The organism is Escherichia sp. MOD1-EC6098, from assembly GCF_002965865.1.
In the GTDB taxonomy this organism is placed as follows: domain Bacteria; phylum Pseudomonadota; class Gammaproteobacteria; order Enterobacterales; family Enterobacteriaceae; genus Escherichia; species Escherichia marmotae.
The window spans coordinates 115,344-171,990 of record NZ_PTSN01000009.1 but is presented as its reverse complement, the minus strand read 5'-3'; the positions used below and the strand labels follow the sequence as shown (position 1 = coordinate 171,990).

Annotated in this window: 57 protein-coding genes (2 of these 57 only partly in view); 29 read left to right on the top strand and 28 right to left on the bottom strand. The window is 51.6% G+C overall.

The features are described 5' to 3' along the window. Both prlC and rsmJ read left to right on the top strand, forming a co-directional pair. A protein-coding gene (prlC, locus tag C0K55_RS11960) for an oligopeptidase A (protein ID WP_000184159.1) crosses the window boundary here: on the top strand, nt 1-2,023 show its 3' portion. It extends 20 nt beyond the left edge of the window; only the last 2,023 of its 2,043 coding nucleotides appear in the window; its start codon lies beyond the left edge, outside the window; the stop codon is at nt 2,021-2,023. 7 nt (nt 2,024-2,030) lie between these two features. Beyond that, the gene (gene rsmJ / locus C0K55_RS11955; protein WP_001517284.1) at nt 2,031-2,783 is read left to right on the top strand and encodes a 16S rRNA (guanine(1516)-N(2))-methyltransferase RsmJ; all 753 of its coding nucleotides are present in this window, start codon (nt 2,031-2,033) and stop codon (nt 2,781-2,783) included. A 47-nt stretch (nt 2,784-2,830) separates the two neighbouring features. Here rsmJ and dtpB read toward each other — a convergent pair whose 3' ends face one another. Beyond that, nucleotides 2,831-4,300: a dipeptide/tripeptide permease DtpB gene (gene dtpB, locus C0K55_RS11950; protein WP_105266395.1), complete on the bottom strand. Its 1,470-nt coding sequence runs from the start codon at nt 4,298-4,300 to the stop codon at nt 2,831-2,833. Between the two features lie 307 nt (nt 4,301-4,607). Then, a complete protein-coding gene (gene uspA, locus C0K55_RS11940; RefSeq protein ID WP_000323571.1) occupies nt 4,608-5,042 on the bottom strand; it encodes a universal stress protein UspA in 435 nt (144 codons plus the stop codon). A 390-nt stretch (nt 5,043-5,432) separates the two neighbouring features. Here uspA and uspB point away from each other — a divergent pair, with 390 nt between their 5' ends. After that, nucleotides 5,433-5,768, top strand: coding sequence for a universal stress protein UspB (uspB, locus tag C0K55_RS11935; protein WP_000626185.1), 336 nt, complete (start codon nt 5,433-5,435; stop codon nt 5,766-5,768). Nucleotides 5,769-5,835: 67 nt separating this feature from the next. Here the strand turns inward: uspB and pitA are convergent, their stop codons facing one another. Further along, nucleotides 5,836-7,335 (bottom strand): inorganic phosphate transporter PitA, encoded by a 1,500-nt coding sequence (gene pitA, locus C0K55_RS11930; protein WP_000902773.1) that lies wholly within the window; start codon nt 7,333-7,335, stop codon nt 5,836-5,838. Nucleotides 7,336-7,565: 230 nt separating this feature from the next. Here pitA and C0K55_RS11925 point away from each other — a divergent pair, with 230 nt between their 5' ends. Then, nucleotides 7,566-8,759 carry an NAD(P)/FAD-dependent oxidoreductase gene (locus C0K55_RS11925; protein ID WP_105266397.1) on the top strand — a complete coding sequence of 398 codons (1,194 nt, stop codon included), beginning with the start codon at nt 7,566-7,568 and terminating at the stop codon, nt 8,757-8,759. A 99-nt stretch (nt 8,760-8,858) separates the two neighbouring features. On the opposite strand, the gene C0K55_RS11920 is transcribed toward C0K55_RS11925, so the two are convergent. Beyond that, nucleotides 8,859-9,911, bottom strand: coding sequence for a DUF2776 family protein (locus tag C0K55_RS11920; RefSeq protein WP_010381050.1), 1,053 nt, complete (start codon nt 9,909-9,911; stop codon nt 8,859-8,861). Nucleotides 9,912-10,440: 529 nt separating this feature from the next. Between C0K55_RS11920 and C0K55_RS26585 the strand changes: the two genes are divergently transcribed. The 4 genes from C0K55_RS26585 (at nt 10,441) to C0K55_RS11905 (ending at nt 15,540) form a co-directional block, all read left to right on the top strand. Continuing rightward, nucleotides 10,441-10,554, top strand: a complete 114-nt coding sequence (locus tag C0K55_RS26585) for a hypothetical protein (RefSeq protein WP_214678606.1) — start codon at nt 10,441-10,443, stop codon at nt 10,552-10,554. 62 nt (nt 10,555-10,616) lie between these two features. Further along, entirely contained in the window at nt 10,617-11,684 is a 1,068-nt protein-coding gene (locus C0K55_RS11915) for an HlyD family secretion protein (RefSeq protein ID WP_000361522.1), read from the top strand. Then, nucleotides 11,681-14,416 (top strand): ribosome-associated ATPase/putative transporter RbbA, encoded by a 2,736-nt coding sequence (rbbA, locus tag C0K55_RS11910; RefSeq protein WP_105266398.1) that lies wholly within the window; start codon nt 11,681-11,683, stop codon nt 14,414-14,416. The genes C0K55_RS11915 and rbbA overlap by 4 nt, the downstream gene beginning before the upstream one ends. Next, entirely contained in the window at nt 14,416-15,540 is a 1,125-nt protein-coding gene (locus C0K55_RS11905) for an ABC transporter permease (protein ID WP_001314210.1), read from the top strand. Before rbbA ends, C0K55_RS11905 begins: the two co-directional genes overlap by 1 nt. Nucleotides 15,541-15,708: 168 nt before the next feature. On the opposite strand, the gene nikR is transcribed toward C0K55_RS11905, so the two are convergent. The 8 genes from nikR to C0K55_RS11865 all read right to left on the bottom strand — a co-directional run bounded on the left by nikR (nt 15,709) and on the right by C0K55_RS11865 (nt 22,833). Then, nucleotides 15,709-16,110, bottom strand: a complete 402-nt coding sequence (gene nikR / locus C0K55_RS11900) for a nickel-responsive transcriptional regulator NikR (protein WP_001190061.1) — start codon at nt 16,108-16,110, stop codon at nt 15,709-15,711. Nucleotides 16,111-16,115: 5 nt separating this feature from the next. After that, a complete protein-coding gene (nikE, locus tag C0K55_RS11895; RefSeq protein WP_085449364.1) occupies nt 16,116-16,922 on the bottom strand; it encodes a nickel import ATP-binding protein NikE in 807 nt (268 codons plus the stop codon). Then, nucleotides 16,919-17,683 (bottom strand): nickel import ATP-binding protein NikD, encoded by a 765-nt coding sequence (gene nikD, locus C0K55_RS11890; RefSeq protein WP_001136196.1) that lies wholly within the window; start codon nt 17,681-17,683, stop codon nt 16,919-16,921. Before nikD ends, nikE begins: the two co-directional genes overlap by 4 nt. Beyond that, nucleotides 17,683-18,516 (bottom strand): nickel ABC transporter permease subunit NikC, encoded by an 834-nt coding sequence (gene nikC / locus C0K55_RS11885; protein ID WP_001008957.1) that lies wholly within the window; start codon nt 18,514-18,516, stop codon nt 17,683-17,685. The genes nikD and nikC overlap by 1 nt, the downstream gene beginning before the upstream one ends. Further along, entirely contained in the window at nt 18,513-19,457 is a 945-nt protein-coding gene (gene nikB, locus C0K55_RS11880; RefSeq protein ID WP_000947086.1) for a nickel ABC transporter permease subunit NikB, read from the bottom strand. The genes nikC and nikB overlap by 4 nt, the downstream gene beginning before the upstream one ends. Further along, nucleotides 19,457-21,031, bottom strand: a complete 1,575-nt coding sequence (gene nikA / locus C0K55_RS11875; protein ID WP_001517278.1) for a nickel ABC transporter substrate-binding protein — start codon at nt 21,029-21,031, stop codon at nt 19,457-19,459. Before nikA ends, nikB begins: the two co-directional genes overlap by 1 nt. A gap of 110 nt (nt 21,032-21,141) precedes the next feature. Next, nucleotides 21,142-21,729, bottom strand: coding sequence for a 4'-phosphopantetheinyl transferase AcpT (gene acpT, locus C0K55_RS11870; protein ID WP_000285763.1), 588 nt, complete (start codon nt 21,727-21,729; stop codon nt 21,142-21,144). A gap of 54 nt (nt 21,730-21,783) precedes the next feature. Then, nucleotides 21,784-22,833, bottom strand: a complete 1,050-nt coding sequence (locus C0K55_RS11865) for an AI-2E family transporter (protein ID WP_010381063.1) — start codon at nt 22,831-22,833, stop codon at nt 21,784-21,786. 98 nt (nt 22,834-22,931) lie between these two features. Here C0K55_RS11865 and C0K55_RS11860 point away from each other — a divergent pair, with 98 nt between their 5' ends. Further along, on the top strand, nt 22,932-24,182 hold the full coding sequence (locus tag C0K55_RS11860) for an MFS transporter (protein ID WP_123058147.1): 1,251 nt from the start codon (nt 22,932-22,934) through the stop codon (nt 24,180-24,182). A gap of 2 nt (nt 24,183-24,184) precedes the next feature. On the opposite strand, the gene dcrB is transcribed toward C0K55_RS11860, so the two are convergent. Together dcrB and C0K55_RS11850 are read right to left on the bottom strand one after the other, a co-directional pair. After that, entirely contained in the window at nt 24,185-24,742 is a 558-nt protein-coding gene (gene dcrB / locus C0K55_RS11855) for a phage sensitivity protein DcrB (RefSeq protein WP_001245289.1), read from the bottom strand. A 72-nt stretch (nt 24,743-24,814) separates the two neighbouring features. Further along, entirely contained in the window at nt 24,815-25,480 is a 666-nt protein-coding gene (locus C0K55_RS11850) for a 7-cyano-7-deazaguanine/7-aminomethyl-7-deazaguanine transporter (protein ID WP_000991081.1), read from the bottom strand. Nucleotides 25,481-25,701: 221 nt separating this feature from the next. Between C0K55_RS11850 and tusA the strand changes: the two genes are divergently transcribed. Then, a complete protein-coding gene (tusA, locus tag C0K55_RS11845; protein WP_000130621.1) occupies nt 25,702-25,947 on the top strand; it encodes a sulfurtransferase TusA in 246 nt (81 codons plus the stop codon). Between the two features lie 264 nt (nt 25,948-26,211). Continuing rightward, nucleotides 26,212-26,520 (top strand): hypothetical protein, encoded by a 309-nt coding sequence (locus tag C0K55_RS11840; protein WP_085449360.1) that lies wholly within the window; start codon nt 26,212-26,214, stop codon nt 26,518-26,520. Nucleotides 26,521-26,552: 32 nt separating this feature from the next. On the opposite strand, the gene zntA is transcribed toward C0K55_RS11840, so the two are convergent. Together zntA and C0K55_RS11830 are read right to left on the bottom strand one after the other, a co-directional pair. Further along, nucleotides 26,553-28,751: a Zn(II)/Cd(II)/Pb(II) translocating P-type ATPase ZntA gene (zntA, locus tag C0K55_RS11835; RefSeq protein WP_105266400.1), complete on the bottom strand. Its 2,199-nt coding sequence runs from the start codon at nt 28,749-28,751 to the stop codon at nt 26,553-26,555. Nucleotides 28,752-28,824: 73 nt separating this feature from the next. Beyond that, on the bottom strand, nt 28,825-29,451 hold the full coding sequence (locus C0K55_RS11830; protein ID WP_000964706.1) for a lysoplasmalogenase: 627 nt from the start codon (nt 29,449-29,451) through the stop codon (nt 28,825-28,827). A 140-nt stretch (nt 29,452-29,591) separates the two neighbouring features. On the opposite strand from C0K55_RS11830, the gene C0K55_RS11825 reads away from it, so the two are divergent. Beyond that, entirely contained in the window at nt 29,592-29,951 is a 360-nt protein-coding gene (locus C0K55_RS11825; RefSeq protein WP_105266401.1) for a DUF2500 domain-containing protein, read from the top strand. Between the two features lie 2 nt (nt 29,952-29,953). Here C0K55_RS11825 and C0K55_RS11820 read toward each other — a convergent pair whose 3' ends face one another. Together C0K55_RS11820 and rsmD are read right to left on the bottom strand one after the other, a co-directional pair. After that, nucleotides 29,954-30,223, bottom strand: a complete 270-nt coding sequence (locus C0K55_RS11820; protein ID WP_105224492.1) for a DUF1145 family protein — start codon at nt 30,221-30,223, stop codon at nt 29,954-29,956. Then, entirely contained in the window at nt 30,213-30,809 is a 597-nt protein-coding gene (gene rsmD, locus C0K55_RS11815; RefSeq protein ID WP_000743180.1) for a 16S rRNA (guanine(966)-N(2))-methyltransferase, read from the bottom strand. Before rsmD ends, C0K55_RS11820 begins: the two co-directional genes overlap by 11 nt. A gap of 149 nt (nt 30,810-30,958) precedes the next feature. Here rsmD and ftsY point away from each other — a divergent pair, with 149 nt between their 5' ends. The 4 genes from ftsY to rpoH all read left to right on the top strand — a co-directional run bounded on the left by ftsY (nt 30,959) and on the right by rpoH (nt 35,318). Beyond that, entirely contained in the window at nt 30,959-32,497 is a 1,539-nt protein-coding gene (gene ftsY, locus C0K55_RS11810; RefSeq protein ID WP_001040682.1) for a signal recognition particle-docking protein FtsY, read from the top strand. 2 nt (nt 32,498-32,499) lie between these two features. After that, nucleotides 32,500-33,168, top strand: a complete 669-nt coding sequence (gene ftsE / locus C0K55_RS11805) for a cell division ATP-binding protein FtsE (protein WP_000617724.1) — start codon at nt 32,500-32,502, stop codon at nt 33,166-33,168. Next, nucleotides 33,161-34,219, top strand: a complete 1,059-nt coding sequence (gene ftsX, locus C0K55_RS11800; protein WP_001042022.1) for a permease-like cell division protein FtsX — start codon at nt 33,161-33,163, stop codon at nt 34,217-34,219. Before ftsE ends, ftsX begins: the two co-directional genes overlap by 8 nt. A 244-nt stretch (nt 34,220-34,463) precedes the next feature. Next, nucleotides 34,464-35,318, top strand: a complete 855-nt coding sequence (gene rpoH / locus C0K55_RS11795; RefSeq protein WP_000130220.1) for an RNA polymerase sigma factor RpoH — start codon at nt 34,464-34,466, stop codon at nt 35,316-35,318. Between the two features lie 101 nt (nt 35,319-35,419). On the opposite strand, the gene dapA is transcribed toward rpoH, so the two are convergent. The 7 genes from dapA to C0K55_RS11765 are packed head-to-tail and all read right to left on the bottom strand — an operon-like array spanning nt 35,420 to nt 39,728. Continuing rightward, nucleotides 35,420-36,304, bottom strand: coding sequence for a 4-hydroxy-tetrahydrodipicolinate synthase (gene dapA / locus C0K55_RS11790; RefSeq protein ID WP_105266402.1), 885 nt, complete (start codon nt 36,302-36,304; stop codon nt 35,420-35,422). Continuing rightward, a complete protein-coding gene (locus C0K55_RS11785) occupies nt 36,304-37,224 on the bottom strand; it encodes a phosphoglycerate dehydrogenase (protein ID WP_105266403.1) in 921 nt (306 codons plus the stop codon). The genes dapA and C0K55_RS11785 overlap by 1 nt, the downstream gene beginning before the upstream one ends. Before the next feature lies 1 nt (nt 37,225). Continuing rightward, a complete protein-coding gene (locus C0K55_RS11780) occupies nt 37,226-38,080 on the bottom strand; it encodes a PTS system mannose/fructose/sorbose family transporter subunit IID (protein WP_000370586.1) in 855 nt (284 codons plus the stop codon). Next, nucleotides 38,073-38,819 carry a PTS mannose/fructose/sorbose/N-acetylgalactosamine transporter subunit IIC gene (locus C0K55_RS11775; protein ID WP_000021881.1) on the bottom strand — a complete coding sequence of 249 codons (747 nt, stop codon included), beginning with the start codon at nt 38,817-38,819 and terminating at the stop codon, nt 38,073-38,075. Before C0K55_RS11775 ends, C0K55_RS11780 begins: the two co-directional genes overlap by 8 nt. A gap of 16 nt (nt 38,820-38,835) precedes the next feature. Further along, nucleotides 38,836-39,045 (bottom strand): PTS sugar transporter subunit IIB, encoded by a 210-nt coding sequence (locus tag C0K55_RS26890; protein WP_336603160.1) that lies wholly within the window; start codon nt 39,043-39,045, stop codon nt 38,836-38,838. A gap of 35 nt (nt 39,046-39,080) precedes the next feature. Continuing rightward, on the bottom strand, nt 39,081-39,320 hold the full coding sequence (locus C0K55_RS26885; RefSeq protein ID WP_272897105.1) for a PTS sugar transporter subunit IIB: 240 nt from the start codon (nt 39,318-39,320) through the stop codon (nt 39,081-39,083). Between the two features lie 6 nt (nt 39,321-39,326). Then, a complete protein-coding gene (locus tag C0K55_RS11765) occupies nt 39,327-39,728 on the bottom strand; it encodes a PTS sugar transporter subunit IIA (RefSeq protein ID WP_105266404.1) in 402 nt (133 codons plus the stop codon). Between the two features lie 543 nt (nt 39,729-40,271). On the opposite strand from C0K55_RS11765, the gene livJ reads away from it, so the two are divergent. Continuing rightward, entirely contained in the window at nt 40,272-41,375 is a 1,104-nt protein-coding gene (livJ, locus tag C0K55_RS11760; RefSeq protein WP_010381090.1) for a branched chain amino acid ABC transporter substrate-binding protein LivJ, read from the top strand. 187 nt (nt 41,376-41,562) lie between these two features. Here the strand turns inward: livJ and panM are convergent, their stop codons facing one another. Further along, entirely contained in the window at nt 41,563-41,946 is a 384-nt protein-coding gene (panM, locus tag C0K55_RS11755; RefSeq protein WP_105224495.1) for an aspartate 1-decarboxylase autocleavage activator PanM, read from the bottom strand. A gap of 421 nt (nt 41,947-42,367) precedes the next feature. Here panM and livK point away from each other — a divergent pair, with 421 nt between their 5' ends. The 10 genes from livK (at nt 42,368) to ugpQ (ending at nt 52,567) form a co-directional block, all read left to right on the top strand. Beyond that, the gene (gene livK / locus C0K55_RS11750; RefSeq protein WP_001517262.1) at nt 42,368-43,477 is read left to right on the top strand and encodes a high-affinity branched-chain amino acid ABC transporter substrate-binding protein LivK; all 1,110 of its coding nucleotides are present in this window, start codon (nt 42,368-42,370) and stop codon (nt 43,475-43,477) included. A 47-nt stretch (nt 43,478-43,524) separates the two neighbouring features. Beyond that, the gene (livH, locus tag C0K55_RS11745) at nt 43,525-44,451 is read left to right on the top strand and encodes a high-affinity branched-chain amino acid ABC transporter permease LivH (RefSeq protein WP_001295106.1); all 927 of its coding nucleotides are present in this window, start codon (nt 43,525-43,527) and stop codon (nt 44,449-44,451) included. Beyond that, complete coding sequence (gene livM / locus C0K55_RS11740; protein WP_000803810.1) at nt 44,448-45,725, top strand: branched chain amino acid ABC transporter permease LivM; 1,278 nt, start codon at nt 44,448-44,450, stop codon at nt 45,723-45,725. The genes livH and livM overlap by 4 nt, the downstream gene beginning before the upstream one ends. Further along, entirely contained in the window at nt 45,722-46,489 is a 768-nt protein-coding gene (gene livG, locus C0K55_RS11735; protein ID WP_000082101.1) for a high-affinity branched-chain amino acid ABC transporter ATP-binding protein LivG, read from the top strand. The genes livM and livG overlap by 4 nt, the downstream gene beginning before the upstream one ends. A gap of 1 nt (nt 46,490) precedes the next feature. Then, nucleotides 46,491-47,204 (top strand): high-affinity branched-chain amino acid ABC transporter ATP-binding protein LivF, encoded by a 714-nt coding sequence (livF, locus tag C0K55_RS11730; protein WP_000416891.1) that lies wholly within the window; start codon nt 46,491-46,493, stop codon nt 47,202-47,204. 407 nt (nt 47,205-47,611) lie between these two features. After that, on the top strand, nt 47,612-48,928 hold the full coding sequence (ugpB, locus tag C0K55_RS11725; RefSeq protein ID WP_105266723.1) for a sn-glycerol-3-phosphate ABC transporter substrate-binding protein UgpB: 1,317 nt from the start codon (nt 47,612-47,614) through the stop codon (nt 48,926-48,928). 97 nt (nt 48,929-49,025) lie between these two features. Further along, the gene (gene ugpA / locus C0K55_RS11720; protein ID WP_000099289.1) at nt 49,026-49,913 is read left to right on the top strand and encodes a sn-glycerol-3-phosphate ABC transporter permease UgpA; all 888 of its coding nucleotides are present in this window, start codon (nt 49,026-49,028) and stop codon (nt 49,911-49,913) included. Continuing rightward, complete coding sequence (ugpE, locus tag C0K55_RS11715) at nt 49,910-50,755, top strand: sn-glycerol-3-phosphate ABC transporter permease UgpE (protein WP_000572182.1); 846 nt, start codon at nt 49,910-49,912, stop codon at nt 50,753-50,755. The genes ugpA and ugpE overlap by 4 nt, the downstream gene beginning before the upstream one ends. A gap of 1 nt (nt 50,756) precedes the next feature. After that, on the top strand, nt 50,757-51,827 hold the full coding sequence (gene ugpC / locus C0K55_RS11710; RefSeq protein WP_000907767.1) for a sn-glycerol 3-phosphate ABC transporter ATP binding protein UgpC: 1,071 nt from the start codon (nt 50,757-50,759) through the stop codon (nt 51,825-51,827). Continuing rightward, nucleotides 51,824-52,567, top strand: coding sequence for a glycerophosphodiester phosphodiesterase (ugpQ, locus tag C0K55_RS11705; protein WP_001517261.1), 744 nt, complete (start codon nt 51,824-51,826; stop codon nt 52,565-52,567). Before ugpC ends, ugpQ begins: the two co-directional genes overlap by 4 nt. Here ugpQ and C0K55_RS11700 read toward each other — a convergent pair. Further along, nucleotides 52,554-52,994 carry a DUF2756 family protein gene (locus tag C0K55_RS11700; protein WP_000826135.1) on the bottom strand — a complete coding sequence of 147 codons (441 nt, stop codon included), beginning with the start codon at nt 52,992-52,994 and terminating at the stop codon, nt 52,554-52,556. The genes ugpQ and C0K55_RS11700 overlap by 14 nt on opposite strands. Before the next feature lie 121 nt (nt 52,995-53,115). Here C0K55_RS11700 and ggt point away from each other — a divergent pair, with 121 nt between their 5' ends. Next, nucleotides 53,116-54,861 carry a gamma-glutamyltransferase gene (gene ggt / locus C0K55_RS11695; RefSeq protein ID WP_105266724.1) on the top strand — a complete coding sequence of 582 codons (1,746 nt, stop codon included), beginning with the start codon at nt 53,116-53,118 and terminating at the stop codon, nt 54,859-54,861. 60 nt (nt 54,862-54,921) lie between these two features. On the opposite strand, the gene yhhY is transcribed toward ggt, so the two are convergent. After that, nucleotides 54,922-55,410, bottom strand: a complete 489-nt coding sequence (yhhY, locus tag C0K55_RS11690; RefSeq protein ID WP_001517259.1) for an N-acetyltransferase — start codon at nt 55,408-55,410, stop codon at nt 54,922-54,924. A gap of 476 nt (nt 55,411-55,886) precedes the next feature. Here yhhY and C0K55_RS11685 point away from each other — a divergent pair, with 476 nt between their 5' ends. Beyond that, nucleotides 55,887-56,647: the 5' portion of an oxidoreductase gene (locus C0K55_RS11685; protein WP_105266725.1), read on the top strand. 277 nt of this gene lie beyond the right edge of the window; only the first 761 of its 1,038 coding nucleotides appear in the window; its start codon is at nt 55,887-55,889; its stop codon lies off the right edge, out of view.

The following is a 56,647-nucleotide window of genomic DNA, read 5'->3' as shown; positions in this document are numbered from 1 at the left end:
TCCCTTTGAACTTCCGCCGTTTTCAAAAATCCTCCCGGAACATGTGGTTCCAGCCGTCACTAAGGCGTTGAACGACTGCCGCGAAAATGTAGAGCGCGTGGTAGCGCAAGGGGCACCGTACACCTGGGAAAATCTCTGCCAGCCGCTTGCAGAAGTCGATGATGTACTGGGACGTATTTTCTCCCCGGTTAGCCACCTGAACTCGGTGAAAAATAGCCCGGAACTGCGTGAAGCTTACGAACAAACGCTGCCGCTGCTGTCGGAATACAGCACCTGGGTAGGGCAACATGAAGGGCTATATAAAGCGTACCGTGACCTGCGCGATGGCGATTACTACGCCACGCTGAACACAGCGCAGAAAAAAGCGGTTGATAACGCACTGCGTGATTTTGAACTTTCTGGCATCGGCCTGCCGAAAGAAAAACAGCAGCGTTACGGTGAGATTGCTACCCGTCTTTCCGAACTGGGCAACCAGTACAGCAACAACGTCCTCGATGCGACGATGGGCTGGACTAAACTCGTCACCGACGAAGCGGAACTGGCGGGTATGCCAGAAAGTGCATTGGCTGCGGCAAAAGCTCAGGCCGAAGCGAAAGAACTGGAAGGTTACCTGCTGACGTTGGATATCCCAAGCTATCTGCCGGTAATGACCTACTGCGACAACCAGGCCCTGCGTGAAGAGATGTATCGCGCTTACAGCACCCGCGCCTCCGATCAAGGCCCGAACGCTGGTAAGTGGGACAACAGTAAAGTGATGGAAGAGATCCTCACCTTGCGTCATGAACTGGCGCAATTGCTGGGTTTTGAAAACTACGCCTTTAAATCACTCGCCACTAAAATGGCAGAAAATCCGCAGCAGGTGCTTGATTTCTTAACCGATCTGGCAAAACGCGCACGTCCACAAGGTGAAAAAGAACTGGCGCAACTGCGCGCCTTCGCCAAAGCCGAATTTGGCGTCGATGAGTTGCAGCCGTGGGATATTGCGTACTACAGCGAAAAACAAAAACAGCATCTTTATAGCATCAGCGACGAACAACTGCGTCCGTACTTTCCGGAAAACAAAGCGGTTAACGGCCTGTTTGAAGTGGTTAAACGTATTTACGGCATCACCGCCAAAGAGCGTAAGGATGTCGATGTCTGGCATCCGGATGTACGTTTCTTCGAACTCTATGACGAGAACAACGAACTGCGCGGCAGCTTCTACCTCGATCTGTATGCCCGTGAAAACAAGCGCGGCGGGGCGTGGATGGATGACTGCGTAGGCCAGATGCGTAAAGCCGACGGTTCGCTGCAAAAACCGGTCGCTTACCTGACCTGTAACTTCAACCGTCCGGTGAATGGTAAACCGGCGCTGTTTACCCACGACGAAGTGATCACCCTGTTCCATGAGTTCGGTCACGGCCTGCATCATATGCTGACCCGCATCGAGACCGCAGGCGTTTCCGGTATCAACGGGGTGCCGTGGGATGCAGTCGAACTGCCGAGTCAGTTTATGGAAAACTGGTGCTGGGAGCCGGAGGCGCTGGCGTTTATCTCTGGTCATTATGAAACCGGCGAACCGCTGCCGAAAGAGCTGCTGGATAAAATGCTGGCGGCGAAAAACTACCAGGCAGCGCTGTTTATTCTGCGTCAACTGGAGTTCGGCCTGTTCGATTTCCGTCTGCACGCGGAGTTCCGTCCTGAACAAGGCGCGAAGATCCTCGAAACGCTGGCAGAAATCAAAAAACTGGTTGCCGTGGTGCCGTCTCCGTCCTGGGGGCGTTTCCCACATGCTTTCAGCCACATTTTTGCCGGAGGTTATGCAGCAGGTTACTACAGCTACCTGTGGGCCGACGTGCTGGCAGCGGATGCCTTCTCACGCTTTGAAGAAGAGGGTATTTTCAACCGTGAAACCGGACAGTCATTCCTCGACAATATTCTGAGCCGTGGCGGTTCAGAAGAGCCGATGGAGCTGTTCAAACGCTTCCGTGGTCGTGAACCGCAACTGGATGCGATGCTGGAGCATTACGGCATTAAGGGCTGATCAGTCAGTGAAAATCTGCTTAATTGATGAATCGGGCACCGGAGACGGTGCCTTATCTGTTCTGGCGACCCGCTGGGGGCTGGAGCACGATGAAGACAACCTGATGGCCTTAGTGTTAACGCCGGAGCATCTGGAACTGCGCAAGCGCGATGAGCCGAAACTTGGCGGTATTTTTGTTGATTTTGTTGGTGGAGCGATGGCACACCGACGCAGATTCGGCGGCGGACGCGGTGAGGCGGTAGCAAAAGCGGTGGGCATTAAGGGTGATTATCTGCCGGATGTAGTCGATGCCACTGCAGGTTTGGGGCGCGATGCCTTTGTGCTGGCTTCGGTGGGCTGCCGCGTGCGGATGCTGGAGCGTAATCCGGTGGTTGCCGCGCTGCTCGATGATGGCCTGGCGCGTGGCTATGCCGATGCGGAAATCGGCGGCTGGTTACAGGAACGTTTGCAGTTAATTCACGCCTCCAGCCTGACGGCGCTGACCGATATTACCCCGCGCCCACAGGTGGTCTATCTCGACCCGATGTTCCCGCATAAGCAGAAAAGTGCGTTAGTGAAAAAAGAGATGCGCGTGTTTCAGTCGCTGGTTGGGCCGGATCTCGATGCGGATGGGTTGCTGGAGCCTGCTCGCCAGTTAGCGACAAAACGCGTGGTGGTCAAACGGCCGGACTACGCCCCGCCGCTGGCGAATGTCGCCACGCCTAACGCGGTCGTTACCAAAGGGCATCGCTTTGATATTTATGCCGGGACACCAGCGTAAAAGTAAACCGGGTAGCGTTACTGCTACCCGGTTTGCTGCAGGAAAAATTAATTGCTTTCTGGCGTCTCAATCATCCGTTTCAGCCACGGTACCATAAGCAGCATTACCACCGCAACGCCCAGCGTGACCAGACCAATTTTGCTAAACACATCGATGTAGACCGGTAATGTCTGTAGCGGATCGGTAATGTTGTCCGGCACGGCGGTAAATGTCGCTACATAGCCGCCCAGCAAGAATGCGGCTGCCTGCGTCAGGAACCACATCCCGAGAATAAATCCCATCAAATGCTGCGGCACCAGCGCAGCAATCATCGCCAGACCCAGGGCGCTAATAAACAGTTCACCCAGGCTCTGGAACAAGTAAACCAGGACGATAAACCACGGCGATGTCAGTCCCTGGGCATCAGCAAACCACATCCCCGCAGCGGCGGCAGTCAGAAAACCCAATGAACACATAAACATACCAAGGGTGAATTTCATCGGCATCGAGAGATCTTTGCCTTTGCTGCCCAGACGGGTATAGATAGTCGCCAGTACCGGGCTGGCAATGACCACCCAGAACGGATTGAGCGCCTGGAAGCTGACCGGGTTGATGGAAAAGCTGAGGATTTCATGATGCACGTTGTTGATGGCAAAGAAGTTCAGTGATGTTGGCATCTGGGCGTAGAGGATGTAAAACACCACCGCTTCGAGCATCAGCACAAAGGCGACAAACATCTTGTTGCGCCCGGTTTTATCCAGCTTGAATGCCTGACGGAAGAAAATAATGGTGACGACGATGGAGAGGACAATCAGCACCAGGTTGGCAACTTCCACGTTGTGCATCAGCCATGCGCAGACGAAGATCATCACCACGCTGCCAATCAACACGTACAACAGTTTGCTGAAGCTCATTGGTCGGAAGTCTGGCGCAGAACCAATATCTTTTACCATTCCACGACAGGCGATGTAGACCAGTAACGCGACAATTAACCCCGCACCGCACAGATTATAGGTGACGGAATAACCAAATCTGTCAGCGATAACTGGTGCCAGCGATAATGCTATCAACGAGCCGATGTTGATTGACATGTAAAACAGGGTGAAAGCGCCATCGAGCCGCGGATCTTTTGGCGGATAGCACTTAGAAAGCAAGCTGGCAGGGTTGGCTTTAAACAAGCCGTTGCCGACGGCGATAGTCCCCAGCGCGATGAAGATCAGGTCAGGTTTGAGTAACGACATCCCGGTCATAAAGTAGCCAATCGCCAGCACAATTGCCCCGAGAACAATGGTGCGTTTGGTTCCCAATAGATGGTCGCCAACATAACCGCCGATCGAGATAAGGCCATAGACCAGCGCCGCAAAGGCACCAAAGGTGACAAAGGCTTGCTCTTGTGAAAATCCGAGCTGTTTAACGAAGAAAACCGCCAGCACGCCTTGCACGCCGTAGTAGCCGAATCGTTCCCATAATTCGACAAAAAAGATCATAAAAAATGGGCGAGGTTGCTGCAGCATCCCAGTGGGTGTTGTTGTATTCATATTTATTAACCTTCCAATACCGTCCTGAAAAGTATGAACGCGTAAGTGATTGCGCGCGAAAGATTTTACACGCGTCTAAAATTCTTAATATTGATGTAATGAATGCATTAATGCACTATCACATCAAAAATAACCAGCCAATCATGCTGATGTTTTTATGTGTAATGGCGTTACATGCTTTTTATGGGGTGTAAATTTGAATTGCTCGCTACGCAGTGAGCTTTCTGACTGCAGATTAACATCGGCTCAAAACAAAAAGCAGAACGCCCGCATGAGCGGGCGTTCAGGAGCAAGTAGAGGGGAATGATTATTCTTCTTCGTCACGCAGTGGAACAATCAGCATATCAACGTGAACGGTGTTGATTAGCTGGCGTGCGGAAGACATCAGTTTGCTCCAGAAGTCCTGGTGATGACCACAAACCACCAGATCCATATCGTATTTCTTGATCGCATCAACCAGAACCTGACCCAGATCGCCGCTGCCGCTCAGAGTTTCAGTAATTGGGTAGCCTGCGTTAGTGGAAAGCTCAGTCAGCGCGTGATGAGTCTCTTCGGAAATGCGTTTCTGCATATCACCCAGATTCACATCAATAAGTCCGGTGTATAGGTCAGAGTAGTTTACATCTACGTGGATCAGAGAAACCTTCGCATTGTAGGGGCGGGCCATAGAGACCGCTTTCTCTACCAGAACTTTGCTTTCCGGGGAGAGATCGACCGCGATGAGAATGTGTTTATAAGCCATAGTGTTACTCCTTCCATAAAGTTGTCGATGACTGGCCAGCTAGCGTTTCTTGTGCCGTTACGTCACCCGCGTCCTGCGAACTACGTGCGCGGGGCTAACCCAGCCGTAAAGATTCAGTGTTAAGACCATCCTTACCTTATAGCGACCTGGATGATCCGTCAATCCGCCTTGCTTACCAATCAGATAATCAAATTTTCGACATGAATATATTGATAGTGGTTAACCTTATGGAAAAAAAACAACCTGATCTCCTACACTATCTATAGAGCCGCTCGGATGTTCGTTACGACAAAAGCGGTTTCTCCAGGACCTGGTGTTAACTGATTGGCAGCGTATCGGGAGCGGTAGCCCCGGGGTGGAACTCTGTGGGCAGGTCGCCGGGGAGGAGGTATGATAAGCACCGTCGCATTATTTTGGGCTTTATGTGTCGTTTGCATTGTTAACATGGCGCGCTATTTCTCATCACTACGCGCGTTGTTAGTGGTACTGCGTAATTGCGATCCATTGCTCTATCAATATGTTGATGGAGGGGGCTTTTTTACCTCACATGGCCAACCCAACAAACAGGTTCGTCTCGTTTGGTATATCTATGCTCAGAGGTATCGTGATCATCACGATGATGAGTTTATTCGTCGCTGCGAGCGTGTGCGTCGGCAGTTTATCCTGACCAGCGCATTGTGTGGTCTGGTGGTGATAAGCCTGATTGCATTGATGATTTGGCATTAAGTACCACGGCAATAAGGCATAAAAAAAGCGGGCCAGAAAACTGACCCGCTCGTTTTTATGCGTGCGATTACAGGAACTGCAAGGAGATCCAGTACAACCCGCCGGAGAGCAGCACTGCAGCCGGGAGGGTAAACACCCAGGCCATCAGAATGCTGGTTACCGTTTTACGCTGCAAGCCACCGCCATCAACGACCATCGTCCCCGCTACGGAAGAGGAGAGTACGTGAGTGGTGGAAACAGGCATCCCGGTATAACTCGCCAGACCGATAGACACCGCCGCCGTCATCTGGGCAGACATCCCCTGAGCGTAGGTCATGCCTTTCTTACCGATTTTCTCACCGATAGTCGTCGCCACACGACGCCAGCCAATCATCGTCCCGATACCTAACGCCAGCGCGACCGCCATGATGATCCATACCGGAGCATACTCGATGGTGCTAAGCATATCGGACTTCAATTTCTTCAACAGACGCTGATCATCCGCAGTGACGCCAGGCATTTTCACCACTTTGTCGATAGTGTCAGAAACGCACAGCATAATGCGGCGCATCTGGCTACGCTGGTCAAGCGACAGCTTGTCGTAGCTTTCCACATCGGCGGTCAACATGCCCTTCAGGCGGTTGAGCGCGTTAATGGTATTCGACGGATGGCAATGGAACTCCGCAGGCTGTGTTGCGCCTGCTTCCGGAGTCGGCACTAACTGATCAGCACCGGTCGCCTGTTTGAGCAGCGCAGGGTGTTGCTCAAAGTAAGCTTCCACGTTGTTGATAGCATCGCGGGTACGAGTGATTTCGTAACCTGTGGCATTCATATTAACCACGAAGCCTGCTGGTGCGACGCCAATCAGTACCAGCATAACCAGACCAATGCCTTTCTGACCATCGTTCGCTCCGTGAGAAAACGCCACGCCGACAGCAGAAAGGATCAGTGCGATACGTGTCCAGAACGGCGGCTTTTTCTTACCGTCTTTCTTTTCACGCTCCGCTGGGGTCAGGTGGATACGGGCGCGTTTCTTGGTGCCGCTCCAGTAGCGACGCAGCAAGAAAATCAGACCACCAGCAAACACCAGGCCGACAATAGGGGAAACGATCAGAGATGCGAAAATACTTAATACTTTCGGGATATTGAGTGCATCCACCACTGACGTACCGGTCATCAACGCATTGGTTAAACCAATACCGATAATCGCGCCAATCAGCGTATGGGAGCTGGATGCAGGCAAACCAAAGTACCACGTACCAAGGTTCCAGATAATCGCCGCCAGCAACATAGAGAACACCATAGCAAGGCCATGAGACGATCCCATATTAAGCAGCAGATCTGTCGGCAGCATATGCACAATGGCATAGGCAACACTAAGACCACCCAGTAAAACACCCAGGAAGTTGAACACTGCCGCCATAACCACTGCGAGCTGAGAACGCATCGCGCGGGTATAGATGACAGTTGCCACGGCGTTGGCGGTGTCATGGAAACCATTGATGGCTTCGTAGAACAGCACAAAAGCCAGTGCAAGCAATAATAACAGCCCGGTATGCAAATCCAGGCCAGCAAACAAATGTAGCATAGGACGTTACGCCATTTTGAGGACATGAACGCGGCGCATTATCAGTGACTTTCGCGGCGCGGGCAAAGTGAAATATAGATTTTTTTGATTTGCCTCCTGTATGAATTTCACTCAAAAAATAATTATCTTATATAATTCAGATAAATACTTCCCCTAAGTAATATTGATGCTGGTGCGGCCACTGAGGAATCTTTACAATTCACGCCCATTTTTTCTAAGAGGAGCGCAACGTGGAAAGGTTTGATGCCATTATTATAGGCGCTGGTGCGGCTGGTATGTTCTGTTCTGCGCTGGCAGGTCAGGCAGGGCGCAGAGTTTTGCTGATCGATAATGGTAAAAAACCGGGGCGCAAAATCCTCATGTCTGGTGGTGGGCGCTGCAACTTTACCAACCTTTATGTCGAGCCTGGTGCCTATCTGAGCCAGAATCCGCATTTTTGTAAGTCTGCCCTCGCCCGATTTACGCAGTGGGATTTTATTGATCTGGTCAATAAACACGGCATCGCCTGGCACGAGAAAACGTTAGGGCAACTCTTTTGCGATGACTCCGCACAGCAGATTGTTGACATGCTGGTGGCAGAGTGTGAGAAGGGTAATGTGACCTTCAGATTGCGTAGCGAAGTGCTGAGTGTGGCAAAGGATGAAACGGGTTTTACGCTTGAACTGAATGGTATGACCGTCGGCTGCGATAAACTGGTCATTGCGACCGGAGGCCTCTCGATGCCGGGTCTGGGCGCGTCGCCGTTCGGTTATAAGATTGCCGAACAATTTGGCCTCAACGTGTTGCCGACGCGCGCTGGTCTGGTGCCATTCACACTGCATAAACCGTTGCTGGAAGAGTTACAGGTGCTGGCAGGCGTTGCAGTACCTTCAGTGATCACCGCTGAAAACGGCACGGTGTTCCGTGAAAATTTACTCTTCACGCATCGTGGCTTATCTGGTCCGGCGGTGTTGCAGATATCCAGCTACTGGCAACCGGGTGAATTTGTCAGCATCAATCTGCTACCGGATGTCGACCTGGAAGCCTTCCTTAACGAGCAGCGCAGTGCACATCCGAATCAGTGCCTGAAGAACACGTTGGCGGTTCATCTGCCGAAACGGTTGGTTGAACGGTTGCAACAACTTGGGCAAATCCCGGACGTCCCGCTAAAACAGCTCAACGTGCGTGACCAACAGGCGCTGATTACCACATTGACCGAGTGGCGCGTACAACCCAACGGCACCGAAGGCTATCGCACCGCCGAAGTGACTCTCGGCGGCGTGGACACCAATGAACTCTCATCACGGACGATGGAAGCGCGCAAAGTGTCTGGGCTGTACTTTATTGGTGAAGTGATGGACGTCACAGGCTGGCTGGGAGGCTATAACTTCCAGTGGGCGTGGTCCAGCGCGTGGGCTTGTGCGCAGGATTTGGCGGCAGAATAAGACGTAAAGTACCCCCTCGTTTTCGCAGTGAAATCAGGGGGAATCAACCTGAATAAAGCCCGGATAAGACGCTCAGCGTCTTATCTGAAGTCTTTTCTATTATTTTTTTGCAGACCCTGCTTCTAATATAGAAACGATTGAAAATAGCGTAAAACACACTGCACCTAAGCCAACCAGAACCCGCGAGGGAATAAAGTAAGCCATATCGGTTTGCGCAATCTCAGCAAGGAATGCCGCGAGGAACAGGCAAAACAGACAGGTAAATACGGGTATCATGGGTATTCTGTTGGTTAACGAACAGGCGCGTCTCCAGACCAGCGCCAGCAACCACACTTTGGAGAAAATACTGTAGCAGATCATCCCCAGACAAATGAGAATAATACCCGGAGCCAGACGGGCATTTTCATCTGAACTGATTAATACGTAGATGCCCTGAATAACGGTAAGTGAGCCGAGTAAAATAACCCAATAACACCAGAGCCAATGTTCTTTCGCTGAGAACGTATTCCGCGTTTGATGGATGATGGTAGCAACCAGACCAATAAGACAAGCGCAAATTGCTGTTAGCCCCAGGAGCACATGGCCTGCAACATAATGTGGTGTGATATTTGCGCTGCGTAACAGCACTATTGACCAAATAAAACCGAAGAGAGTGAGCAGAACGGGGATAGCAATTAAGTAATTACCGATAGTTGAAGAATACGCCTGCAATGGTGTTCCATCACTCTTACTACCCGCTGCGTTTTTCGGGATCAGCAGAAAATGCCCGGAAGAGGCCGCCACGGTTGATACGCAGGCGGCAATCATGCCAACACCGAAAATCACATGCCCGGCGACAAATTCATCTGCCATCACATTATCGCTGGCCAGAAATGACCATCCCCAAATCATAGTTGCAATGGAGCCAGCATAACCAATAACAGGGAATAATGTGTTGTAGAGTTTATTCACGCCATGATTTAACTGAGAGATAATAATAAATGCGGTAGTGAACAATGCCAGACATATTGCAGAGAGAGAAATCAGAACATGCCCTGCAACGAAGTATTCACTTTGTCCAGAACCTGCTAATACAAACTCACCTAATGCGATGCATATTACCCCCATTAGCAAAGGGATTAATTTAAATAACCATCCAATATAGATATTCATCTCTATCTCCATATGTTTTTCTGCTAATATCAGAAAACGTATAAGTAGTATTTTCAGCCAATTAAATATAACAATGAGATACCACTAATTGTAAAAAGTGACTTTACTATAGCTGGATTTATTGTTGTAAGTATCGGCTTTTAGAGATGGATTAAAGCTGGTAATTAAATATTTATCCTACGATGAATTCTGAATTAATATATTTTTCTTATTTTCATCGTTGCGTAAGGTGCAGTCTTTTCTCATTCATCATCTTTTCGTAAAAAACGTATTCACATTCGTGAAATATTCGTACTCAAGGGGATAATAACTCTGTGTGATAGTTACATTATTTCCTGTTGTGAAAATTTATGTCGCACAACCTGAGAACCTGTAAAAAGGATTTTTGGTTAAGAACGTAATCGAAATGTAGAACATCGTGGTGTATCACAAGCTGATAGTAATCAAATAGACAACATGAATATAACTGTTAGTATTTAATTGATTTCAATTATGAGTATGCGTGTTTCATTTACGGCCAGGAATGCTGATGATGACAACATTACTACCCGTTTTCACTAAGCCTTCCCCGTTGGTGCTCATCTTGCAGCGCCCTGGCCGCATATGCCGTTTCCTTCTTATCCCGGATGGAAGAATCCGCTGAACGTCGTTCAGTGGCAGTTGTAACACGTTTCGTTTGCTTACAGGGATTATGGCGGATCGATTATGGATAAGAGTAAACGCCATCTGGCGTGGTGGGTTGTCGGGGTTCTGGCGGTTGCTACCGTCGTGGCATGGTGGTTGTTGCGCCCGACAGGTGTGCCGGAAGGTTTTGCCGTCAGTAATGGGCGCATTGAAGCGACGGAAGTGGATATCGCCAGCAAAATCGCCGGGCGTATCGACACTATTCTGGTGAAAGAAGGCCAGTTTGTCCGCGAAGGTGAAGTGCTGGCGAAAATGGATACCCGCGTGTTGCAGGAGCAGCGGCTGGAAGCCATCGCACAAATCAAAGAAGCACAAAGCGCCGTTGCTGCCGCCCGGGCCTTGCTGGAGCAGAGGCAAAGTGAAACTCGCGCCGCGCAGTCGCTGGTCAATCAACGCCAGGCTGAACTGGACTCCGTTGCCAAACGTCATACCCGTTCCCGCTCGCTCGCCCATAGTGGGGCTATTTCTGCGCAACAACTGGATGATGACCGCGCCGCTGCCGAAAGCGCCCGTGCTGCGCTGGAATCGGCAAAAGCCCAGGTTTCTGCCTCTAAAGCCGCTATAGAAGCGGCACGCACCAATATCATTCAGGCGCAAACGCGTGTCGAAGCCGCACAAGCCACTGAACGGCGTATCGCGGCAGATATCGACGATAGTGAACTGAAAGCCCCGCGCGACGGACGTGTGCAGTATCGGGTTGCTGAGCCTGGTGAAGTGTTGGCGGCAGGCGGTCGGGTGCTGAATATGGTCGACCTGAGCGATGTCTATATGACCTTCTTCCTGCCAACCGAACAGGCTGGCACGCTGAAACTGGGCGGGGAAGCGCGTCTGATCCTTGATGCCGCGCCAGATCTGCGTATTCCGGCGACCATCAGCTTTGTCGCCAGCGTTGCCCAGTTCACGCCAAAAACCGTCGAAACCAGCGATGAACGGCTGAAACTGATGTTCCGCGTCAAAGCGCGTATCCCACCGGAATTACTCCAGCAGCATCTGGAATATGTCAAAACTGGCTTGCCGGGCGTGGCGTGGGTGCGGGTGAATGAAGAACTTCCGTGGCCTGAAGACCTGGCGGTGAGGTTGCCGCAATGACGCATCTGGAACTGGTTCCCGTCCCGCCTGTCGCGCAACTGGCGGGCGTGAGCCAGCATTATGGAAAAACCGTTGCGCTGAACAATATCACTCTCGATATTCCGGCCCGCTGTATGGTCGGGCTGATTGGCCCTGACGGTGTCGGGAAGTCGAGTTTGTTGTCGTTGATTTCTGGTGCCCGCGTCATTGAGCAGGGCAGCGTGATGGTATTGGGCGGCGATATGCGCGACCCGAAGCATCGCCGCGACGTCTGCCCGCGCATCGCCTGGATGCCACAAGGACTGGGCAAAAACCTCTACCACACCTTGTCGGTGTATGAAAACGTCGATTTTTTCGCCCGCTTGTTCGGTCACGACAAAGCGGAGCGGGAAGTGCGAATTAATGAACTACTGACCAGCACCGGGTTAGCACCTTTTCGCGATCGTCCGGCGGGTAAACTCTCCGGCGGCATGAAGCAAAAACTTGGGTTGTGTTGTGCGTTAATCCACGATCCGGAATTGTTGATTCTTGATGAGCCTACGACGGGGGTTGACCCGCTCTCCCGCGCCCAGTTCTGGGATCTGATCGACAGCATCCGCCAGCGGCAGAGTAATATGAGCGTGCTGGTTGCCACCGCCTATATGGAAGAGGCCGAACGCTTCGACTGGCTGGTAGCGATGAATGCCGGAGAAGTGCTGGCAACCGGAAGTGCCGAAGAGCTGCGGCAGCAAACGCAAAGCGCCACGCTGGAAGAAGCATTTATAAATCTGTTGCCGCAAGCGCAACGCCAAGCGCATCAGGCGGTAGTCATCCCACCGTATCAACCTGAAAACGCAGAGATTGCCATCGAAGCGCGCGATCTGACCATGCGTTTTGGTTCCTTTGTCGCTGTTGATCACGTTAATTTTCGCATTCCACGCGGGGAGATTTTTGGGTTTCTCGGTTCGAACGGCTGCGGTAAATCCACCACCATGAAAATGCTCACCGGGCTGCTGCCTGCCAGCGAAGGTGAAGCGTGGTTGTTTGGGCAACCAGTCGATCCAAAAGATATCGATACCCGCCGACGGGTGGGTTATATGTCGCAGGCGTTTTCGCTTTATAACGAACTCACCGTGCGGCAAAACCTTGAGTTACATGCCCGCTTGTTTCACATTCCGGAAGCGGACATTCCTGCGCGAGTTGCTGAGATGAGCGAGCGTTTTAAGCTCAATGATGTTGAAGATGCACTGCCGGAATCCCTGCCGCTCGGTATTCGTCAGCGACTTTCGCTGGCTGTGGCGGTGATTCATCGCCCGGAGATGTTAATCCTCGATGAGCCTACTTCTGGCGTCGATCCAGTGGCGAGGGATATGTTCTGGCAGTTGATGGTGGATCTCTCGCGCCAGGACAAAGTGACCATTTTCATCTCCACCCACTTTATGAACGAAGCGGAACGCTGTGACCGCATCTCGCTGATGCACGCCGGAAAAGTACTCGCCAGCGGCACGCCGCAGGAGCTGGTTGAGAAACGCAGGGCTGCCTGCCTGGAAGAGGCATTTATCGCCTATTTGCAGGAAGCGGCAGGGCAGAGCAACGAAGTTGAAGCACCGCCCGTGGGACATGACACCACTCACGCGCCGCGTCAGGGATTTAGCCTGCGTCGTCTGTTTAGCTACAGCCGCCGCGAAGCACTGGAACTGCGACGCGATCCGGTACGTTCAACGCTGGCGCTGATGGGGACGGTGATCCTGATGCTGATAATGGGTTACGGCATCAGTATGGATGTGGAAAACCTGCGCTTTGCGGTGCTTGACCGCGACCAGACTGTCAGCAGCCAGGCGTGGACACTCAATCTCTCCGGTTCCCGTTACTTTATCGAACAGCCGCCGCTCACCAGTTACGACGAGCTTGAGCGCCGGATGCGTGCAGGAGATGTGACGGTAGCGATTGAGATCCCACCCAATTTTGGCCGCGATATTGCACGCGGTACGCCGGTGGAAATCGGCGTCTGGATCGACGGCGCGATGCCCAGCCGCGCTGAAACGGTAAAAGGTTACGTGCAGGCGATGCATCAGAACTGGCTACAGAACGAGGCAAGCCAACAATCGACACCAGCCAGTCAAAGCGGTCTGATGAACATTGAGACGCGCTATCGCTATAACCCGGACGTAAAAAGTCTGCCAGCGATTGTTCCGGCGGTGATCCCGCTTCTGTTGATGATGATTCCGTCAATGCTAAGCGCCCTTAGCGTGGTACGGGAAAAAGAGTTGGGGTCGATTATCAATCTCTACGTTACGCCTACTACCCGCAGCGAATTTTTGCTCGGTAAACAGCTACCGTACATCGCGCTGGGAATGCTGAACTTTTTCCTGCTCTGCGGCCTGTCGGTGTTTGTGTTTGGCGTGCCGCATAAAGGCAGTTTCCTGACGCTCACCCTGGCGGCACTGCTGTATATCATCATCGCCACCGGAATGGGGCTGCTGATCTCCACCTTTATGAAAAGCCAGATAGCCGCCATTTTCGGTACTGCCATAATCACGTTGATTCCGGCGACGCAGTTTTCCGGGATGATCGATCCGGTAGCTTCACTGGAAGGGCCGGGACGTTGGATTGGCGAGGTTTATCCGACCAGCCATTTTCTGACTATCGCCCGTGGGACATTCTCGAAGGCGCTGGATCTGACTGATTTGTGGCAACTTTTCATCCCGTTGCTGATAGCCATACCGCTGGTGATGGGCTTAAGCATCCTGCTACTGAAAAAACAGGAGGGATGATGCGCCATTTACGCAATATTTTTAATCTGGGTATCAAAGAGTTGCGCAGTCTGCTCGGTGATAAAGCGATGCTGACGCTGATTGTCTTCTCGTTTACGGTGTCGGTGTACTCGTCGGCAACCGTTACGCCAGGATCGTTGAACCTCGCGCCGATCGCTATTGCCGATATGGATCAATCGCAATTGTCGAACCGGATCGTTAACAGCTTCTATCGCCCGTGGTTTTTGCCACCGGAGATGATCACCGCCGATGAGATGGATGCCGGACTGGACGCCGGACGCTATACCTTCGCGATAAATATTCCGCCAAATTTTCAGCGTGATGTCCTCGCCGGACGCCAGCCAGATATTCAGGTGAACGTCGATGCCACGCGCATGAGCCAGGCATTCACTGGCAACGGTTATATCCAGAATATTATCAACGGTGAAGTGAATAGCTTTGTCGCGCGCTACCGTGATAACAGCGAACCGTTGGTATCGCTGGAAACCCGCATGCGCTTTAACCCGAACCTCGACCCCGCGTGGTTTGGCGGGGTGATGGCGATCATCAACAACATTACCATGCTGGCGATTGTGCTCACCGGATCGGCACTGATCCGTGAGCGTGAACACGGCACGGTGGAACACTTGTTGGTGATGCCGATAACGCCGTTTGAGATCATGATGGCGAAGGTCTGGTCGATGGGGCTGGTGGTGTTGGTGGTGTCGGGATTATCGCTGGTGCTGATGGTGAAAGGTGTGCTGGGCGTACCGATTGAAGGCTCGATCCCGCTGTTTATGCTGGGTGTAGCGCTCAGTTTGTTTGCCACCACGTCAATCGGCATTTTTATGGGGACGATAGCACGTTCGATGCCACAGCTTGGGCTGCTGGTGATTCTGGTGTTGCTACCGTTACAAATGCTTTCCGGTGGCTCTACCCCGCGCGAAAGTATGCCGCAGATGGTGCAGGATATTATGCTGACCATGCCGACGACACACTTTGTTAGCCTCGCGCAAGCCATTCTCTACCGTGGTGCCGGATTCGAAATCGTCTGGCCGCAGTTCCTGACGCTGATGGCAATTGGCGGCGCGTTTTTCACCATCGCGCTACTGCGATTCAGGAAGACGATTGGGACAATGGCGTAAGGAAGGGAAACCTGGCTTCATATTGTGATGTCATAAAGCGAAGTCATAAATTTTAGCTGCGTTCATTACGCAGAACATCTGCCTTTACAGGATCTATCTATGCAACTGAACTTAATTTTATAAATTAAGTTCAGTTAATATCTTTTCTTTCCTCGTTTCAGAAATAAATCAATCTTCCTTCGGCAAGCACTGCAAATGCCCGTGCCGCACGCCGCGCTGGGCGATAACATCATCGGCAAAATGCTGTATATCGCCCATGTCACCTTTCAGCACGGCGATTTCCAGGCAGTCGTCGTGATTAATGTGCACATGCAGCGTGGCGACCGAAAGGTCGTGGTGGTGATGCTGCGTGGAGACAATACGGCTGGCTAAGTCGCGTTTTTCGTGTTCATACACATAGGAGAGCACCGCGAAACCTTGTGTGCCGTGCTGCTGGGTAGCCTCCTGTGCCAGAGCGCTACGCAGAATATCGCGGATAGCTTCGGAACGGTTGTTATAGCCGCGACGCTGGCTCAGGCTGTCCAGCGTCTCCAGTAAATCGTCATCAAGCGTGATGGTGACTCGTTGCATTTGCCTTAAACCTTTTCTGTGGCGCGACGGCGCACGGGGAATGCGGGTAATACCGCGTTTTGTAGCACACGTCCGGCGTCAGAGGAAAAGGTTAATTTCTCTCCCACCACCTGGGTTTCGACGATTTGCCCGTTGTCCATCACCATTACCCGCTGGCAAAAACGTTCTACCAGGCGTAAGTCGTGGGTGATGAACAGGCAGGCGGTGCCAAACTGCTGTTGCAGCTTTTTCAGCAGGCGAATCACTCCCGCCTGCAGTACCAGGTCAAGGTTAGAAACGGCTTCATCCAGAATCAGCAATTTCGGTTCGACTGCCAGCGCGCGCGCCAGGCAGACGCGCTGGAGTTGACCGCCGCTTAGCTGCGGTGGGCGCTTGTCGAGCATGCTGTCGTCGAGATCTACCGCATTCAGCATTTCGCTGGCGCGCGCCAGTTGCTCCGATTTTTTCAGCGATAACAGGTGACGCATCGGCTCACGCAGGATCTCGCGCACGGTTTTGCGTGGGTTAACGGCGCTGATGGAGTCCTGAAACACCATCTGAATATCACGGCGGAACGCTTTACGCTGGGCGCGATTGAGCTTCGCCAGCGGTTCACCGCGCCAGCTAATCGTGCCCTGCGACGGCGACTCTAAACCCACCAGCAGCCGCGCGAGAGTGCTTTTCCCGCAGCCGCTGCGCCCCAGCAGAGCGACGGTTTCACCGCTTTTCAGGGTCAGCGAAACGTTATTCAGTACCGCCTGATGCTGGTGCTTACCGCTAAATCCACCGTGCGCATAGTGATGTGAAAGGCCGGAAACGTTAAGTAAAGTCATGATGCCAGCTCCATACCGTAAAGCGCGAGATGAGCGGAAACCAGGCTGCGCGTCACCGGATGTTGCGGCGCGTTAAACAGCGTTTCGACATCGCCCTGTTCGACAATCTTACCGTGTGACATCACTGCTACATCGTCCGCCAGACGCGCCACTACGCCCATATCATGAGTGACCAGCAACATTCCCGGAGCCTGCTTTTGCATAATGCTTTCCAGCAGATCAAGGATGCGCGCCTGCGCCACCACATCAAGGTCGGTAGTCGGTTCATCAGCGATGATAAACGGTGATTCACACAGCACCGCCATCGCAATCATCATGCGCTGCAACATGCCGCCGCTCATCTCGAACGGGTACAGCTTCAGCACGCGCGCAGCGTTTTCCAGCCCCACTGCTTCTATGGCTGCGATAAGCGTGGCGTCATCGGCGGGTTTCCCTAACGCCTGGCAGGTTTCCCGCGCGTGGGTGTGCATGGTGTGCAGCGGATTAAAGGCGCTGCGTGGGTTTTGCATGATGGTAGCAATTTTGACACCGCGCAGGGCGCAGGGAGAAACCGGTTTGCCATCGGCTAAAATTTCCCCAGCCGTCTGGCGAACGCCTGCGGGTAGAATGCCCAGCGTCGCGGCGCAGGTTAATGATTTCCCGCTGCCGCTACCGCCAACTAACGCCAGCACGCGCCCGCGTTGCAGGGTTAACGATACACCGTGCACCAGCGGCTTTGCGGCCTGTAGCGCGATATCGCGCAGTTCAATCTGTTGCGGCATTAGTGTGCGTGCTCCGTCACCAGATGAGGATCCAGATGATCGCGCAGTGCGTCACCCACCAGGTTAAAGGCCATCACGCTGATAAACAGCGCCAGCCCCGGCCAGAACATTTGCAGCGGCTGAGTCCAGATATACTGGCGCGCGTCGTTAATCATCACGCCCCATTCGGCGGTCGGCGCGGTCACGCCGAGGCCGAGGAAGGACATTCCCGCCACGTGCAGCATCATATGGCCGATATCCAGCGTTGCCAGTACCAGCAGCGAAGGGATCACCGCGCCTGCCAGATGGTCGACAAACACCCGCACATGGCCCGCGCCAGAAAGCCGTGACGCCAGCACAAACTCGCGTTGGCGCAGTGAAATCACCAGGCTGCGCACCATACGTGCGTACCACGCCCAGTGCGACAGGGCGATGGCGATAATCACGTTGGTTAGCCCGGTGCCGAGTACGCCGACCATAAAGAACGACAGAATCGAGGTCGGGAAGGTCATAAACATATCCGCAACGCGCATGGTGGCCTGATCGACGCGCCCGCCAATCAGCCCGGCGCTACCGCCAATAATCAACCCTAACGTCAGTACCAGCAGCAGGCAGGCCATTACTGAGCCGAGCGACACGCGAGTCGCCGCCATCAGCCGCGAGAAAATATCGCGGCCTAAATGATCAGTGCCCAACCAGTGCTGCGCATCTGGCGAAAGCAGGCGAGAAGGCAGATCAATCGCCTGTGGATCATACGGTAGCCACCACTGGCTGGTGAGCGCAATCAGCGCCAGCAGGGCGATAATGATCAGCGCCAGACGTACCGACCAGCGGGAAGAGAGGAAAAAGTTCACGCGTGCGCTCCTTCATGACGACGAATACGCGGGTCCAGCGCAGCATTGATCAAATCAACAATCAAATTACAGACCACAAAAACCACCACCATCATCAGCGTAAAACACTGAATGACCGGATAGTCACGGTTAAAAATTGCCGACACGGCGTAACGGCCGACGCCCGGCCAGGCAAAGATATTTTCGATAATCATTGTCCCGCCGATCAGTTCGCCAATGTGCATCCCCACGGCGGTGATCATCGGCAGCGAGGCATTGCGCAGGATGTGACGGCGTTCGGTCTGTTTGTCGTTCAGACCGCGTAGCCGCGCCCAGGTCACGTGACGCTGACCGGCGACGTCCAGCATACTGGCGCGCAGCAGACGTGCGTTTATCGCCAGCGACATAAAGGCGATGGATACCGCAGGTAAAATGAGGTGCTGCCAGCCGCCGTAGCCCATCGCGGGCAGCCATTGCAGATACACCGAAAACCCCATCACCAGCAAAAATGCCAGCCAGAAGTTAGGCATCGACACGCCGAGAAACGCGATAAAACGCACGGCGAAATCGGGCAGGCGATCGCGATGGCGCGCCGCCCAGATACCGAGCGGCACGGAAGTGAGCAGAATTAACACCAGCGCCGCGCCTGCCAGTTCCAGCGTGGCGGGCAGGAAATTCAGCATATCGTCCAGCACCGGGCGTTGGCTGGCGAATGAGACACCAAAATCAAGATGTAGCGCCTTCCACAGCCAGGTGCCGTATTGCACGTACAGCGGCTGATCCAGACCGAGCATTGTGCGGGTAGAAGCCAGCATTTCCGGCGTCGGCGGCAGGTTGGACAGACGCAGATAATCGAGCGCTGGATCGCCGGTGCCGAGGCGTAGCATCAGAAAAATGATCACCGAGGCGGCAAGCACCATCGGGATCAGCAGCAGAAAGCGGCGCAATACATAACGCAACATTAAGGTTTCACCGGTTTAATCTGTTCGAACGGAATTTCAGTGGCAATCGGCGCGTAGGGGATGTTGCCCAGTTCCGGTTTTGCCACCACCATCATCGAGATATAGCTGATTGGCAGATAAACCGCCTCGTCGTGCAGACGGGTCAGAATGTCGCGATATAGTGCCTGACGTTGTGTTTCGTCATGGGTCGCCAGCACTTCGCCAATCTCTTTATCAATCAGCGGTTTGTCGGCTAATCCTTGCTGTGCCTGGAAGTCAGCGTGCGACGGTACGCGCATCGAACTCAGGAAAGCGTGTGGATCGTATGGCGCGCCCCAGGTGCGGTGGAAAATCATGCCAAATCGACCGTCACGCTGGCGGGCGTAGATACTGCTCTCTTCTTCTCCAATTAATGTGATATCAGCGCCAATCTGGTGCATATCGGCCTGAATGATTTCTGCCATTGATTTGCTTAACGCATCGGTGCCGATGAACGACAGTTCAATGCGCAGCGGCTGACCGTTTTTCTCGCGGATATCTTTGCCCGCAGGCAGCGTCCAGCCTGCTTTTTCCAGCAAATCTTTCGCTTTCTGTGGATCGTACTGGCGCGGCTTCAGGCCGAGATTAGCGTAAGGCACAGAAGGGGCAAACAGAGTGTCGGCAACCTGCTGGGTGCCATACAATGCGTTATCAATCAGCGATTTTTTGTTTACGGCGTAATTGAGCGCTTCCCGCACTGCCAGCTCGTTGGTAGGGGCTTTGGCGGTATTAAGCGCCAGCATCACAGTTTCGATCGGTTGTGACAGTTGAGTGTGGTAAGCCGGGGTCTGGCTAAAGCGGGCGAAGGTATCGAGTGGCAGCAGCCCTTCATTACCGTACAGCAGGTCGATATCACCGGTTTCGAAAGCTACCGCGCGAGTAGTCGGGTCGGGGATCACGTTGAAGGTGATCTTTTTAATTGCCGGTTTTTCACCCCAGTAGTTTTCGTTACGGACGAAGACATCGTATTGATTCAGTTTCGATTCCTGCAAAACCCACGGCCCGGTGCCAATCGGGGCTTTAATCCCGTTCATGGTTTCGTGGTTTTTAAATTGTGACGGAGCGATAAAGCGGAAAGGGCGCGGCAGAGCCAGTTCTTGCAGGAAAGGATAGTAGGCGCTTTTTAGGGTGATTTGTAGCTCGGTTTTGCTGAGTGCTTTGACACCAACAATCTGATTTGCCAGCTCCAGCCAGGCGTGACGTTGACGGTTATCGAGCACTGCGCGGAAGTTTTCTGCTGCGGCCTCTGCATCGAACGGTTCACCATTAGAGAATTTCACGTCATCACGCAGGGTGAAGGTCCAGGTTTTGCCATCTTCCGAATGGGTCCAGCTTTTTGCCAGCCACGGGGTCACCGAACCGTCTGCCTGATATTTCACCAATGGTTCATAAACCATGCTCTGGGCGAACATCTGGTTAGGCGTGTAAAGGTGCGGGTTTAGTGGCCCGACGTTCACCGGCCAGGCGGTGGTGATTTCATCTGGCGCGGCGGCATGGACGATAAAAGACGCACAAGCCAGCAGCGCAAACAGAGTGCGGCGGAGTGTGGAGAACATGGTAACCCCAATGGATTAAAATAGATGGCGGAAATAAGTATGACGATTTTAAGTATTCGTCATACTGATAACCTGTTCTGGATCAAGAGATAGGCAGTCGGACGGGCGGATCAGTTAAGTGAATCGATCCATTGCACACTGTCGGCGGTGAGCGTAAAGGGAGTAGGGGTGCAGATTGCCAGGCTTAAATTGTCGAGCTGGCAATGGCTGACTGACAGAGATGACTGGTAGGTGCTGTCTACGCTGACGATTTGCCAGGCGCTGCCGCCACGCTGTTTAACGATGGCTTCTTTGCGTGTCCAGATACGCCAGAACACTTCCAGTTGTTGGTCAGGATGCACAGCGTCCATTTCGGCATGTTCTCCGAGGCTGAACACCGCGTTCGCCAGCCAACGCCAGTTGGCGCGCGGGCGAATCACTTCGATATCACAGCCGACTTCACCTTCATCGCTCAACAGCAGGGCGATATCGTCACCGCTATGACTTAAGTTGAACCAGAGCGGCGTTTCCGGGGGGAAGGCGGGTTTCCCTTGTTCACCGTAGATGATGTCCGGTAGTGGAGAAAGCGTGTGCGAAAGCAATGCACGCCCCGCCAGCCAGCGTTCTCGCCGTGGGCCTTGCGGTGCTTGATCGCGCAAAGCCGGTGGCAGTGGAGCTGCGCTTAAGGTCGAAACTTTCCCCAGAACTATCCGATACATATCAGGGCCAACGTTTAATTATGATGGAAAGTGCGTATCGTATCACTTGTCGCCTCATCCCGGTAACCGACTTTTCGGTCTGCCTGGTCCCAGTAAAATCGCCAGTTTGCTGCCGCCTTCCGTGGTTTCCATCCAGATTTTACACACGCTGGTTAGTGGTACTGAAAGTAGCATGCCAATCGGGCCGAGCAGCCATCCCCAGACTAACAATGAAAGAAACACCACCATGGTGGACATTCCAAGGCGATGGCCCATCATCCGTGGTTCTAAAATATTGCCGATGATCATATGGACGATTAAAAACAGTGCGCCGACCAGGATGCATTCGTAAACGCCATTAAACAGCAGCACTTGAATCATCGGCGGCACGGCGGAGATCACCGCGCCGATATTGGGCACGTAGTTGAGCAAAAACGCCAGAACTGCCCACATCAGTGCAAACTGTACGTCCAGCAGCGCCAGCCCTAACCAGACGATCACGCCCGTCCATAAACTTAACAGCGTCTTCAAGGCCAGATAATGCGAAACGCCTTTAAGTGCGCGGTGTAATCCCGCGATGTGAATCTGTGGGTTATTCAGCGCAAAGCGCATTTTGTAAGGCACGTGGCGCACTTCAAACAGCATGAAAACCACGGTCATCACCAGCAAAAGCACGCTCGCCATTGCCCCGGAAAGTCCGGTCATTAGCGCAGTGGTGAACGTTACGAGTTTTTCTGAGTCCATCCGCTGAAGCATCCGTTCCGGCGACATATGCAGATTAAGAAATGGCAACATTTCTTGTAATTTAAAGAGTTTACGCGTCAGTTCCTTGTTAAATTTCGGCAGCATGGAGATAAATTCGTTAAACGATGCCGCCAGCACGCCGACCAGCGCGGTAAGTGCGATCAGCATTACTACCACCACAATCGTAATGGCAACGGGACGCTGGACTCCGCGACGAATAAACCAGGTGACCAGCGGGTTGAGGACAATGGCGAAAAACAGCGCCAGCAACAGTTGCACTATGATATCTGCTGCTGCGTGAATACCCGCGAGGATCACCACCAGTGAGGCCAGCTTCAGCAGGATGTGCATACCCGTTTTATCGGGTTGAGGGGTTTCCATTGGGGCTTCCTTGTGACTTTTTGTATTAAGTGTAGCGGGAGTCACGCCAGCAATATTCTGATTCTTACTGCTGATTTCCACGTCAGCACGTGGTAAAAATGAAACACTGTTGTAAAAACGTGGTGATCCTCATGCCCGAACCCGTTGCCGAACCGGCAGTTAACGGATTGCGCCTGAATTTGCGCATTGTCTCCATTGTCATGTTTAACTTCGCCAGCTACCTCACCATCGGGTTGCCGCTCGCTGTATTGCCGGGCTATGTCCATGATGTGATGGGTTTTAGCGCCTTCTGGGCGGGGCTGGTTATCAGCCTGCAATATTTCGCCACCTTGCTGAGTCGTCCTCATGCCGGCCGTTACGCCGATTTGCTGGGGCCAAAAAAGATAGTCATCTTTGGTCTGTGCGGCTGCTTTTTGAGTGGTCTGGGGTATCTGACGGCAGGATTAACCGCCAGTCTGCCCGTCATCAGCCTGTTATTACTGTGTCTGGGGCGTGTAATTCTCGGCATTGGACAAAGTTTTGCCGGAACCGGCTCGACACTGTGGGGCGTTGGCGTGGTTGGTTCGCTGCATATCGGGCGAGTCATTTCCTGGAACGGCATTGTCACTTACGGGGCGATGGCTATGGGCGCGCCGTTGGGCGTGCTGTTTTATCACTGGGGCGGTTTGCAGGCGCTGGCGTTAATCATTATGGGCGTGGCACTGGTGGCAATTCTGTTGGCGATCCCGCGTCCTTCAGTGAAAGCCAACAAAGGCAAGCCGCTGCCGTTTCGCGCGGTGCTTGGGCGCGTCTGGCTATACGGCATGGCACTGGCGTTAGCTTCCGCCGGATTTGGTGTCATCGCCACTTTTATCACACTGTTTTATGACGCTAAAGGTTGGGACGGCGCAGCTTTCGCGCTGACGCTGTTTAGCTGTGCATTTGTCGGTACGCGGCTGCTATTCCCTAACGGTATTAATCGTATTGGCGGCTTAAACGTGGCGATGATCTGCTTTAGCGTTGAGATTATCGGCCTGCTATTGGTTGGCGTGGCGACCATGCCGTGGATGGCGAAAATCGGCGTCCTACTGGCGGGGGCGGGATTTTCGCTGGTGTTCCCGGCGTTGGGCGTGGTGGCGGTAAAAGCGGTGCCTCAGCAGAATCAGGGGGCGGCGCTGGCAACCTATACTGTGTTTATGGATTTATCGCTGGGCGTGACCGGGCCGCTGGCTGGGCTGGTGATGAGTTGGGCAGGTGTGCCAGTGATTTATCTGGCGGCGGCGGGATTGGTAGCAATCGCGTTATTGCTGACGTGGCGATTAAAAAAACGGCCTCCGGAGCAAGTACCGGAGGCCGTTTCATCATCTTAAAATTACTGAATCACCAGTGTATTAATGATGTTTTCTGCGGTGGTCTGCGCTTTTTGCTGATCGTCAGCAGGCAGCGTGATTTGCATCGTCAGCATTTGATTTCCCACGTTACCCAGAATGACGGAAGAGTACGCCGTCTGGCCTTTAGCGGAGATGATGCTGTCTAACTGCTGCATTTTGTGACCTTTCAGCTCAATGGCTTTGTTAGTCACCACTTGCAGTTGTGGATCGCGGCTACGTTGCTGATCTTCCAGACGCTTCGCCAGCACAGCCAGGTCTTCTTTCGGATCATCGCCCATAATAATAATCACTGCTTTCTGCCCAGTGGCGTCGGACCAGACGTGCATGTTATTGGCCTGTGTTCCCAGCTTACCGCTCTGGTCGGTCATATCTGCTGGCAGCGAGAAGCTTAACTTGCCATCAAGCAGGTTGACGGTATTCGCGGTAGCGTTACTTTCCGCGACTGTGCTTTCCGCTGTAGCGTTAGTGTCTTTATCATCACAGGCCGCAAGCCCCATAACCAGCAGGCCAATTCCGACATATTTAACCAGATTGCGCATTGACATCTTCCTTTTGATAAACGGCCATAACGGCTCATTCATCCATCTTATCACAAGTCTGATAACGAACCTTTAACTGGCCTGCAAAGCGTTGATTTCGGATTTATCTGCCAGTCTTTTCAATAGCATATTGAGTAATACGCCATACATTGGCAGGAAGAAAACGATGCTAATTAACACTTTGAAACAGTAATCAACCAGCGCGATTTCCATCCAGTGTTCGGCCATAAAGGCATCCGGACTGCGCCAGAAAGCAATAAAGAAGAAGGCCAATGTGTCGCTGACGTTACCGAAAAGTGTGGAAGCCGTCGGTGCCAGCCACCAACGACGACTCTGACGCAGACGGTTAAAGACGTGTACGTCGAGGATCTGTCCCAGCGCGTAGGCCATAAAGCTGGCGGTAGCGATACGGGCGACAAACAGGTTGAAGTGGGCGAGAGCGCCGAATCCCTGCCATGAACCCATATAAAACAGCGACGAGATGACGTAGGAGATCAGCAACGCGGGGATCATCACCGCAAAGATGATACGACGAGCCAGCGGCGCGCCAAAAATACGCACGGTCAGGTCGGTAGCAAGAAAAATAAACGGAAAGCTAAACGCGCCCCAGGTGGTATGAAAACCGAAAATAGAGACCGGAAGCTGTACCAGATAGTTACTGGAGGTGATCACCAGTAGATGAAATAACGATAACCAGAACAACGCCTTATAGCGTTGAGTTTGCGAGAAAGCGTTCATATTGTACCTTTTTGATTAACCATTGGGGTGAGGGAACCCAATACGTACGGCACGTTATTTTATAGTGAGATAATAACGTGCTTACCCTTTTTTCGAGCCGCCGCATGATACTGCTTTGTGTTAACAATGCAATGGTTAATTTTCACGCAATCGTTAACCTGGTTTGCTTACGGACTCGCAGGGCGTAAACTAGCGCCGTTTTTTTATGTGACGAGAAGAAAATGACCGATCTCTTTTCCAGCCCTGACCACACACTTGACGCACTAGGCCTGCGCTGCCCGGAACCGGTGATGATGGTGCGTAAAACCGTGCGTAATATGCAGCCTGGCGAAACGTTGCTGATTATTGCCGATGATCCGGCCACGACCCGCGATATTCCTGGGTTTTGTACCTTTATGGAACACGAACTGGTGGCCAAAGAGACGGACGGACTGCCTTATCGTTATTTGATTCGCAAAGGTGGCTGATGGGGGCAGATTGGCTTCGATGCCGCCTTTTCCTCTCACCTTACCCCTCACCCCAGAGGGGCGAGGGGGCCGATCGCGCTCAATTTTGCGGCTTGCAACCGGTTTGTATAACGAATAAAGCGTTTAAGCTGCATCTGGCGATATGGTGCACAATGCCTGATGCGACGCTGTCGCGTCTTATCATGCCTACGAGTTCGATGCCCTGTGTAGGCCGGATAAGGCGTTTACGCCGCATCCGGCAAGCAAGTGTAATGGAATGCACAAATGGATTATTTAATTCCAGTTTGTCTGGTATTGCTGGGATTACTCGCGATATTCACCCCCAATTGGCTGCTCCCTGTTTTTATCCTCATGGGAGGATGGCTGGGGGTACTTGTCTGTGGTTGGCTCTGGCTAATGATATTTTTACCTTTACTCAACGGCGTCGGGCTTGCTTATGCCCTGTGGTTGATGTTCAAAAGGCCATCATTAGCATCTCGCCTGGTTGCTGCATTCAGTGTTATCTCCGTCATTCTGATGTTAGCGCTATATTACGCTTTCCTGACTATGCCGCCGTTCCCGCCCCAGCGTTAAGCCTGATAGCCAGAGGCTATCAGGCAACACCTTTACTTCCTGCGTAACAACCGCAACGCATTCGCCGTTACCAGCACCGTCGCCCCCGTGTCTGCCAGCACCGCAAGCCACAGGCCGGTCATACCCAAGAGTGTAGTGACGAGGAAGATCCCTTTCAGCCCTAGCGCAATAGTGATGTTCTGGCGGATATTGGCGTGAGTCGCGCGTGCCAGTTCAATCATCTGCACCAGACCACGCAGATGGTTATGCGTTAACGCTGCATCGGCGGTTTCCAGCGCCACGTCTGTGCCGCTACCCATTGCAATCCCAATGGCTGCGGCTTTCATAGCTGGTGCGTCGTTAATACCGTCGCCCACCATCGCCAGTGGCGCATGTTGATTCAACTCGGTCACGGCTTTGACTTTATCTTCCGGCAGTAATCCAGCTTTAAACTCCAGCCCCAGTTCACCGGCAATGGCTGCCGCTGCACGCGGATTATCGCCGGTGAGGATCACCCCTTTAACGCCCAGTGCGTTTAGTTCACTGATGGCAGTTGCGGCGTCGGCGCGTAGCGTATCCTGCAACGCAATCACACCAAGCACGTCATCGTTACGCACCACCAGCACTACCGTTTGTCCGGCGCTTTCCAGTTCGTTAATCAAACCGGCGAATGCTTCGGCAGGATGTTTCCCTGCGGCGCATATCAGCACCCGATCGCCGTTGACCAGCGCTTCAATGCCAGAGCCGACCAGCGCTCGCTGTGACTCTGCGCCAGGAATGCTGAGTGCGGCAACTTGCGCTTCACGAACTATGGCCTGCGCCAGTGGATGTGTTGCCCCTTGCTCCACCGCTGCCGCCAGCGCCAGGAGTTCAGATTCGCTAACACCGGTTGCCGGATGCATCGCGGTAACGCGCGGTTTACCGACGGTTAGCGTACCGGTTTTATCAAACGCCACTTGGGTAACACGACCTAACTGCTCCAGCGCCGCGCCGCCTTTAATTAACGCCCCACGACGCGCCGCTGCTGCCAGCCCGGAGGTAATCGCCGCAGGCGTGGAGATAACTAACGCACACGGGCAGCCAATCAGTAACAACGTCAGCCCTTTATAAATCCACTCCTGCCAGCTTGCAGCAAACAGCAGCGGTGGCACCAGCGTCACCAGCAGGGCGACGGCCATAATCGTAGGCGTGTAAATACGGCTGAAACGGTCGATAAATCGCTCAATCGGTGCGCGGCGCTCTTCGGCCTCTTCGATCAGTTTCAGAATGCGGTCAATGGCGCTGGCACCCGGTTCTGATAGCACTTCCAGTGTAACCAGTCGGTCGACGCTGGTGGCACCTGCAGGGACTTTATCGCCTGTTGTGCGTTCCACAGGGATGGATTCGCCGGTAAGGGCGCTTTCATCAAAACTGGCAAATGGTGAGAGTAGTTTACCGTCGGCAGGTAAACGCCCGCCCGCAGCAACTTCAATCACGTCGCCAGGGCGCAGGCTGTTAATCGCCACTTCTTCACGTTCGCCGTTACGCAGGCGCGTGGCGGTTTCTGGTTTCAACGCCATTAATGCGCTGACGCCCTGACGTGCGCGGCTGGCGGCCCAACCTTCCAGCCGTTCACCAATCAAAAACAGCAGCAATACCATCGCGGCTTCTGCCGTTGCGCCAATAAACAGCGCGCCGATGGCGGCTACGCTCATTAACGTTTCAATAGCAAAATAGCTGCCGGATTTAATTAAGCACAACGCCTGGCGAGCAATCGGGTACAGCCCAACCAACGTGGTGGCGATAAACGCCAGTTGGCCGAACGGATGATTAAATTGCTCCAGTCCCCAACTGATCGCCATCATCACAATGAGCGTAATCAGCGGTAGATTCTCTTTCAGGCGTGATTCTTTTGGCTCTTCGGCGGCCTGTTCATCGCGCAGGGAATAGCCCGCTTTTTGCACCGCCGATTCAACTTGCGCACGGATGTCATTGTCGGCATCAACCACCAGTTTTTCGGTAGCGAATAACACCTGTACCTGATTCACGCCAGAAAGCTGGCGCACGGCATTTTCTACTTTGCGCGCACAGGCGGCACAGTCCATGCCGCTGACTTTCCAGCTATAGCGAGTGCCGGAGACTTTTTCAGAGAGTGTTGGCGTGCTGGAACATGCACCGTCGCAGCAACAGTCGTTGGCGTTCTGTGCCGTGGTTAGCGGTTTGAACGCGGCAAATTGAGGGGCTTTTTTGCCGTGATTGTCAGGAGTCGACATGGCATCCTCCGGTTAAGTTTTTTCTCATTAACCGAAGGATACACTCTGGAGTCGACTCCAGAGTCAAGTTTTATCAGAGATACAGTGAGCGGACGATGAGGAAGTGACCGGCAAAATAGCAAGCCGCTGCAATGGCGTTATCCGCACGGAAGCGGCGGCGATAGTGACTACCCAGCCAGACAAAGTTACTGATGAACAGCAGTGCAGCGCCCATAAAAGCAGAGAGTGCGGGAGCGGTCGGGCGGAAGAACCACAGCTCACCTGCCAGCCACACCATTACCAGCGTCATACCGACAAAAGTACAGACAGGCCAACGGAACTCTTCCAGACGCGTCCAGATAATGGCCAGTAATAGCGCGCCCAGCACCAGCAGTACCAGCGGCAACGGCCAGAAGAAGGAGAGCGTCATCTGGCTGGCGAAATAGATGGTGTACAGCAGGTGTGAGAGGAAAAACGCGCCGATGGCGTACATCAGACGCTGGCGTGGTAACAGGGTTAACGCATCACCCAGCAGTGACGCACACAGCCCCGCCAGCACCAGATAACTAATCGCGTCGAACATTGGTGCCTGCCAGGCCAGCAATAGCAGGAGAAGAAGGGTTAACGGTTTAAATAGCCAGCGTTGCCAGGTTGGCCCACGGTACGATGCATCCACAGATAGCCATGCGGAAAGACAGACAGCGATAAACGACCAAAGCATCTTAGTTCCTTGAATTCGTTATTTTTTCGTAAGCGGAATGCCTACAGTCTTGCTTCCAGTTTAGTGGCGAGGGTGGACGGATGACAACACCATAACTGGCAGGGTATGCTTATTTCCGCATTTTCCGATGAGGGATAAAGATGAGCAAGGCACCTCTTTTCTTTATTGTTACCATTGGCTTAATCATTGTCGCCGCATCATTTCGCTTTATGCAGCAGCGACGGGAAAAAGCTGATAATGATATGGCACCGCTCCAGCAACAACTGGTGGTGGTGAGCAATAAGCGAGAAACACCGATTAACGATCGTCGTTCGCGTCAGCAGGAAGTGATACCGGCTGGCACCAGTCTGCGTTATGAGGCGAGTTTCAAACCGCAAAGCGGCGGACTGGAGCAGACGTTCCGTCTTGACGCTCAACAGTACCATGCCCTGACGGTGGGTGATAAAGGTACGTTGAGCTTTAAAGGAACGCGTTTTGTCAGCTTTGTTGGCGAGCAATAAGGTTATTTTTTAACTTTAAATTTCTTCTGCCAGACCAGCAGTTCAAACACGCCGAAAAGGAAAATACGCACCTTTTCGGCAGTGGTCATCTGTGGGCCATCTTTCGATAAGGTCGATTTCAACAGCGCCAGTTGCATACCATGCATCAGAACCGTAAAAATCAGCGCGACATTAACGAAAATATTCAGCGGGCGTGGGAATGGTTGAAAAAGATTGAGGATTAAAAATCCCCAAACGCAGAGCATTAACAAACGTCCAATATTAATCAGCATCACTTTCTCCTTGTGTTTCACGCTGATACAACCGATAAGCGACCTGACCCGCCACTTTTTCGCGATACAACGACCAGTTTGCCGGAACGGTGGGCAGGCCATTTTCTACTTCACTTTCAACATAAACCCAGGCTTCATCAGCCAGCCAGCCGTTGTTTTCCAGTAAATTAATGGTTTCTTCCAACAAGCCACGGCGGAACGGTGGGTCAACAAACACAATATTATGCGGCGTTCCTTTTTGCATCAGAAAAGACATCGCATTGGTGTTCACGACTCGCGCATTGCCTGCTTTCAGCGTCGCCAGATTCTTGATTAACTGCTGAGATACTGCACGATCCATCTCAACCAGCGTAGCTCCCGCAGCGTAGCGTGACAAGGCTTCCAGCCCCAGAGCCCCGCTACCTGCGAAGCAATCCAGACATTGCGCATCAACAATTATCGGCGCTAGCCAGTTAAACAAGGTTTCACGTACGCGATCAGTAGTGGGGCGTAGACCTGGGCTATCAGGAACCGGGAGTTTACGGCCTCGCCACTGCCCGCCAATAATGCGGATTTGACCGCTGCCGGAATGATTCGGTTTTTTCATGATAAAGTGCTCAATCCGCCAGATAACACATAATTGCAGGCGGTGATGTGGAATAAGTTAAGTGATAGACTATTTCATCATTTTTTTAGCTGCTATGTACATAGCGTGAACGCTGTGCCATGAAGCAACAGCGAGGAGTATAGTCGCAGATGGCGAAAGAAAAAAAACGTGGCTTTTTTTCCTGGCTGGGCTTTGGTCAAAAAGAGCAGACCCCGGAAAAAGAGACAGAAGTCCAAAATGAACAACAGGTTGTAGAAGAAATCGTTCAGGCAGAAGAGCCTGCGAAAGTAGCTGAACAAGCTGTTGAAGAGCAGCCGCAGGTTCATACTGAAGCCGGGGCGGAAACTTTTGCTGCCGAAGTGGTGGAAGTAAGCGAACAGGTTGTCGAAAGTGAGAAAGTGCAGCCTGAAGCTGTTAGCGAACCGGAAGTTATTGCAGAGCCGGAATCTATAGTTGAAGAAGCGCCAGCGCCGGTAGTTGAACCTGAAGTCACGCCGGAACCGGTGGCTATTGAGCGTGAAGAACTGCCGCTGCCGGAAGAAGTCAAAGCCCAGGAAGTTTCGCCAGAAGAATGGCAGGCAGAAGCGGAAACCGTGGAGATTGTCGACGCGGCGGAAGAACAAGCGGCGCAAGAAGAAATCACTGACGAAGAGCTGGAAGCGCAGGCACTGGCCGCCGAAGCGGTAGAAGAGGCGGTGATGGTGGTTACTCCGGCAGAAGAAGATCAGCCGGTTAAAGAAATCGCTCAGGAACAGGAAAAACCAACCAAAGAAGGTTTCTTCGCGCGCCTGAAGCGCAGCCTGTTAAAAACGAAAGAAAACCTCGGTTCCGGATTTATCAGCCTGTTCCGTGGGAAAAAAATCGACGATGATCTGTTTGAAGAGCTGGAAGAACAGCTTTTGATTGCCGATGTGGGCGTGGAAACCACACGCAAAATCATCACCAATCTGACAGAAGGCGCATCACGCAAGCAGCTTCGCGATGCTGAGGCGCTCTACGGCCTGCTGAAAGAAGAGATGGGTGAGATTCTGGCGAAGGTTGATGAGCCTCTGAATGTCGAAGGCAAAACACCATTCGTGATCCTGATGGTGGGCGTCAACGGTGTGGGTAAAACCACGACCATCGGCAAGCTGGCGCGTCAGTTTGAGCAGCAGGGCAAGTCGGTAATGCTGGCGGCAGGCGATACTTTCCGTGCGGCAGCGGTTGAGCAGCTTCAGGTCTGGGGACAGCGCAATAATATTCCGGTGATTGCCCAGCATACCGGTGCGGACTCCGCCTCTGTTATCTTCGATGCCATTCAGGCCGCTAAGGCGCGTAATGTTGATGTCCTGATTGCCGATACCGCCGGACGTTTGCAGAACAAATCGCACCTGATGGAAGAGCTGAAGAAAATCGTTCGCGTGATGAAGAAACTCGACGTTGAAGCTCCGCATGAAGTTATGCTGACTATCGACGCCAGCACCGGGCAGAATGCGGTAAGCCAGGCCAAACTGTTCCACGAAGCGGTTGGCTTAACCGGTATCACGCTGACGAAACTGGACGGCACGGCGAAAGGCGGGGTAATTTTCTCGGTGGCTGACCAGTTTGGTATTCCTATCCGCTATATTGGTGTAGGCGAACGTATTGAGGATTTGCGTCCGTTTAAAGCGGACGACTTTATTGAGGCACTTTTTGCCCGAGAGGACTAAAAATGATTCGCTTTGAACATGTCAGCAAGGCTTATCTCGGTGGGAGGCAGGCGCTGCAGGGCGTGACGTTCCATATGCAGCCGGGTGAGATGGCGTTTCTGACCGGTCATTCCGGCGCAGGGAAAAGTACCCTCCTGAAGCTGATCTGTGGGATTGAGCGGCCCAGCGCCGGGAAAATCTGGTTTAGCGGCCATGACATCACGCGTCTGAAAAACCGTGAAGTTCCGTTTCTGCGCCGCCAGATCGGTATGATTTTCCAGGATCACCATCTGCTGATGGATCGTACTGTCTACGATAACGTGGCGATCCCGCTGATTATCGCCGGTGCCAGTGGTGACGATATCCGTCGCCGTGTATCGGCGGCGCTGGATAAAGTCGGGCTACTGGACAAAGCGAAGAACTTTCCTATTCAGCTTTCTGGCGGTGAACAACAACGCGTTGGCATTGCCCGTGCGGTGGTTAACAAACCTGCGGTACTGCTGGCGGATGAACCGACCGGTAACCTGGACGACGCGCTGTCAGAAGGGATTTTACGTTTGTTTGAAGAGTTTAACCGCGTTGGAGTAACAGTATTAATGGCAACGCACGATATTAACCTGATTTCGCGGCGTTCCTATCGCATGCTCACTCTGAGCGATGGTCACTTGCATGGAGGCGTGACCCATGAATAAGCGCGATGCAATTAATAATATTCGCCAATTCGGTGGACGTCTGGATCGTTTCCGTAAATCGGTCGGCGGCTCTGGCGACGGTGGTCGTAACGCGCCGAAACGAGCGAAGTCATCACCGAAACCGGCGAATCGCAAAACCAATGTTTTCAACGAACAGGTGCGCTATGCGTTCCACGGTGCTTTGCAGGATCTAAAAAGCAAACCGTTCGCCACGTTTTTAACGGTGATGGTGATCGCCATCTCCCTGACGCTGCCCAGCGTTTGTTATATGGTGTACAAAAACGTCAACCATGCGGCGACGCAATATTATCCGTCACCGCAAATCACCGTTTATCTGCAAAAAACGCTGGACGATGATGCCGCAGCGGGGGTGGTTGCGCAGCTACAGGCCGAGCAGGGCGTGGAGAAAGTGAATTATCTTTCTCGTGAAGACGCGCTGGGCGAGTTCCGTAATTGGTCTGGTTTTGGCGGTGCGCTGGATATGCTGGAGGAAAACCCGCTTCCGGCAGTAGCGGTGGTGATCCCGAAACTCGATTTTCAGGGTACGGAGTCACTGAATACGCTACGTGACCGTATTACCCAGATTAACGGCATTGATGAAGTGCGAATGGACGATAGCTGGTTTGCCCGTCTGACCGCGCTGACTGGGCTGGTTGGGCGTGTTTCGGCAATGATCGGCGTGCTGATGGTGGCGGCAGTGTTCCTTGTTATCGGCAACAGTGTGCGTCTGAGCATTTTTGCCCGTCGTGATTCTATTAACGTGCAGAAACTGATTGGCGCGACGGATGGTTTCATCCTTCGCCCGTTCCTGTACGGTGGTGCGCTGCTGGGATTTTCTGGCGCATTGCTGTCATTAATTTTGTCAGAAATCCTGGTGCTACGTTTGTCATCGGCGGTTGCAGAAGTGGCACAGGTATTCGGAACGAAGTTTGATATCAATGGGTTATCTTTCGATGAATGCCTGTTGTTGTTGCTGGTGTGTTCGATGATTGGCTGGGTGGCAGCGTGGCTTGCCACGGTGCAGCATTTACGCCACTTTACGCCGGAATAATAAAAGCGTGCTATACTCTTTCCCTGCAATGGGTTCCGTAGCAGGGAAAGAGACCCCGTTGTCTCTTCCCGGTATTTCATCTCTATGTCACATTTTGTGCGTAATTTATTCACAAGCCAGCATTGAACTTGTGGATAAAATCACGGTCTGATAAAACTGTGAATGATAATCTCGTTGCTCTTAAGCTCTGGCACAGTTGTTGCTACCACTGAGGCGCCAGAAGATATCGATTGAGAGGATTTGAATGACTGACAAAATGCAAAGTTTAGCTTTAGCCCCTGTTGGCAACCTGGATTCCTACATCCGGGCAGCTAACGCGTGGCCGATGTTGTCGGCTGACGAGGAGCGGGCGCTGGCTGAAAAGCTGCATTACCATGGCGATCTGGAAGCAGCTAAAACGCTGATCCTGTCTCACCTGCGGTTTGTTGTTCATATTGCTCGTAATTATGCGGGCTATGGCCTGCCACAGGCGGATTTGATTCAGGAAGGTAACATCGGCCTGATGAAAGCAGTGCGCCGTTTCAACCCGGAAGTGGGTGTGCGCCTGGTCTCCTTCGCCGTCCACTGGATCAAAGCAGAGATCCACGAATACGTTCTGCGTAACTGGCGTATCGTTAAAGTTGCGACGACCAAAGCACAGCGCAAACTGTTCTTTAACCTGCGTAAAACCAAGCAGCGTCTGGGCTGGTTTAATCAGGATGAAGTCGAAATGGTGGCTCGCGAACTGGGCGTTACCAGCAAAGACGTGCGTGAGATGGAATCGCGTATGGCGGCACAAGACATGACATTCGATATGTCTTCCGACGACGATTCCGATAGCCAACCGATGGCTCCGGTGCTCTATCTGCAGGATAAATCATCTAACTTTGCCGACGGCATTGAAGATGATAACTGGGAAGAGCAGGCGGCAAACCGTCTGACCGACGCGATGCAAGGTCTGGACGAACGTAGCCAGGACATCATCCGCGCGCGCTGGCTTGACGAAGACAACAAATCTACGTTGCAGGAACTGGCTGACCGTTACGGCGTTTCCGCCGAGCGTGTGCGTCAGCTTGAAAAGAACGCGATGAAAAAACTTCGCGCTGCTATTGAAGCGTAACTGCACAACGCGTTGAGCTGTACCTGATAACCCCTGGAAGCGAGTCCGGGGGTTTTTGTTTCTGCTGTCTTGCCGGATAAGGTGCATCCGGCATTTATCATTTACAGGAATTTATAGCCTTTTAGCATTTCCTTGATGTCTTCGACGATCGCGTCGTTTGGCATATGAATTGGTCTACGGGTAATACCGGCTTTCACGCCCATCAGGTTTAGTGCTTCCTTCATTACCGCAGGCGCAGTCATTTTTTTAATGGTCATGCGTAGCGAATCCATCTTGTTGCGCTCGTCCTGTGCTTTATCCAGTTCACCGGCCATGAAGTAGTTATATAAATCGACTTCAATAGTAGGCAGAACATTCGACGTTGCAGCAACAGCAGCCACAGAACCTTCTTTAAATGCATCCAGCATTAAGGAGTCTGAGCCATTTAACACCTTAAAGTTTTTATGTTTAGATATTTCCAGATATTGTTTCTGAACTTCAAATTTACCACTGCTATCTTTTATCGCTACGATATTTTCAATATCGGCTAAACGGTTTGCCGTCTCATATTCAATACTCAACCCTGTCTGACCCGGCAAGTTATAAAGAATAATGGGGGCTGTTGTGCTTAAGGCAATATCATAATAGTGGCGGTATAAATCTTCCTGGTTAGGCACCAGGTAGTATGGTGTCACAACGGAAATGTAATCGGCACCTGCATCTACTAAGCGTCTTGTTAATTCAATAGTTTGTTTTGTGCTACAGCAACCTGCGCCTGCACAAATAGTCACTTCATTGCCAACCTCTTCAACTACGGCTTTTGTTAGTTCAACTTTTTCGTCATCGGAGAGCAAATGAAACTCACCGTTCGTTCCGCAAATAAACAAGCCGTGTACGCCTTTATCGACTAACCAACGTGCCATTTTTTTTGCTGCTGAAATGTCCATTTTTTCCATTTCATCGAAAGGCGTTACCATTGCGGTAATAATCCCTTTAAGCTCTTTCATTATTCTTTCTCCAGTTCCTGTAGGACATTTTTAATAGAAATTTGCATGGTGTTATGCTCGGCCTCATTGGTGAATGAAGCAGCATGAGGTGTAATAGAATAATTTTTTAGTTCTTTAATTTTTGCTGAACGTTCCTTCAACTCAATATCTTCGCTGGCAAAGGCTATTTTCTGATTAATAAGTGCGCTATATAAAGATTCTTCATCAACCAATCCCCCCCTTGCTGTGTTAATTAAAATGGCCGAGGGTTTTATTTTATCGAATACCGTCTCGTTGATCAGATTAGGAGTATTATCCAGTAACGGCAAATGTAGAGAAAGGATGTCGCTATGATGATAAATATCATCCAGTGATTTAAGCTCTATATAGGATGGAACTTTATTTTTATCGAGATAGGGATCATAGGCGGTGATAATCATTCCAAGAGAATGAGCAATATGGGCAACATGCTGACCAATTGCACCAAGCCCAATTAATCCCAGCGTTTTTTGATATAGCTCATGACCGACAAGCCTGACATCCTGACCATTTCTGGCTTGATTCTCGGTTTCGACATATTTTCGGCAACTGGAGAGCATCATCAGGATGGCCATCTCTGCAACGGAAATAGAATTGGCATTGAGAGCTTTGTGCACTACGATGCCTTTTCTATTCGCGTAATCGACATCTATATTGTCTAACCCTACACCATATTTCGATATAACCTTCAAGTTTTTGGCCTGATCAATCACTTCTCTGTCTAAAGGATCGTTGCCGGTAATAATGGCATCTGCATATTTAATTTTCTCGATGAGTTCTTCCTTGCTATATCGACCTCCACTGGTATTACATTCAACGTCATAACCTGCAGATTGTAGTTTTTCAATATAGACTTTGCCTTTATCAATAAAAGGTCTTGGCGTGATAGTTATCTTTTTCATTTTATAAAACTCCAAAGAAAGAAAACGCCAGGCTTAAAAACAGAATAGTTACCAGAATGCGTAAGAAATGTGGGCCACACTTTTGTATGTAAAAATAAATACCCAACACGGCAATAAGCGGCAACATGTTAGGTACAATTTTATCCAGCATATCCTGCAAGACGATGGTATTACCGCCACCGGTTGTAATGTGCAATGGCGTCTTAATTTTTACATATGTTGCTGAAAGCGCCCCCATCATCAACAACCCGAACATTCCTGCGCCTTCAATGATTCGATGAATGCTACCAGAATGCAGGATTTCCAGGATTGATTCTTTCCCTTTTTTATAGCCGATATTGAGTGCAAATCGACTGGCGAAAAACATGTAAACAACCTGGTAAATCAGGGGGAGAAGTGCGGCAATAACGTATCCCTGAATAACAAACGGGATACAGACACCAATAACAATGGGGCGCAATGTACCAAAGTCTAACGTGTCACCAATACCTGATACAGGCCCCATAAGACCCGTTTTTAAACCCGTAACGAGCTGCGTTGTTGCTTCACGTTGTTCTTCTGGTTCCTGAGCTGCTTTTTCCTCCAGCGCAATACTAATACCAGCGATAACCGATCCCCAGTTCGCCTGAGTGTTGAACATGGTTAAATGGCGTTGTAGGGCTTTAGCGAGATCTTTTTCATCGGGATATAATTTCGCTAATACCCCTGTCATTGCGTTACAAAATGCCAGCGCTTGCAAGCGTTCGAAATTCAAAGATGTTTCAGAGAACGCGTGCCATTTTAGCCAAACAATCTGAACATCTCTTTGCGTAATTGGTGAGGATGCTGAGTATCCTGACTCAATTGTATTATCCATTTTGCGTTCCTTTTGCATTTTGTGACTGCATATATAAGAGGACGGCACAGAGTCCAAAAATAGAGATGCCAATAGTATTCAAACCTGAATAGGTCACGAGGAAAAAGCCGATAATGAACAGAGGGATATATTGTTTTTTACCGATGACAATGATGGTTATTGCGAAACCGAGTGCAGGCAGAATATTACCGGCAATCGCCAGTCCATTCGTCGACCAGGCGGGAAGCAGGTTTACAAAAGAGGCAATGGCATCCGGGCCGTACAAACAGGCGATGAATACCGGTACAAAACGCATCGGAAAGGCTAACAGGAGAGGATATATTGTGGCTGCGCGTTGTATGCCTTTGATATCCCCTTTTTCTGCATAGCGGTCAGCCATGTGGACAAACGTAGTGTTCAGTGTTTTGCGCACGTTTTCCAGAACCACGCCCAGCAATCCCAGAGGAATAGCTAAAGAGATAGCAATTTCTGGTTTAATACCTGCGGTAAGTGCAATTGGGATTGCGATACACGAGGCTAAACCTTCATCGGCAGGAGGGTTTCCTCCCGGGGCAATACTCCCGATATAGATCATCTGTAAGGTGGCCCCAACAGATAAAGCGGTTGGCATATCATTAAAGATTAGTCCCATAATAGGCGCTATCGATAATGGCATACGCATAATAGAAAAACCGTACCATACTTTTGCCTGGGATATCCAATATACCAGGGCAATAATTGCTGCGGTAAAAATAGACATAAGTTCCTCTCCTTAATTAAGGTAACTTATTTTTGATTTTTTGTAGGCTGGCAGGATCTTCTTCAGGAATAGTTTGGAAATAAATTTTTATATTCTTATCTTCGATGATTTGAAGTTTGTCGGCATCTTCATGATTGAGTGATATTTGATTGAAAACTATTTTCCTTCCTGGAGTGTTTTCAACGCCGCCGACCTGTAATTCCTCTAGCATTAAACCACCTTGTATGGTTTGTAATGCAGAATCGATCGATTTGAAAAGTATTAATAGCTTTCCTTCATAGAGTTATTGCTATTCCAGCGCTGTAATACATCTTCAATAGATGTCATTATTACTTCGACGCCACTTGGCGCTGCCATCTTATAGACTTCGGCAAGAAAAGGATCGCGTGATAAAGGGTCATCAATGACAATTATTTTATTAGCATCACTTCTTTTTAACCATTTTGTTATAACTTGTCCATGAATTAAACGGTAATCAATACGGGCATGTACTATACTCATAGTTTATCATCCTTTATTAAAGTAATAAGTTTGAACCATTTCTTTACCCGCATCATGTACATGTTGAACATATTCTTCAAAGGTAAGTATTTCGTCAGAATCCTGTAACATGTTGGCTTCGATTAACATAGCCAAATTGACACTGCTGATACAGCGAATGGGAAAATCTTTAGAAAGAAGGAGGGCAATATTTGATGGCGTTCCGCCATAGATATCTGTGAATATGAGCGTATCAATACCAGGCCTGAGTACCGCTTTTACTTGTAGCATAAGTGTTTCAGGTGACATTCCAGGCTGCAGAGAAAGCGACGTGGAATTTTTTGTTTTACCTACAATCATTTCGCTGCTGGATAATAAATAATTACCAGCTTCACCGTGTGTCAGAATTATAATATCGAACTGATTCAAATGATAAGTTCCTTTTATAGTTATGGCGCGGCTGATAAGAAATAAATATTCATAATTCGAATGTTATGTTTCTTATCATATTAAGGATGAATCCTTGGTCTAAGATTTTATATTAATTCTAATAAATTAAAATGTTAACAGGATCACAGATGGTAGCGTTGGCTAAAATTGCTAATAAACTTTTTGTAATAAATAAGAGGAAGGGTGGGTTATATTTTATTGTTTTAAATGATGATTAATGTTTTATTTATTCTTGAGCTGAATATCTTATTTAAGATATGCCATAAATATAGCAAATAATATATTAATATACATTTCATGTATTTATAAATATCTAAGCGAAGATATGGTTCTCAATGATGGTAATTTTTGTTATGAATTTGTGGTGTTTCGTCTAAATTTCTCGTTCCAAAATCATAAAAATCGGGTATGTTTTAGCAGAGTATGCTGCTAAGGCACGGGTAGTCATACACAAAACGAAATAAAGTGCTGTACAACAACATCACAATACACGTAATAACCAGAAGAATGGGGATTCTCAGGATGAATATAAAGGGTAAAGCGTTACTGGCAGGATGTATCGCGCTGGCATTCAGCAATATGGCTCTGGCGGAAGATATCAAAGTCGCGGTTGTCGGAGCGATGTCTGGCCCGGTAGCCCAGTATGGTGACCAGGAATTTACTGGCGCAGAGCAGGCAGTTGCGGATATTAACGCCAAAGGCGGCGTTAAAGGCAACAAACTGCAAATCGTAAAATATGACGATGCCTGTGACCCGAAACAGGCTGTAGCAGTGGCGAACAAAGTTGTTAACGACGGCATAAAATATGTGATTGGCCACCTCTGTTCTTCATCAACGCAGCCAGCGTCTGACATCTATGAAGATGAAGGTATTTTAATGATCACCCCAGCGGCAACCGCGCCAGAACTGACCGCGCGTGGCTATAAGTTGATTATGCGCACCACTGGCCTGGACTCTGACCAGGGACCAACAGCGGCGAAATATATTCTTGAGAAAGTGAAACCGCAGCGTATTGCTATCGTTCATGACAAACAGCAGTACGGTGAAGGTCTGGCGCGTGCGGTGCAGGACGGCCTGAAGAAAGGTAACGCTAACGTGGTGTTCTTTGACGGCATCACCGCCGGAGAAAAAGACTTCTCAACCCTGGTGGCGCGTCTGAAGAAAGAGAATATCGACTTCGTTTACTACGGCGGTTACCACCCGGAAATGGGGCAGATCCTGCGTCAGGCACGTGCGGCGGGGTTGAAAACCCAGTTTATGGGGCCGGAAGGTGTGGCTAACGTCTCGCTGTCTAATATCGCGGGCGAGTCAGCGGAAGGTCTGCTGGTGACCAAGCCGAAGAACTACGATCAGGTTCCGGCGAACAAACCAATTGTTGACGCGATCAAAGCGAAAAAACAGGATCCAAGCGGCGCATTCGTGTGGACCACCTACGCGGCACTGCAATCTTTACAGGCGGGTCTGAACCAGTCCGACGATCCGGCTGAGATCGCCAAATACCTGAAAGCGAACCCGGTTGATACGGTGATGGGGCCGCTGACCTGGGATGAGAAAGGCGATCTGAAAGGTTTCGAGTTCGGCGTGTTTGACTGGCACGCTAATGGCACGGCGACCGATGCGAAGTAATCATTAATCGGCAACCCAGGGTTGCCGTCAAATTGCTGATATCAAGTTCATTGCTTCATGCCGGATGCGGCGTAAACGCCTTATCCGGCCTACAAGATCTACAGAAATCAGTAAATTGAAATACACATTGTAGGCCTGATAAGCGTAGCGCATCAGGCAATCCCTCGTTTGTCATCACACCTGAATATTAATGCTTTTCCCAGCCGCCCGGTTGTTCCTTAAATCCCAACGCCTGCATAAACGCCGCCATCATGCTGCGATCTTCCACACCGGCATCCGCCATCCACCAGCATGAAACGCCAGGATTGTTACGTAACACCTCTTCCAGCAGATATTGCCCCACACCGCGTCGGCGGGTGACTTCCCGCACGCGTAGGGAATCCAGTGCCCCCTGAGTGCCGCTTAAGGTTACTCGCACGGCAGCAAGCAGGCGCTCGTTAAAACGCGCGGCGTAGATACGGTGGTTATCGTCAACCTGTAAAGACGCAGGGGAATACTCCGGCCAGATCTTTTGCAGGTCAATCCGGTCCTGGTCGCTAAAATTTTCTAATCGAATGATGGTCAGCTTCATAGGTAACCCGTACAAATCACAAAAGTGGAACCAGTGTAGCGAAATAATTTAATCGGAGGCTTTCTCTTTTTTATTTCTTTTGGCAGGTGATTAATTTTTTTTCAGCAATAATTACAAATTAAAAACATTAGAGAATGAAAATTGTCCAGCATAATCCCCTGAATGGTAGTGAATTATTCCGCCCTTTTGTCGTTATTTTATGCTGACAACGGCGCTTTTTTCTGTTTATCTATCAATAAATTCAGAATATTATCTGTTCTTAATCGACTGAAAAATAGGGATTTTAATCGCTATTATCACAAAATACTGCGCTAAACCCTTAATCAGACAGGCAAAACAGCGCAGTATAAAAAAAGAACAGCCAGATTTTTTAATACATAAAAACAAAGCAACACAACATTACGAGTGGGGATTTTGAATAATGAAACGGAATGCGAAAACTATCATCGCAGGGATGATTGCACTGGCAATATCACACACCGCGTTGGCCGACGATATTAAAGTTGCCGTTGTCGGCGCGATGTCTGGCCCGGTTGCCCAGTGGGGCGATATGGAATTTAACGGTGCTCGCCAGGCAATCAAAGACATTAACGCGAAAGGAGGAATTAAAGGCGATAAGCTGGTTGGCGTGGAATATGACGACGCCTGCGATCCGAAACAAGCCGTTGCGGTCGCCAACAAAATCGTTAACGACGGCATTAAATACGTTATTGGTCATCTCTGTTCCTCCTCTACCCAGCCGGCGTCGGACATCTATGAAGACGAAGGTATTCTGATGATCTCGCCGGGGGCGACCAACCCGGAACTGACTCAACGCGGTTATCAACACATCATGCGCACTGCCGGGCTGGACTCCTCCCAGGGGCCGACTGCCGCGAAATACATTGTTGAGACGGTGAAACCCGAGCGCATCGCCATTATTCACGACAAACAACAGTATGGCGAAGGGCTGGCGCGTTCGGTGCAGGACGCGTTGAAAGCGGCTAATGCCAATATCGTCTTCTTCGACGGCATTACTGCTGGCGAGAAAGATTTCTCCGCGCTGGTTGCCCGCCTGAAAAAAGAAAACATCGACTTCGTTTACTACGGCGGTTACTACCCGGAAATGGGGCAGATGCTGCGCCAGGCTCGTTCCGTCGGCCTGAAAACCCAGTTTATGGGGCCGGAAGGTGTCGGTAACGCGTCGCTGTCGAACATTGCCGGTGATGCTGCCGAAGGTATGTTGGTCACTATGCCAAAACGCTATGACCAGGACCCGGCAAACCAGGGCATTGTTGATGCGCTGAAAGCCGACAAGAAAGATCCAACCGGTCCCTATGTCTGGATCACCTACGCAGCGGTGCAATCTCTGGCGACTGCCCTTGAGCGTACCGGCAGCGATGAACCGCTGGCGTTGGTGAAAGATTTAAAAGCTAACGGTGCTAATACCGTGATTGGGCCGCTGAACTGGGATGAAAAAGGCGATCTGAAGGGATTTGATTTTGGTGTCTTCCAGTGGCACGCCGACGGTTCTTCCACGGCAGCCAAGTAATCATCCCACTGCCCGTGAAAAGCGGGCAGGTTTAGAAAGGTTACCTTATGTCTGAGCAGTTTTTGTATTTCTTGCAGCAGATGTTTAACGGCGTCACGCTGGGCAGTACTTACGCGCTGATTGCCATCGGCTACACCATGGTTTACGGCATTATCGGCATGATCAACTTCGCCCACGGCGAGGTTTATATGATCGGCAGCTACGTCTCGTTTATGATCATCGCTGCGCTGATGATGATGGGCATTGATACCGGCTGGCTGCTGGTGGCGGCGGGATTCGTCGGTGCAATAGTCATTGCCAGCGCTTACGGCTGGAGTATCGAACGGGTAGCGTATCGCCCGGTGCGTAACTCTAAACGTCTGATTGCCCTTATTTCCGCGATTGGCATGTCTATCTTCCTGCAAAACTACGTCAGCCTGACCGAAGGTTCGCGCGACGTGGCGCTGCCCAGCCTGTTTAACGGTCAGTGGATAGTGGGTCATAGCGAAAACTTCTCTGCGTCTATTACCACCATGCAGGCGGTGATCTGGATTGTCACCTTCCTCGCCATGCTGGCGCTGACGATTTTCATTCGCTATTCCCGTATGGGACGCGCGTGTCGTGCCTGCGCGGAAGATCTGAAAATGGCGAGTCTGCTTGGCATTAACACCGACCGGGTGATTGCGCTGACCTTTGTGATTGGCGCAGCGATGGCGGCGGTGGCAGGCGTTCTGCTCGGTCAGTTCTACGGCGTGATTAACCCCTATATTGGCTTTATGGCCGGGATGAAAGCCTTTACTGCTGCGGTACTCGGCGGGATTGGTAGCATTCCGGGGGCGATGATTGGCGGGCTGATCCTGGGGATTGCGGAGGCGCTCTCTTCTGCCTATCTGAGTACGGAATATAAAGATGTGGTTTCATTCGCCTTGCTGATTCTGGTGTTGCTGGTGATGCCGACCGGTATTCTGGGGCGTCCGGAGGTAGAGAAAGTATGAAACCGATGCATATTGCAATGGCGCTGCTCTCTGCCGCCATGTTCTTTGTCCTGGCGGGCGTCTTTATGGGCGTGCAACTGGAGCTGGACGGCACCAAACTGGTGGTCGACACGGCTTCGGATGTCCGTTGGGAATGGGTGTTTATCGGCACGGCGGTGGTCTTTTTCTTTCAGCTTGTGCGACCTGCTTTCCAGAAAGGGTTGAAAAGCGTTTCCGGGCCGAAGTTCATCCTGCCAGCGATTGATGGTTCCACGGTGAAACAGAAGCTGTTCCTCGTGGCGCTGCTGGTGATTGCGGTGGCGTGGCCGTTTATGGTGTCGCGAGGGACGGTGGATATCGCCACTCTGACCATGATCTATATTATCCTCGGCCTCGGGTTGAACGTGGTGGTAGGGCTTTCCGGCCTGCTGGTGCTCGGTTATGGCGGATTTTACGCCATTGGTGCTTACACCTTTGCGCTGCTCAATCACTATTATGGTCTTGGCTTCTGGACCTGTCTGCCGATTGCCGGTCTGATGGCAGCGGCGGCGGGCTTCCTGCTCGGTTTCCCGGTGTTGCGTCTGCGCGGTGATTATCTGGCGATCGTTACTCTCGGCTTCGGTGAAATTGTGCGTATTTTGCTGCTCAATAATACTGAAGTTACCGGCGGTCCGAACGGCATCAGCCAGATCCCTAAACCGACCTTTTTTGGCCTCGAGTTCAGTCGTACTGCCCGTGAAGGCGGCTGGGATACCTTCAGTAATTTCTTTGGCCTGAAATACGATCCGTCCGATCGCGTCATCTTTCTCTACCTGGTGGCCTTGTTACTGGTGGTGTTTTCCTTATTCGTCATTAATCGCCTGCTGCGGATGCCGCTGGGTCGCGCATGGGAAGCGTTGCGTGAAGATGAAATCGCCTGTCGTTCGCTGGGTTTAAGCCCGCGCCGTATCAAGCTGACAGCCTTTACCATCAGCGCCGCGTTTGCGGGTTTCGCCGGAACGCTGTTTGCTGCGCGCCAGGGCTTTGTCAGCCCGGAATCCTTCACCTTTGCCGAATCGGCATTTGTGCTGGCAATTGTGGTGCTCGGTGGCATGGGGTCACAGTTTGCGGTGATTCTGGCGGCAGTTCTGCTGGTGGTGTCGCGCGAGTTGATGCGTGATTTCAACGAATACAGCATGTTGATGCTCGGTGGCCTGATGGTGCTGATGATGATCTGGCGTCCACAGGGCTTGCTGCCCATGACACGCCCGCAACTGAAGCTGAAGAACGGCGAAGCGAAAGGAGAGCAGGCATGAGTCAGCCATTATTATCTGTTAACGGCCTGATGATGCGCTTCGGCGGCCTGTTGGCGGTGAACAACGTCAATCTCGAGCTGTACCCGCAGGAAATCGTCTCGTTAATCGGCCCTAACGGTGCCGGAAAAACCACGGTCTTCAATTGCCTGACCGGATTCTACAAACCCACCGGCGGCACCATTTTACTGCGCGATCAGCATCTGGAAGGTTTGCCCGGCCAGCAAATTGCCCGCATGGGCGTGGTGCGCACCTTCCAGCATGTGCGTCTGTTCCGTGAAATGACAGTGATTGAAAACCTGCTGGTGGCGCAGCATCAGCAACTAAAAACCGGGCTGTTTTCCGGCCTGTTGAAAACGCCTTCTTTCCGTCGCGCCCAGAGTGAAGCGCTCGACCGCGCCGCAACCTGGCTTGAGCGCATTGGTTTGCTGGAACACGCCAACCGCCAGGCGAGCAACCTGGCCTATGGCGACCAGCGTCGTCTGGAGATTGCCCGCTGCATGGTGACGCAGCCGGAGATTTTAATGCTCGACGAACCGGCGGCAGGTCTTAACCCGAAAGAGACCAAAGAACTGGATGAGCTGATTGCCGAGCTGCGTAATCATCACAACACCACTATCTTGTTGATTGAGCACGATATGAAGCTGGTGATGGGGATTTCAGACAGAATCTACGTGGTTAATCAGGGGACGCCACTGGCAAATGGTACGCCGGAGCAGATCCGTAATAACCCGGACGTGATCCGTGCCTATTTAGGTGAGGCATAAGATGGAAAAAGTCATGTTGTCCTTTGACAAAGTCAGCGCCCACTACGGCAAAATCCAGGCGCTGCATGAGGTGAGCCTGCATATTAATCAGGGAGAGATTGTTACCTTGATTGGTGCGAACGGCGCAGGGAAAACCACCTTGCTCGGTACGTTATGCGGCGACCCGCGCGCCACCAGCGGACGAATTGTGTTTGATGATAAAGACATTACCGACTGGCAGACGGCGAAAATCATGCGTGAAGCAGTGGCGATTGTCCCGGAAGGGCGTCGTGTCTTCTCGCGGATGACGGTGGAAGAGAACCTGGCAATGGGCGGTTTCTTTGCCGAAAGAGATCAGTTTCAGGAGCGCATAAAGTGGGTCTATGAGCTGTTCCCGCGTCTGCATGAGCGCCGTATTCAGCGGGCGGGCACCATGTCCGGCGGTGAACAGCAGATGCTGGCGATTGGTCGTGCACTGATGAGCAATCCGCGTTTGCTGCTGCTTGATGAGCCATCGCTCGGACTGGCACCGATTATCATCCAACAAATCTTCGACACCATCGAGCAGTTGCGCGAGCAGGGAATGACCATCTTCCTCGTCGAACAGAACGCCAATCAGGCGCTGAAGCTGGCAGATCGCGGCTACGTGCTGGAAAACGGTCATGTGGTGCTCTCCGATACCGGCGATGCACTACTGGCGAACGAAGCGGTGAGAAGCGCGTATTTAGGCGGGTAATAACGCGTTGATTGATAAGGAGTCAAAAGACTCCTTTGAGACAGGTGACAAATGTAAAATTGCCTGATGCGCTGCACTTATCAGGCCTATTGGGTGAGTTGCAATATATTGAATTTGCACGATCTTGTAGGCCGTATAAGGCGTTCACGCCGCATCCGGCATGAAACGATGAGCACATTATCTACAATCTGTAGAGTTTGACTCAGACCTTCTATTTTCCCGCTTATCCGTGCCCCATCTCCCATTTTCCCTCACCCGTACCGTCACCGCCTTGTCATCTTTCTGACACCTTACTATCTTAAAAATGTAACAAAAGAGTTATTTTTCTGTAATTCGAGCATGTCATGTTACCCCGCGAGCATAAAACGCGTGAATTCGCGCATCCGGTACAACAAGAGAGATAATCAATGAAACCGTTACATTATACAGCTTCAGCACTGGCGCTCGGATTGGCGTTAATGGGGAATGCACAGGCCGTGACGACTATTCCGTTCTGGCATTCGATGGAAGGGGAACTGGGTAAAGAGGTGGATTCTCTGGCTCAACGTTTTAACGCCGAAAACCCGGATTACAAAATTGTACCGACCTACAAAGGCAACTACGAACAGAATTTAAGCGCGGGTATCGCAGCATTTCGTACCGGTAACGCGCCGACTATTTTGCAGGTTTATGAAGTTGGCACCGCCACCATGATGGCGTCGAAAGCGATTAAACCGGTGTATGAAGTATTTAAAGATGCGGGGATTAACTTCGATGAGTCGCAGTTTGTGCCGACGGTTTCAGGCTACTACTCCGACAGCAAAACCGGACATTTACTCTCCCAACCGTTCAACAGCTCGACTCCCGTTCTCTATTACAACAAAGATGCTTTCAAAAAAGCAGGGTTAGACCCGGAGCAGCCGCCGAAAACCTGGCAGGATTTGGCTGACTATGCCGCAAAACTGAAAGCCTCCGGTATGAAGTGCGGCTACGCCAGCGGCTGGCAGGGCTGGATCCAACTGGAAAACTTTAGCGCCTGGAATGGCCTGCCATTTGCCAGCAAAAACAACGGGTTTGACGGCACAGATGCGGTGCTGGAGTTCAACAAGCCGGAGCAGGTGAAACATATCGCCATGCTGGAAGAGATGAACAAGAAGGGCGATTTTAGCTACGTCGGGCGTAAGGATGAATCCACCGAGAAGTTCTATAACGGTGATTGCGCGATGACGACCGCCTCTTCCGGTTCGCTTGCCAACATTCGAGAGTATGCCAAATTCAACTATGGCGTAGGCATGATGCCTTACGACGCCGATGCGAAAGATGCGCCACAAAACGCCATTATCGGCGGAGCCAGCCTGTGGGTGATGCAGGGCAAAGATAAGGATACTTACACCGGTGTGGCGAAGTTCCTCGACTTCCTCGCGAAGCCAGAAAACGCTGCTGAGTGGCATCAGAAAACCGGTTATCTGCCGATCACTAAAGCGGCTTATGACCTGACCCGTGAGCAGGGCTTTTACGAGAAAAACCCAGGAGCGGATACTGCGACGCGTCAGATGCTGAACAAGCCGCCATTGCCGTATACCAAAGGACTGCGTCTGGGCAATATGCCGCAGATCCGCGTAATTGTGGATGAAGAGCTGGAGAGCGTGTGGACCGGTAAGAAGACGCCACAGCAGGCGCTGGATACCGCCGTTGAGCGTGGGAATCAGTTGCTGCGCCGCTTTGAGAAATCGACGAAGTCTTAATCAGTGTAATGTCGGATGCGTTTCGCTTATCTGACCTGGCATCGCGTGTAGGCCGGATAAGCGAAGCGCATCCGGCACAGTTCAGGAATTAACCGTAATGTCATCATCCCGTCCGGTGTTCCGCTCGCGCTGGCTGCCTTATTTGCTGGTCGCGCCGCAGCTCATCATCACCGTTATCTTTTTTATCTGGCCTGCGGGCGAAGCGTTGTGGTACTCGCTACAAAGCGTCGATCCGTTTGGTTTCTCCAGCCAGTTTGTCGGGCTGGATAACTTCGTCACGCTGTTCCATGACAGTTACTATCTCGACTCCTTCTGGACGACGATAAAATTTAGCACCTTTGTCACCGTCAGCGGTTTGCTGGTGTCGCTGTTCTTTGCGGCGCTGGTGGAGTACATCGTGCGCGGCAGCCGTTTCTATCAAACTTTAATGTTGTTGCCGTATGCCGTGGCTCCCGCCGTTGCCGCCGTATTGTGGATCTTCCTGTTTAACCCCGGTCGCGGGCTGATCACTCATTTTCTTGCTGAGTTCGGCTATGACTGGAACCACGCGCAAAACAGCGGCCAGGCGATGTTTCTGGTGGTGTTCGCCTCGGTGTGGAAGCAAATCAGCTACAACTTTCTGTTCTTCTATGCCGCGCTGCAATCCATTCCCCGTTCACTGATCGAAGCGGCGGCCATTGACGGCGCAGGCCCGATTCGCCGCTTCTTTAAGATCGCGTTACCGCTTATCGCTCCGGTGAGTTTCTTTCTGCTGGTGGTTAATCTGGTGTACGCCTTCTTCGACACCTTCCCGGTGATTGATGCCGCTACGTCCGGTGGGCCAGTACAGGCCACTACCACGCTGATTTATAAGATCTACCGCGAAGGCTTTACCGGACTGGATCTGGCTTCGTCTGCCGCGCAGTCGGTGGTGTTGATGTTCCTCGTCATCGTGTTGACGGTGGTGCAGTTCCGCTATGTTGAAAGCAAGGTGCGTTACCAATGATTGAGAACCGTCCGTGGCTGACGATATTCAGCCATACCATGCTGATCCTTGGGATTGCGGTGATCCTCTTCCCGCTGTACGTGGCGTTTGTCGCAGCGACGCTGGATAAACAGGAAGTCTACGCCGCGCCGATGACGCTGATCCCCGGCACGCATCTGCTGGAGAATATCCATAACATTTGGGTAAACGGAGTAGGCACGAATAGCGCGCCATTCTGGCGGATGTTGCTTAACAGTTTCGTGATGGCGTTCAGCATTACGCTGGGCAAAATTACCGTTTCGATGCTCTCGGCATTCGCCATCGTCTGGTTTCGTTTTCCGCTGCGTAACCTCTTCTTCTGGATGATTTTTATTACTCTGATGTTGCCGGTTGAAGTGCGTATTTTCCCGACGGTAGAAGTGATCGCCAATCTGAAGATGCTCGACAGCTACGCAGGTTTAACGCTGCCGCTGATGGCCTCAGCGACCGCTACGTTCCTGTTCCGGCAGTTCTTTATGACGCTGCCGGATGAGCTGGTGGAAGCGGCTCGTATCGACGGTGCGTCACCGATGCGCTTCTTTTGCGACATTGTCTTTCCGCTGTCAAAAACCAATCTGGCGGCGCTGTTTGTGATCACCTTTATCTACGGCTGGAACCAGTATCTGTGGCCGCTGCTGATTATTACCGATGTTGATCTCGGCACCACCGTGGCGGGGATTAAAGGGATGATCGCCACTGGCGAAGGCACGACAGAATGGAACTCGGTGATGGCTGCAATGTTGTTAACCCTGATCCCACCAGTATTGATTGTTTTAGTGATGCAGCGTGCCTTTGTGCGCGGCCTGGTCGATAGTGAGAAATAAGATGGCAGGACTGAAATTACAGGCAGTAACCAAAAGCTGGGATGGCAAAACCCAGGTCATTAAACCGCTGACGCTTGATGTGGCAGACGGTGAATTTATTGTGATGGTTGGGCCGTCTGGCTGCGGAAAATCCACGCTACTGCGCATGGTTGCCGGGCTGGAGCAGGTGACTGAGGGCGATATCTGGATCAACGAGCAGCGCGTAACCGAAATGGAGCCGAAAGATCGCGGGATTGCGATGGTGTTCCAGAACTACGCGCTTTATCCGCATATGAGCGTAGAGGAGAATATGGCGTGGGGGCTGAAAATTCGCGGTATGGGCAAGCAGCAAATTGCTGAACGTGTCAAAGAAGCAGCACGCATTCTCGAACTTGACGGTTTGCTTAAGCGCCGTCCACGCGAGCTTTCTGGCGGTCAGCGTCAGCGTGTGGCGATGGGGCGCGCGATTGTGCGCGATCCGGCGGTGTTCTTGTTTGATGAGCCGCTCTCTAACCTCGATGCCAAGCTGCGCGTACAGATGCGTCTTGAGTTGCAACAGTTACACCGTCGTCTGAAAACGACATCACTCTACGTCACCCACGATCAGGTTGAAGCGATGACCCTCGCCCAGCGAGTGATGGTAATGAACGGCGGCGTTGCCGAACAGATTGGCACGCCGGTTGAAGTGTACGAAAAACCCGCCAGCCTGTTTGTGGCGAGTTTTATCGGCAGTCCGGCGATGAACCTGCTGACAGGTCGCGTGAATAACGAAGGTACGCACTTCGAGCTGGACGGCGGCATCGTACTACCGTTGAACGGTTATTATCGGCAGTATGCCGGGCGTAAAATGACCCTCGGTATCCGCCCGGAACATATTGCGTTAAGCTCGCAGGCAGAAGGCGGCGTGCCGCTGGTGATGGACACGCTGGAGATCCTCGGCGCTGATAATCTGGCGCACGGACGCTGGGGCGATCAGAAGCTGGTGGTACGACTGGCGCATCAGGAACGCCCGACGGCAGGCAGCATGTTGTGGCTGCATTTGCCGGAAAATCAGCTACATCTTTTTGATGGTGAAACAGGACAACGAGTATGAGTAACTGGCCTTATCCCCGCATTGTCGCCCACCGTGGCGGCGGTAAACTTGCCCCGGAAAACACCCTGGCGGCAATCGACGTGGGGGCAAAATACGGTCATAAGATGATCGAATTTGACGCGAAGTTATCGAAAGATGGTGAGATCTTCTTGCTCCATGATGACAACCTAGAACGTACCAGCAACGGCTGGGGCGTCGCGGGCGAACTGAACTGGCAGGATTTACTGCGCGTGGATGCAGGCAGTTGGTACAGCAAAGCGTTTAAAGGTGAGCCGCTGCCGTTGCTTTCGCAGGTGGCGGAACGCTGTCGCGAACACGGGATGATGGCGAATATCGAAATCAAACCCACCACCGGCACCGGGTCGTCGACGGGCAAAATGGTGGCACTGGCGGCACGCGAACTTTGGGCGGAGATGACCCCACCGCTGCTGTCATCGTTTGAGATTGATGCTTTAGAAGCCGCACAATTGGCAGCACCGGAACTGCCGCGCGGTTTGTTGCTTGATGAGTGGCGCGACGACTGGCGCGAACTGACTACGCGGCTGGGCTGCGTCTCTATTCATCTCAATCATAAGTTGCTCGATAAAGCGCGAGTGATGCAGTTGAAAGACGCTGGGTTGCGGATTCTGGTTTATACCGTCAACAGACCCCAGCGAGCGGCAGAGTTGCTGCGCTGGGGCGTGGATTGCATCTGTACTGATGCGATTGACGTGATCGGGCCAAATTTTACGGCCCAATAGTTTTCAACGGAAGGTCAGGCTGCGATGTGCTGGGTGGATTCAGCATGTCGCCGTTTCTCCTCTCTTGCAGCATATGCTGCTGATTCAACGAACTATCCGGATTACGGTTGCCGTTTAACATCCCGCCGTTGTTGTTGGGCAGCATTTGCTGCCGGGCGGGATTTAGCTCCCCCGGCTGTGACTGCAATACCCGCTGCGAGTTGCTGTTAATCTGATTTTCTAAATGCTGCTGTTGTAGTTGCGTCTGAGTTTTCAGTTGCTGATTCAGCATCCCTTTTTGTTGGATTTGCTGAGTCTGCATCTGGGTTTGCATCCGTTGCTGGCTGGGGATTTGATATCCCGGCTGGTTAGGATTATTCAGAGTATTAATGGGCTGTGCAAAGCCGACAAACGGCAGGAGTGCCGTCAAAAGCAGAAGTCGTTTCATCGCGTATCCTCCTCTGAAGATATCCTTTAAGTTTACTCGCTTCCCGGCAAAACGATGATTATTTCAGAGTTATACACCAGGCTTAAGTGGGGAAGGCCCCTCATACAACTGGAGAATAACGATGATAAAACCGACGTTTTTACGCCGGGCGGCGATTGCTACTTTACTTTCAGGATGTTGTTTTAGTGCGGCAGCCGCGCCACCTGCGCCGCCGCCCGTCTCGTATGGCGTGGAGGAGGATGTCTTCCATCCGGTGCGCGCGAAGCAGGGAATGGTGGCTTCTGTCGATGCCACTGCCACTCAGCTGGGAGTAGATATCCTCAAGGAGGGCGGGAATGCCGTGGATGCTGCCGTGGCGGTGGGATATGCGCTGGCGGTAACGCATCCGCAGGCGGGGAATCTGGGGGGCGGCGGTTTTATGCTGATCCGCACTAAAAATGGCAACACCACCGCTATCGACTTCCGCGAAATGGCACCTGCCAAAGCGACCCGCGATATGTTCCTCGATGACCAGGGCAACCCGGACAGTAAAAAATCACTCACTTCGCATCTGGCCTCCGGCACGCCTGGCACGGTAGCAGGTTTCTCGCTGGCGCTGGATAAATACGGCACCATGCCGCTGAACAAAGTGGTTCAGCCCGCGTTTAAACTGGCGCGTGATGGTTTTATCGTTAACGATGCGTTGGCTGACGATCTCAAAACCTATGGTAGCGAAGTGCTGCCGAATCACGAAAACAGCAAGGCTATCTTCTGGAAAGAGGGGGAGCCGCTGAAAAAGGGCGACAAGTTGGTACAGGCGAACCTGGCAAAGAGCCTGGAGATGATTGCCGAAAATGGCCCGGACGCGTTTTACAAAGGCACAATAGCTGAGCAGATTGCCCAGGAGATGCAGAAAAACGGTGGTTTGATTACCAAAGAGGATTTGGCTGCGTATAAAGCGGTCGAACGCACACCGATTAGTGGCGATTATCGCGGGTATCAGGTTTACTCCATGCCACCGCCATCTTCTGGTGGGATTCATATCGTGCAGATCCTCAATATTCTGGAAAACTTCGATATGAAGAAATATGGCTTTGGTAGCGCCGATGCGATGCAAATCATGGCCGAAGCCGAGAAACATGCCTATGCCGATCGCTCGGAATACCTTGGCGATCCGGATTTTGTCAAAGTACCGTGGCAGGCGCTGACGAATAAGGCCTATGCCAAATCTATTGCCGATCAAATTGATATCAATAAAGCGAAGCCGTCCAGCGAAATTCGCCCCGGCAAGCTTGCGCCTTATGAGAGTAATCAAACCACCCATTATTCAGTGGTGGATAAAGACGGTAACGCGGTGGCGGTGACCTATACGCTGAACACCACCTTCGGTACGGGTATTGTCGCGGGCGAGAGCGGTATTTTGCTTAATAACCAAATGGATGATTTCTCGGCCAAACCGGGCGTACCGAACGTGTACGGGCTGGTAGGCGGTGATGCCAATGCTGTAGGGCCGAACAAGCGCCCGCTGTCATCGATGTCACCAACCATTGTGGTGAAAGATGGCAAAACCTGGCTGGTCACTGGCAGCCCTGGCGGTAGCCGAATTATCACCACCGTGCTGCAAATGGTAGTGAACAGTATCGATTATGGAATGAACGTCGCTGAAGCGACTAATGCGCCGCGTTTCCACCATCAGTGGTTGCCGGACGAGTTGCGAGTGGAGAAAGGATTTAGCCCGGATACGCTCAAGCTACTGGAAGCAAAAGGCCAGAAAGTGGCGCTGAAAGAAGCGATGGGCAGCACGCAAAGCATTATGGTTGCTCCGGACGGTGAGTTGTACGGCGCATCCGATCCACGTTCGGTAGATGATTTAACGGCGGGGTATTAATATGTTAAGCCCTCTCCCGGTAGGTGAGGGCTTAAATGACAAACTTAGATTGCAAATTTTCTATTTCACCCGCGCCATATAATACACATCAACATATTCACCGTTTCGCAATGCGTACTTCTTGCCAGTTCCTTCAATCTCAAAGCCGTATTTTTTATAGACTTTAATTGCCGGGGCGTTGTCGACAAACACCGTTAGCTCAATGCGATCTACCCGCAACCAGTTGTCGCACATTTCAATCATCTCTTGCATCAGGGCACTGGCGACGCCACGATTCTTCCAGCGGGAGTCGACGCAGATACCAAAATCGGCAACATGACTGCGACGCGGGCGTTGCTGTACGTCAATGGTAAGATGACCTACGACGTCTCCATCAATACAGGCGACGAGTTGCTTGATGCCGGGATGCCCGGCGAGTCGCTCCTGCCACATATGAGCGGAAGGATGAGGCACCTGTAGCGTGTTGTAATACACCTCCGGCTGGGCGTGAATCTGCCGAATAGCCTCGTAATCGCGCGTTTCAGCGTGGCGTATCACTATCTCATTCATTCCTCTGTCCTCTTTGGTGTAAATGTCCCTTTCAACATCATTGACTTTCAAAAGCGAGTCAAATGCATTTTTTTGCAAAAAGTGTTGGACAAGTGCGAATGAGAATGATTATTATTGTCTCGCGATCAGGAAGACCCTCGCGGAGAACCTGAAAGCACGACATTGCTCACATTGCTTCCAGTATTACTTAGCCAGCCGGGTGCTGGCTTTTTTTTGCTTTCGTTTCAGCCAGGCTGACTTGCTATTTTGCCCACGGGAAGTGCTCGTGTTGAGACAAATGCAAAATTGCCTGATGCGCTACGCTTATCAGGCCTACAAACCGATGCCATTTTGTGTAGGCCGGATAAGGCGTTCACGCCGCATCCGGCATGATCAAAGTGCACTTTGCCAACAATCTGACGTACTGAAACACAGGCATAGGAACCACGTCCGCTTTGCGCTAAGGTGTCACTAACCACCTTAAAAAGGACGAAACTATGGTCATTAACTGCGCCTTCATTGGCTTCGGTAAAAGCACCACCCGTTACCATCTGCCGTATGTACTTAACCGCAAGGATAGCTGGCATGTCGCGCATATTTTTCGCCGCCATGCCAGGCCGGAAGAACAGGCTCCCATCTATTCCCATATTCATTTCACCAGCGATCTCGACGAAGTATTAAATGATCCCGACGTTAAGCTGGTTGTCGTCTGCACCCATGCTGACAGCCACTTCGAGTATGCGAAGCGCGCGCTGGAGGCCGGAAAAAATGTGCTGGTCGAAAAACCGTTCACCCCTACGCTTGCGCAAGCGAAAGAGCTGTTTGCGCTGGCAAAAAGTAAAGGGCTGACCGTCACGCCGTATCAGAATCGTCGCTTTGACTCCTGCTTCCTGACGGCGAAAAAAGCGATTGAAAGCGGCAAGCTGGGAGAGATTGTCGAAGTGGAAAGCCATTTTGACTACTACCGCCCGGTGGCAGAAACTAAACCCGGACTACCGCAAGATGGCGCGTTCTATGGTCTTGGCGTGCATACCCTCGACCAGATTATTTCACTGTTTGGTTGCCCGGATCATGTGGCTTACGATATTCGCAGCCTGCGTAATAAAGCCAATCCGGACGACACTTTCGAAGCGCAGTTGTTTTATGGTGATTTGAAAGCCATCGTCAAAACCAGCCATTTGGTGAAAATCGATTATCCGAAATTTATCGTTCACGGTAAGAAAGGTACATTTATTAAATACGGTATTGACCAGCAGGA

Bases quoted from the DNA above. Each gene is read 5' to 3' on its own strand.
- dtpB (WP_105266395.1), bottom strand. From the start codon at position 4,300: ATGAATACAACAACACCCACTGGGATGCTGCAGCAACCTCGCCCATTT.
- uspA (WP_000323571.1), bottom strand. From the start codon at position 5,042: ATGGCTTATAAACACATTCTCATCGCGGTCGATCTCTCCCCGGAAAGC.
- uspB (WP_000626185.1), top strand. From the start codon at position 5,433: ATGATAAGCACCGTCGCATTATTTTGGGCTTTATGTGTCGTTTGCATT.
- pitA (WP_000902773.1), bottom strand. From the start codon at position 7,335: ATGCTACATTTGTTTGCTGGCCTGGATTTGCATACCGGGCTGTTATTA.
- C0K55_RS11920 (WP_010381050.1), bottom strand. From the start codon at position 9,911: ATGAATATCTATATTGGATGGTTATTTAAATTAATCCCTTTGCTAATG.
- C0K55_RS26585 (WP_214678606.1), top strand. From the start codon at position 10,441: ATGATGACAACATTACTACCCGTTTTCACTAAGCCTTCCCCGTTGGTG.
- C0K55_RS11915 (WP_000361522.1), top strand. From the start codon at position 10,617: ATGGATAAGAGTAAACGCCATCTGGCGTGGTGGGTTGTCGGGGTTCTG.
- rbbA (WP_105266398.1), top strand. From the start codon at position 11,681: ATGACGCATCTGGAACTGGTTCCCGTCCCGCCTGTCGCGCAACTGGCG.
- C0K55_RS11905 (WP_001314210.1), top strand. From the start codon at position 14,416: ATGCGCCATTTACGCAATATTTTTAATCTGGGTATCAAAGAGTTGCGC.
- nikR (WP_001190061.1), bottom strand. From the start codon at position 16,110: ATGCAACGAGTCACCATCACGCTTGATGACGATTTACTGGAGACGCTG.
- nikE (WP_085449364.1), bottom strand. From the start codon at position 16,922: ATGACTTTACTTAACGTTTCCGGCCTTTCACATCACTATGCGCACGGT.
- nikD (WP_001136196.1), bottom strand. From the start codon at position 17,683: ATGCCGCAACAGATTGAACTGCGCGATATCGCGCTACAGGCCGCAAAG.
- nikB (WP_000947086.1), bottom strand. From the start codon at position 19,457: ATGTTGCGTTATGTATTGCGCCGCTTTCTGCTGCTGATCCCGATGGTG.
- nikA (WP_001517278.1), bottom strand. From the start codon at position 21,031: ATGTTCTCCACACTCCGCCGCACTCTGTTTGCGCTGCTGGCTTGTGCG.
- acpT (WP_000285763.1), bottom strand. From the start codon at position 21,729: ATGTATCGGATAGTTCTGGGGAAAGTTTCGACCTTAAGCGCAGCTCCA.
- C0K55_RS11865 (WP_010381063.1), bottom strand. From the start codon at position 22,833: ATGGAAACCCCTCAACCCGATAAAACGGGTATGCACATCCTGCTGAAG.
- C0K55_RS11860 (WP_123058147.1), top strand. From the start codon at position 22,932: ATGAAACACTGTTGTAAAAACGTGGTGATCCTCATGCCCGAACCCGTT.
- dcrB (WP_001245289.1), bottom strand. From the start codon at position 24,742: ATGCGCAATCTGGTTAAATATGTCGGAATTGGCCTGCTGGTTATGGGG.
- C0K55_RS11850 (WP_000991081.1), bottom strand. From the start codon at position 25,480: ATGAACGCTTTCTCGCAAACTCAACGCTATAAGGCGTTGTTCTGGTTA.
- tusA (WP_000130621.1), top strand. From the start codon at position 25,702: ATGACCGATCTCTTTTCCAGCCCTGACCACACACTTGACGCACTAGGC.
- C0K55_RS11840 (WP_085449360.1), top strand. From the start codon at position 26,212: ATGGATTATTTAATTCCAGTTTGTCTGGTATTGCTGGGATTACTCGCG.
- zntA (WP_105266400.1), bottom strand. From the start codon at position 28,751: ATGTCGACTCCTGACAATCACGGCAAAAAAGCCCCTCAATTTGCCGCG.
- C0K55_RS11830 (WP_000964706.1), bottom strand. From the start codon at position 29,451: ATGCTTTGGTCGTTTATCGCTGTCTGTCTTTCCGCATGGCTATCTGTG.
- C0K55_RS11825 (WP_105266401.1), top strand. From the start codon at position 29,592: ATGAGCAAGGCACCTCTTTTCTTTATTGTTACCATTGGCTTAATCATT.
- C0K55_RS11820 (WP_105224492.1), bottom strand. From the start codon at position 30,223: ATGCTGATTAATATTGGACGTTTGTTAATGCTCTGCGTTTGGGGATTT.
- rsmD (WP_000743180.1), bottom strand. From the start codon at position 30,809: ATGAAAAAACCGAATCATTCCGGCAGCGGTCAAATCCGCATTATTGGC.
- ftsY (WP_001040682.1), top strand. From the start codon at position 30,959: ATGGCGAAAGAAAAAAAACGTGGCTTTTTTTCCTGGCTGGGCTTTGGT.
- ftsE (WP_000617724.1), top strand. From the start codon at position 32,500: ATGATTCGCTTTGAACATGTCAGCAAGGCTTATCTCGGTGGGAGGCAG.
- ftsX (WP_001042022.1), top strand. From the start codon at position 33,161: ATGAATAAGCGCGATGCAATTAATAATATTCGCCAATTCGGTGGACGT.
- rpoH (WP_000130220.1), top strand. From the start codon at position 34,464: ATGACTGACAAAATGCAAAGTTTAGCTTTAGCCCCTGTTGGCAACCTG.
- dapA (WP_105266402.1), bottom strand. From the start codon at position 36,304: ATGAAAGAGCTTAAAGGGATTATTACCGCAATGGTAACGCCTTTCGAT.
- C0K55_RS11785 (WP_105266403.1), bottom strand. From the start codon at position 37,224: ATGAAAAAGATAACTATCACGCCAAGACCTTTTATTGATAAAGGCAAA.
- C0K55_RS11780 (WP_000370586.1), bottom strand. From the start codon at position 38,080: ATGGATAATACAATTGAGTCAGGATACTCAGCATCCTCACCAATTACG.
- C0K55_RS11775 (WP_000021881.1), bottom strand. From the start codon at position 38,819: ATGTCTATTTTTACCGCAGCAATTATTGCCCTGGTATATTGGATATCC.
- C0K55_RS26885 (WP_272897105.1), bottom strand. From the start codon at position 39,320: ATGAGTATAGTACATGCCCGTATTGATTACCGTTTAATTCATGGACAA.
- livJ (WP_010381090.1), top strand. From the start codon at position 40,272: ATGAATATAAAGGGTAAAGCGTTACTGGCAGGATGTATCGCGCTGGCA.
- panM (WP_105224495.1), bottom strand. From the start codon at position 41,946: ATGAAGCTGACCATCATTCGATTAGAAAATTTTAGCGACCAGGACCGG.
- livK (WP_001517262.1), top strand. From the start codon at position 42,368: ATGAAACGGAATGCGAAAACTATCATCGCAGGGATGATTGCACTGGCA.
- livH (WP_001295106.1), top strand. From the start codon at position 43,525: ATGTCTGAGCAGTTTTTGTATTTCTTGCAGCAGATGTTTAACGGCGTC.
- livM (WP_000803810.1), top strand. From the start codon at position 44,448: ATGAAACCGATGCATATTGCAATGGCGCTGCTCTCTGCCGCCATGTTC.
- livG (WP_000082101.1), top strand. From the start codon at position 45,722: ATGAGTCAGCCATTATTATCTGTTAACGGCCTGATGATGCGCTTCGGC.
- livF (WP_000416891.1), top strand. From the start codon at position 46,491: ATGGAAAAAGTCATGTTGTCCTTTGACAAAGTCAGCGCCCACTACGGC.
- ugpB (WP_105266723.1), top strand. From the start codon at position 47,612: ATGAAACCGTTACATTATACAGCTTCAGCACTGGCGCTCGGATTGGCG.
- ugpA (WP_000099289.1), top strand. From the start codon at position 49,026: ATGTCATCATCCCGTCCGGTGTTCCGCTCGCGCTGGCTGCCTTATTTG.
- ugpE (WP_000572182.1), top strand. From the start codon at position 49,910: ATGATTGAGAACCGTCCGTGGCTGACGATATTCAGCCATACCATGCTG.
- ugpC (WP_000907767.1), top strand. From the start codon at position 50,757: ATGGCAGGACTGAAATTACAGGCAGTAACCAAAAGCTGGGATGGCAAA.
- ugpQ (WP_001517261.1), top strand. From the start codon at position 51,824: ATGAGTAACTGGCCTTATCCCCGCATTGTCGCCCACCGTGGCGGCGGT.
- C0K55_RS11700 (WP_000826135.1), bottom strand. From the start codon at position 52,994: ATGAAACGACTTCTGCTTTTGACGGCACTCCTGCCGTTTGTCGGCTTT.
- ggt (WP_105266724.1), top strand. From the start codon at position 53,116: ATGATAAAACCGACGTTTTTACGCCGGGCGGCGATTGCTACTTTACTT.
- yhhY (WP_001517259.1), bottom strand. From the start codon at position 55,410: ATGAATGAGATAGTGATACGCCACGCTGAAACGCGCGATTACGAGGCT.